Annotated in this window: 52 protein-coding genes and 1 riboswitch; of the genes, 39 read left to right on the forward strand and 13 right to left on the reverse strand. The window is 50.1% G+C overall.

Going from position 1 to position 57,671, the window contains the following annotated elements; translation table 11 throughout:
• Positions 1–603: 603 nt before the first annotated feature.
• The gene (gene aroF / locus KB559_RS22215) at positions 604–1,647 is read left to right on the forward strand and encodes a 3-deoxy-7-phosphoheptulonate synthase (RefSeq protein WP_211025235.1); all 1,044 of its coding nucleotides are present in this window, start codon (positions 604–606) and stop codon (positions 1,645–1,647) included.
• 243 nt (positions 1,648–1,890) lie between these two features.
• Positions 1,891–3,315, forward strand: a complete 1,425-nt coding sequence (gene glnA, locus KB559_RS22220; RefSeq protein WP_211025237.1) for a type I glutamate--ammonia ligase — start codon at positions 1,891–1,893, stop codon at positions 3,313–3,315.
• A gap of 113 nt (positions 3,316–3,428) precedes the next feature.
• Here the strand turns inward: glnA and KB559_RS22225 are convergent, their stop codons facing one another.
• Positions 3,429–4,430, reverse strand: a complete 1,002-nt coding sequence (locus KB559_RS22225; protein WP_445323820.1) for a LacI family DNA-binding transcriptional regulator — start codon at positions 4,428–4,430, stop codon at positions 3,429–3,431.
• A 439-nt stretch (positions 4,431–4,869) separates the two neighbouring features.
• Between KB559_RS22225 and KB559_RS22230 the strand changes: the two genes are divergently transcribed.
• The 9 genes from KB559_RS22230 (at position 4,870) to KB559_RS22270 (ending at position 14,672) form a co-directional block, all read left to right on the forward strand.
• Positions 4,870–6,225, forward strand: coding sequence for an ABC transporter substrate-binding protein (locus KB559_RS22230; protein ID WP_211025241.1), 1,356 nt, complete (start codon positions 4,870–4,872; stop codon positions 6,223–6,225).
• A gap of 94 nt (positions 6,226–6,319) precedes the next feature.
• Positions 6,320–7,213: a carbohydrate ABC transporter permease gene (locus KB559_RS22235; RefSeq protein WP_211025243.1), complete on the forward strand. Its 894-nt coding sequence runs from the start codon at positions 6,320–6,322 to the stop codon at positions 7,211–7,213.
• A 2-nt stretch (positions 7,214–7,215) separates the two neighbouring features.
• A complete protein-coding gene (locus KB559_RS22240; RefSeq protein ID WP_211025245.1) occupies positions 7,216–8,052 on the forward strand; it encodes a carbohydrate ABC transporter permease in 837 nt (278 codons plus the stop codon).
• 125 nt (positions 8,053–8,177) lie between these two features.
• Positions 8,178–10,904 (forward strand): GH36-type glycosyl hydrolase domain-containing protein, encoded by a 2,727-nt coding sequence (locus KB559_RS22245; protein WP_211025247.1) that lies wholly within the window; start codon positions 8,178–8,180, stop codon positions 10,902–10,904.
• A gap of 33 nt (positions 10,905–10,937) precedes the next feature.
• On the forward strand, positions 10,938–11,837 hold the full coding sequence (locus tag KB559_RS22250) for a hypothetical protein (protein ID WP_211025249.1): 900 nt from the start codon (positions 10,938–10,940) through the stop codon (positions 11,835–11,837).
• 154 nt (positions 11,838–11,991) lie between these two features.
• Positions 11,992–13,080, forward strand: coding sequence for a 3-phosphoserine/phosphohydroxythreonine transaminase (gene serC / locus KB559_RS22255; RefSeq protein ID WP_211025251.1), 1,089 nt, complete (start codon positions 11,992–11,994; stop codon positions 13,078–13,080).
• Positions 13,081–13,243: 163 nt separating this feature from the next.
• Complete coding sequence (gene trmL, locus KB559_RS22260; RefSeq protein WP_211025253.1) at positions 13,244–13,708, forward strand: tRNA (uridine(34)/cytosine(34)/5-carboxymethylaminomethyluridine(34)-2'-O)-methyltransferase TrmL; 465 nt, start codon at positions 13,244–13,246, stop codon at positions 13,706–13,708.
• A gap of 48 nt (positions 13,709–13,756) precedes the next feature.
• Complete coding sequence (locus KB559_RS22265) at positions 13,757–14,326, forward strand: maltose acetyltransferase domain-containing protein (protein WP_211025255.1); 570 nt, start codon at positions 13,757–13,759, stop codon at positions 14,324–14,326.
• Positions 14,327–14,426: 100 nt separating this feature from the next.
• Complete coding sequence (locus KB559_RS22270) at positions 14,427–14,672, forward strand: AbrB/MazE/SpoVT family DNA-binding domain-containing protein (protein ID WP_211025257.1); 246 nt, start codon at positions 14,427–14,429, stop codon at positions 14,670–14,672.
• 316 nt (positions 14,673–14,988) lie between these two features.
• Here KB559_RS22270 and KB559_RS22275 read toward each other — a convergent pair whose 3' ends face one another.
• Together KB559_RS22275 and KB559_RS22280 are read right to left on the reverse strand one after the other, a co-directional pair.
• Complete coding sequence (locus tag KB559_RS22275) at positions 14,989–16,056, reverse strand: phosphodiester glycosidase family protein (protein ID WP_211025260.1); 1,068 nt, start codon at positions 16,054–16,056, stop codon at positions 14,989–14,991.
• Positions 16,053–16,460 (reverse strand): hypothetical protein, encoded by a 408-nt coding sequence (locus tag KB559_RS22280; RefSeq protein ID WP_211025262.1) that lies wholly within the window; start codon positions 16,458–16,460, stop codon positions 16,053–16,055. The genes KB559_RS22275 and KB559_RS22280 overlap by 4 nt, the downstream gene beginning before the upstream one ends.
• A gap of 174 nt (positions 16,461–16,634) precedes the next feature.
• On the opposite strand from KB559_RS22280, the gene KB559_RS22285 reads away from it, so the two are divergent.
• Positions 16,635–17,129: an aminotransferase-like domain-containing protein gene (locus KB559_RS22285; RefSeq protein WP_211025264.1), complete on the forward strand. Its 495-nt coding sequence runs from the start codon at positions 16,635–16,637 to the stop codon at positions 17,127–17,129.
• Between the two features lie 35 nt (positions 17,130–17,164).
• Here the strand turns inward: KB559_RS22285 and KB559_RS22290 are convergent, their stop codons facing one another.
• Entirely contained in the window at positions 17,165–17,917 is a 753-nt protein-coding gene (locus KB559_RS22290; protein ID WP_211025266.1) for a DUF2161 domain-containing phosphodiesterase, read from the reverse strand.
• 247 nt (positions 17,918–18,164) lie between these two features.
• Between KB559_RS22290 and KB559_RS22295 the strand changes: the two genes are divergently transcribed.
• Both KB559_RS22295 and wrbA read left to right on the forward strand, forming a co-directional pair.
• Positions 18,165–20,060, forward strand: coding sequence for a PrkA family serine protein kinase (locus tag KB559_RS22295; protein WP_211025268.1), 1,896 nt, complete (start codon positions 18,165–18,167; stop codon positions 20,058–20,060).
• A gap of 147 nt (positions 20,061–20,207) precedes the next feature.
• Entirely contained in the window at positions 20,208–20,822 is a 615-nt protein-coding gene (gene wrbA, locus KB559_RS22300; protein ID WP_211025270.1) for an NAD(P)H:quinone oxidoreductase, read from the forward strand.
• A gap of 548 nt (positions 20,823–21,370) precedes the next feature.
• On the opposite strand, the gene KB559_RS22305 is transcribed toward wrbA, so the two are convergent.
• Together KB559_RS22305 and yhbH are read right to left on the reverse strand one after the other, a co-directional pair.
• A complete protein-coding gene (locus KB559_RS22305) occupies positions 21,371–22,825 on the reverse strand; it encodes a SpoVR family protein (protein WP_211025271.1) in 1,455 nt (484 codons plus the stop codon).
• Positions 22,822–23,988 carry a sporulation protein YhbH gene (yhbH, locus tag KB559_RS22310; protein ID WP_211025273.1) on the reverse strand — a complete coding sequence of 389 codons (1,167 nt, stop codon included), beginning with the start codon at positions 23,986–23,988 and terminating at the stop codon, positions 22,822–22,824. Before yhbH ends, KB559_RS22305 begins: the two co-directional genes overlap by 4 nt.
• Positions 23,989–24,246: 258 nt before the next feature.
• On the opposite strand from yhbH, the gene KB559_RS22315 reads away from it, so the two are divergent.
• The 9 genes from KB559_RS22315 (at position 24,247) to KB559_RS22355 (ending at position 36,472) form a co-directional block, all read left to right on the forward strand.
• Positions 24,247–25,815 (forward strand): nitrate/nitrite transporter, encoded by a 1,569-nt coding sequence (locus tag KB559_RS22315; RefSeq protein WP_211025276.1) that lies wholly within the window; start codon positions 24,247–24,249, stop codon positions 25,813–25,815.
• Between the two features lie 5 nt (positions 25,816–25,820).
• Positions 25,821–26,267, forward strand: a complete 447-nt coding sequence (locus tag KB559_RS22320; RefSeq protein ID WP_211025376.1) for a hypothetical protein — start codon at positions 25,821–25,823, stop codon at positions 26,265–26,267.
• On the forward strand, positions 26,254–26,592 hold the full coding sequence (locus KB559_RS22325) for a hypothetical protein (RefSeq protein WP_211025278.1): 339 nt from the start codon (positions 26,254–26,256) through the stop codon (positions 26,590–26,592). The genes KB559_RS22320 and KB559_RS22325 overlap by 14 nt, the downstream gene beginning before the upstream one ends.
• A 63-nt stretch (positions 26,593–26,655) precedes the next feature.
• Complete coding sequence (locus KB559_RS22330) at positions 26,656–26,934, forward strand: hypothetical protein (RefSeq protein WP_211025280.1); 279 nt, start codon at positions 26,656–26,658, stop codon at positions 26,932–26,934.
• On the forward strand, positions 26,931–30,614 hold the full coding sequence (locus tag KB559_RS22335) for a nitrate reductase subunit alpha (RefSeq protein ID WP_211025282.1): 3,684 nt from the start codon (positions 26,931–26,933) through the stop codon (positions 30,612–30,614). The genes KB559_RS22330 and KB559_RS22335 overlap by 4 nt, the downstream gene beginning before the upstream one ends.
• Positions 30,604–32,103 (forward strand): nitrate reductase subunit beta, encoded by a 1,500-nt coding sequence (narH, locus tag KB559_RS22340; RefSeq protein ID WP_211025284.1) that lies wholly within the window; start codon positions 30,604–30,606, stop codon positions 32,101–32,103. The genes KB559_RS22335 and narH overlap by 11 nt, the downstream gene beginning before the upstream one ends.
• Before the next feature lie 2 nt (positions 32,104–32,105).
• Positions 32,106–32,759, forward strand: a complete 654-nt coding sequence (gene narJ / locus KB559_RS22345; protein ID WP_211025286.1) for a nitrate reductase molybdenum cofactor assembly chaperone — start codon at positions 32,106–32,108, stop codon at positions 32,757–32,759.
• Between the two features lie 14 nt (positions 32,760–32,773).
• Positions 32,774–33,472, forward strand: coding sequence for a respiratory nitrate reductase subunit gamma (gene narI / locus KB559_RS22350; protein WP_211025289.1), 699 nt, complete (start codon positions 32,774–32,776; stop codon positions 33,470–33,472).
• A 165-nt stretch (positions 33,473–33,637) separates the two neighbouring features.
• Positions 33,638–36,472: a PAS domain S-box protein gene (locus tag KB559_RS22355; protein WP_348772946.1), complete on the forward strand. Its 2,835-nt coding sequence runs from the start codon at positions 33,638–33,640 to the stop codon at positions 36,470–36,472.
• Positions 36,473–36,926: 454 nt separating this feature from the next.
• On the opposite strand, the gene KB559_RS22360 is transcribed toward KB559_RS22355, so the two are convergent.
• The 3 genes from KB559_RS22360 to KB559_RS22370 form a co-directional block, all read right to left on the reverse strand.
• Positions 36,927–37,781 carry a DegV family protein gene (locus tag KB559_RS22360; protein WP_211025293.1) on the reverse strand — a complete coding sequence of 285 codons (855 nt, stop codon included), beginning with the start codon at positions 37,779–37,781 and terminating at the stop codon, positions 36,927–36,929.
• 38 nt (positions 37,782–37,819) lie between these two features.
• Positions 37,820–38,677, reverse strand: a complete 858-nt coding sequence (locus tag KB559_RS22365) for a DegV family protein (protein ID WP_211025295.1) — start codon at positions 38,675–38,677, stop codon at positions 37,820–37,822.
• Positions 38,678–38,895: 218 nt separating this feature from the next.
• Positions 38,896–39,306, reverse strand: a complete 411-nt coding sequence (locus KB559_RS22370) for a hypothetical protein (protein ID WP_211025297.1) — start codon at positions 39,304–39,306, stop codon at positions 38,896–38,898.
• A 189-nt stretch (positions 39,307–39,495) separates the two neighbouring features.
• On the opposite strand from KB559_RS22370, the gene KB559_RS22375 reads away from it, so the two are divergent.
• The gene (locus tag KB559_RS22375) at positions 39,496–39,873 is read left to right on the forward strand and encodes a DUF423 domain-containing protein (RefSeq protein ID WP_211025299.1); all 378 of its coding nucleotides are present in this window, start codon (positions 39,496–39,498) and stop codon (positions 39,871–39,873) included.
• Between the two features lie 101 nt (positions 39,874–39,974).
• Here KB559_RS22375 and KB559_RS22380 read toward each other — a convergent pair whose 3' ends face one another.
• Positions 39,975–40,535, reverse strand: a complete 561-nt coding sequence (locus tag KB559_RS22380) for a hypothetical protein (protein WP_211025301.1) — start codon at positions 40,533–40,535, stop codon at positions 39,975–39,977.
• A 273-nt stretch (positions 40,536–40,808) separates the two neighbouring features.
• On the opposite strand from KB559_RS22380, the gene KB559_RS22385 reads away from it, so the two are divergent.
• The 6 genes from KB559_RS22385 to sufB all read left to right on the forward strand — a co-directional run bounded on the left by KB559_RS22385 (position 40,809) and on the right by sufB (position 46,722).
• Complete coding sequence (locus KB559_RS22385; RefSeq protein WP_211025303.1) at positions 40,809–41,282, forward strand: Dps family protein; 474 nt, start codon at positions 40,809–40,811, stop codon at positions 41,280–41,282.
• A 281-nt stretch (positions 41,283–41,563) separates the two neighbouring features.
• Entirely contained in the window at positions 41,564–42,346 is a 783-nt protein-coding gene (sufC, locus tag KB559_RS22390) for a Fe-S cluster assembly ATPase SufC (protein WP_211025305.1), read from the forward strand.
• A gap of 21 nt (positions 42,347–42,367) precedes the next feature.
• On the forward strand, positions 42,368–43,669 hold the full coding sequence (gene sufD / locus KB559_RS22395) for a Fe-S cluster assembly protein SufD (protein ID WP_211025307.1): 1,302 nt from the start codon (positions 42,368–42,370) through the stop codon (positions 43,667–43,669).
• Complete coding sequence (locus tag KB559_RS22400; protein ID WP_211025309.1) at positions 43,666–44,880, forward strand: cysteine desulfurase; 1,215 nt, start codon at positions 43,666–43,668, stop codon at positions 44,878–44,880. Before sufD ends, KB559_RS22400 begins: the two co-directional genes overlap by 4 nt.
• The gene (gene sufU, locus KB559_RS22405) at positions 44,880–45,302 is read left to right on the forward strand and encodes a Fe-S cluster assembly sulfur transfer protein SufU (RefSeq protein ID WP_211025311.1); all 423 of its coding nucleotides are present in this window, start codon (positions 44,880–44,882) and stop codon (positions 45,300–45,302) included. Before KB559_RS22400 ends, sufU begins: the two co-directional genes overlap by 1 nt.
• Before the next feature lie 22 nt (positions 45,303–45,324).
• Positions 45,325–46,722, forward strand: a complete 1,398-nt coding sequence (gene sufB / locus KB559_RS22410) for a Fe-S cluster assembly protein SufB (protein ID WP_211025313.1) — start codon at positions 45,325–45,327, stop codon at positions 46,720–46,722.
• A gap of 74 nt (positions 46,723–46,796) precedes the next feature.
• Here sufB and KB559_RS22415 read toward each other — a convergent pair whose 3' ends face one another.
• From KB559_RS22415 to KB559_RS22425, 3 genes are all read right to left on the reverse strand, one after another.
• A complete protein-coding gene (locus KB559_RS22415; RefSeq protein WP_244861654.1) occupies positions 46,797–47,000 on the reverse strand; it encodes a hypothetical protein in 204 nt (67 codons plus the stop codon).
• 110 nt (positions 47,001–47,110) lie between these two features.
• Positions 47,111–48,157, reverse strand: coding sequence for an HD-GYP domain-containing protein (locus KB559_RS22420; protein ID WP_211025315.1), 1,047 nt, complete (start codon positions 48,155–48,157; stop codon positions 47,111–47,113).
• A gap of 93 nt (positions 48,158–48,250) precedes the next feature.
• Complete coding sequence (locus tag KB559_RS22425) at positions 48,251–48,985, reverse strand: molybdenum cofactor biosynthesis protein (protein ID WP_211025317.1); 735 nt, start codon at positions 48,983–48,985, stop codon at positions 48,251–48,253.
• Positions 48,986–49,310: 325 nt separating this feature from the next.
• Here KB559_RS22425 and KB559_RS22430 point away from each other — a divergent pair, with 325 nt between their 5' ends.
• The 9 genes from KB559_RS22430 (at position 49,311) to pdxK (ending at position 57,216) form a co-directional block, all read left to right on the forward strand.
• Positions 49,311–50,753, forward strand: coding sequence for a bifunctional metallophosphatase/5'-nucleotidase (locus KB559_RS22430; RefSeq protein ID WP_211025319.1), 1,443 nt, complete (start codon positions 49,311–49,313; stop codon positions 50,751–50,753).
• Between the two features lie 104 nt (positions 50,754–50,857).
• Entirely contained in the window at positions 50,858–51,967 is a 1,110-nt protein-coding gene (locus tag KB559_RS22435; RefSeq protein WP_211025321.1) for an HD-GYP domain-containing protein, read from the forward strand.
• Positions 51,968–52,052: 85 nt separating this feature from the next.
• Positions 52,053–53,189, forward strand: a complete 1,137-nt coding sequence (yfkAB, locus tag KB559_RS22440; RefSeq protein WP_211025324.1) for a radical SAM/CxCxxxxC motif protein YfkAB — start codon at positions 52,053–52,055, stop codon at positions 53,187–53,189.
• Positions 53,190–53,206: 17 nt separating this feature from the next.
• On the forward strand, positions 53,207–54,583 hold the full coding sequence (locus tag KB559_RS22445; RefSeq protein ID WP_211025326.1) for a hemolysin family protein: 1,377 nt from the start codon (positions 53,207–53,209) through the stop codon (positions 54,581–54,583).
• Between the two features lie 171 nt (positions 54,584–54,754).
• Positions 54,755–54,976: a spore coat associated protein CotJA gene (locus KB559_RS22450; protein ID WP_211025328.1), complete on the forward strand. Its 222-nt coding sequence runs from the start codon at positions 54,755–54,757 to the stop codon at positions 54,974–54,976.
• Between the two features lies 1 nt (position 54,977).
• Positions 54,978–55,253 (forward strand): spore coat protein CotJB, encoded by a 276-nt coding sequence (locus KB559_RS22455; RefSeq protein ID WP_211025331.1) that lies wholly within the window; start codon positions 54,978–54,980, stop codon positions 55,251–55,253.
• A gap of 50 nt (positions 55,254–55,303) precedes the next feature.
• Positions 55,304–55,873, forward strand: coding sequence for a manganese catalase family protein (locus tag KB559_RS22460; protein WP_211025333.1), 570 nt, complete (start codon positions 55,304–55,306; stop codon positions 55,871–55,873).
• Between the two features lie 159 nt (positions 55,874–56,032).
• Positions 56,033–56,233 carry a hypothetical protein gene (locus KB559_RS22465; RefSeq protein ID WP_211025335.1) on the forward strand — a complete coding sequence of 67 codons (201 nt, stop codon included), beginning with the start codon at positions 56,033–56,035 and terminating at the stop codon, positions 56,231–56,233.
• A gap of 167 nt (positions 56,234–56,400) precedes the next feature.
• Positions 56,401–57,216, forward strand: coding sequence for a pyridoxine/pyridoxal/pyridoxamine kinase (gene pdxK, locus KB559_RS22470; protein WP_211025337.1), 816 nt, complete (start codon positions 56,401–56,403; stop codon positions 57,214–57,216).
• 252 nt (positions 57,217–57,468) lie between these two features.
• A riboswitch (cyclic di-AMP (ydaO/yuaA leader) is annotated at positions 57,469–57,659 on the forward strand.
• The last annotated feature ends 12 nt before the right edge of the window (positions 57,660–57,671 follow it).

The following is a 57,671-nucleotide window of genomic DNA, read 5'->3' on the forward strand; positions in this document are numbered from 1 at the left end:
AAGTGAAAGTGACAAAAACACTGAGCCTGAACAATTTTATTGTCAGGCTAGCGTCTTTAGGCGCAGTTTGGCAACAGGGGGTTATACCCCAAGAGCAAACCACCCGTTGGACGGGTGGTTATGATTTATTATAGGCAGGTAAGGCTGCCTTCATTGGAAATTTTCCAACGAAACTCAAGGGGAATCAGGTATGGCAATCTCTTATTGGATAAAATCCAATGAAAAAGCCAAGTATGCCGGATAAGGCGAAGGTTTTGTTAAAATGGTTGGATAATATCCAATCAGCGTCAATGAAAATGAGATTGGGCTGAATCTAATTGGAAATTTTCCAATCAACTCGTCAATTATCCAATCAAGCTGCCAGTAGAGAGGCAAAGTAATTAGATAGATTAATTAGGCATGGTAATCAATTCGGCTAAAAGGAATGACGTAAGGGGTTGACGAAACGGGAAAAAACAGCTATATTTACTTTAATGGATAAAAGCATAAAAGCGAACAAGCGTTCAAGCGCAATAGCGCTACTCCATGTGAACTTATTAATGTTAATAAATTGGCTATCCCCACTAGGGGTATATTCCGTTAAGATGAAAGGATGGATGAATCATGATCGTTATTACTTCGAATCAAACGCCCGAGGAGCGCGTTCAGGAAATTATCGCCGTTATTGAAAAGGAAGGACTGCAAACTCATGTATCCCGCGGCAAGGACCGGACGGTCATCGGATTGATCGGCGCAATCGAGCCAAAGCTGGCTGAGCATTTACGTCAGATGAAAGATGTTGAGAACGTCATTAAGATTTCAAAATCTTACAAACTGGCCAGTCGCGATTTTCATCCGGAGAACACTGTCATCTCGATCGGCGACGTCAACATCGGCGGCGGCGACCTGGTCGTTATGGGCGGACCGTGCGCTGTGGAATCTCCTGAGCAAATCGACGAGATCGCCAGCTTGGTGAAGGCCGCCGGAGGTCAAGTGCTGCGCGGCGGTGCCTTTAAACCGCGTACTGGGCCTTATAGCTTCCAGGGCGTCGGGGTAGAAGGGCTCGTTATGATGGCGGAAGCGGGCAAGAAACATGGACTTCTGACCATTACGGAAGTGATGACGCCGGAATATGTGGATGTCTGTGCCGAATATGCCGATATTCTTCAGGTCGGTACCCGCAATATGCAAAACTTCGATTTGCTTCGCAAGCTTGGTACTTGCGGCAAGCCAGTGCTGCTTAAGCGAGGCTTCAGCGCGACGTATGACGAGTTTTTGAATGCGGCTGAATACATTTTGGCCGGCGGCAATCCGAATGTCATGCTGTGCGAGCGCGGAATCCGCACCTTCGAGACATATACACGTAATACGCTTGATTTGTCCGCTATTCCGGTTCTTCAAAGTCTGAGTCATCTGCCGGTCATTTCTGATCCGAGTCACGGAACGGGACGCAGGGAACTGGTTGAGCCTATGACAAAAGCGTCTGTTGCTGCCGGTGCGGATGGACTTATCATCGAGATGCATACCGATCCGGACAACTCTATGACAGGGGACGGCGTGCAGTCTCTGTTCCCGGACCAATTTGCAGCGTTGCTGCGGGATTTGGAGAAGCTGGCACCATTGGTAGGCAAGCGTTTTGATACCCTAAAAGAAGCAGTGCAAATTTAACCGGAAATAAGCGTTTTACTATCCTATAAAAGCTCTCCCGCATATTGAAGCGGGAGGGCTTTTATACTTTTTGTCGATTAGTTTGTACTCAATGTCATAAAACCTAACATCTGATATAAAAATACCTTACATGGCTATTGACGGCTTTCCCCGTGCGGTTTTATAATGACGACAGAATAAACAAAAAGGGTGAACATTAGAACGGATTTATCGGCATAATGTTCGTGATTGGGAGGAATTTGTATGTCAGCAGAGTTGGTATTAAGAACAATTCAGGAAAAGCAAATTGAGTGGGTCGATTTTCGTTTTGTTGACTTATCCGGTCGCGCACACCACATCACTCTTCCGGCTAAAGAGGTCGATGAGGATACTTTCGTAAACGGGGTCGCTTTTGACGGTTCTTCGATTCCGGGGTTCCGTGGGATTGAAGAGTCCGATATGGTCATGATGCCGGACCATGGCGCAGTATATGTGGATCCGTTTACCTCGCATCCGACACTGAATGTATTTTGCGACATTTTTACGCCGGATGGGGAAAGATATGAAAGAGATCCTCGCAGCATCGCAGTCCGGGCTGAAGAATACCTGAACGCGAGCGGTGTCGGTACTGCGGCTTTCTTCGCACCGGAGTCCGAATTTTTTATTTTCGACGATGTACGGTATGAGAGCGGAATGAACAAAACTTTTTACTCGGTTGATTCGGAGGAAGCACTCTGGAATACGGGACGTACGGAAGAAGGGGGAAACCTCGGTTATAAAATTCCGGTCAAGGGCGGTTATGTTCCGGTAGCGCCGGCTGATAAGCAGCAGGATATTCGCAGCGAAATGTGCCGGCTTCTTGAAGAGGCGGGCATTCGCGTAGAGCGTCACCACCATGAAGTGGCTACCGCCGGTCAAGCTGAAATCAACTTCCGTTTCGATACTTTGTTGAAAACGGCTGACAATTTGATGGTCTACAAATATATCGTGCACAACACGGCCATCCAGTTCGGCAAAACAGCAACCTTCATGCCGAAACCGCTCTTTGGCGATAACGGCTCCGGAATGCATGTTCACCAATCTATCTTTAACGGCGACACACCTCTCTTTTACGAAAAAGGCGCCTATGCCAACTTGAGCGAAACGGCGCTGCATTATATCGGCGGTATCCTGCACCATGCGCCGGCATTGATCGCGTTTACGAATCCGAGTACGAACTCGTTTAAACGTCTGGTTCCGGGTTACGAAGCTCCGGTCAACCTGGTCTATTCGAAGGGTAACCGTTCGGCTGCCGTACGTATTCCGGTTGCGGCTGTAACGCCTAAAGGCTGCCGGATCGAATTCCGTACTCCGGATTCGACGGCGAACCCGTACCTCGCTTTTTCGGCGATGTTGATGGCGGGCCTTGACGGAATCAAACGCAAAATCGATCCGACCAAAGAAGGCTACGGACCGTTCGACAAGAACATCTACGAACTGTCGGATGAAGAAAAGGCGGGTATCCGCAGTGTTCCCGGTTCACTCGACGAAGCGCTGAGCGCTCTGGAATCCGATTATGAATTCCTGACGGAAGGCGGCGTATTTACTAAAGCATTCATCGATAATTTCATCGATTTAAAACGGGCGGAAGCCAGATCGGTAGCTATCCGTGTTCATCCTTACGAATTCGGGCTTTATTACGATCTGTAAACCGGTTAGAATCAAAAAAGCGATTGGACCAGGGGGATTTCACCCCTCAGTCCAATCGCTTTTTTGCCGATCATAATAAAAAGCCGCCCGGATAAACACTCGGCGGCCTTTTATTAAAGCTGTACTTTTAATTTATTCCCGCAGGACTCCCGGATGACAAGCTCCGGCTCCACAACCACGTTGCTGGTTACGGACTGTGTATTCATCAGATCAAACAATAAAGAGGCGGCAAGTCTGCCGATCTTATCTTTATTTTGCCTTATGGTGGACAAGGCAGGGCTTGTGTATTTACAAGCTTCGATGTCGTCGCAACCGATGATAGCGACGTCTTCGGGAACGCGGAATCCATGTTCCTTCAATGCCCGCATGGCACCGATGGCAATGAGGTCGGAAGCGGCAAAGATGGCCCGAGGCAGGCTGCCGGATTCGATCATTTTATTAATAGCCTCATAACCGCTCTCTTCGAAAAAGTTCTCTCCATTCACGAACCAGTTATCGAAAACGGGAAGCCCGAAACTTTCGATGGCGTCCTTGTACCCTTTCTCCCGCATATTCGAAATATCCGATTCCAGTGTGCTTCCGATGTATCCCAGCTCCCGATATCCCTGGAGGTAGAAATGTTCAACTACCTTATAAGACATTTTGTAATTGTCGGACATAATATAACCGGAGCTTTTACCCTTCAGTTCGATATCGACGCCAATGCATGGAATTTCGCTGTGGTCCAGCTCGCTGATCGACGGTTCCACTTGCTGCCCTGTAACAATGATGCACCCGTCGACTTGAAAGTGTCGGCAACGGGCCAAATAATCACCGTCAACAGCATGAGATTTTTCGTTGGAGAAGAACAGGAGGTCATAGCCCAGAAAGCCCATTTGTTTCTTAAAGGAGTTAAGCACCTCAACAAAGAACGGGTGGGTAAAGTCGATATTCAGTTTACCGGCAAAGATCACTCCGATCAGACTGGATTTCTTGGTGGCCAGTGTTTTCGCTGAGTTGGAAGGGACATACCCTGTCTGTTTCATGATTTCGTGAACTTTCGCTTTGGTTTCTTCGGAAATGTCACTATAGTTGTTAATGATTTTGGATACGGTAGATACTGAAACTCCCGCCATTTCCGCAATCGTTTTTATATTGACCGACAAAAATTTTGCCCCCTCTCTTGAAAGAGAATCAAATCGGGTTATTCTTGTTGCGAAATAGGTTTCGAAACTCTTTTCGTAATTTAAGTTTACAGGCTACCTTTAAGCAAGTCAATTAAAAAACGATGTTTATATTCCTTAAGGGGAGAACTATATCTGTTGATGGGATAAGGATTGAAGCGCTATCTTTCCCGAAAGGACAAGCGGTCTTAAGCAGGATGAAACCAGTTACAAAAAATATCTTTACAAACGTTTGGAATGATGCAATAATGTGTTTTGACGAAACCGCTTTCGGAGAAAAACGAGGATTTGCGAATAAACAGCACAGTTTTAACGAAAATTTTCGTAGATTAATCGCAAACCACGCCCGAAAGAGCAGTCAATTTAAATTACCAAATTAGGGGGTAACAACATGGTAAAGAGAATTTCAGCCTTGGTACTGGCAGGCGCTCTGACACTCAGCCTTGCTGCATGTGGCGGCAATAACGACAAAGCAGCACCTTCCAATGAAGGCGGAAGCAAATCATCCGGTGAGAAGAAAGTCGTGAAAATTCTCCACTGGAAGCAAGAAAACATTAATAAAGCTATGGAAGAAATCAACGCTGATTTCGAAAAGAAATATCCGGAATATAAAGTCGAATACACGACTACAGGTCCGGATGACGAATATAAGCAAGCACAGAGAGCTAGAATCACAGCTAACGATGTAGACGTTCTGGCCGACTTGTCGGGCATGAGACTTTCGCCGCAAGACTGGACACCAGGCGCGAAAACTCCGGATTGGCAGCAATGGATCGATTCCGGCCTGATCGCTGATCTTTCGGGTCAAGAGCTGGTGAAGAACTGGAACGCGAACGATATCGAAAAAGCCGGTACATATAATGGCAAGGTTTATGCCGTTCCTACCGGTAAAGTGGCCATGTCGGGTCTGTTCTACAACAAACAGATTTTCGAAGACAACGGTTTGAAAGTGCCTACAACCTGGTCTGAATTCCTTAAGCTTTGCGAGGATTTGAAGGCTAAAGGAATCACTCCGATCGGGGTGGCCGGTAAGGACGTATGGCCTTTGAAACTGCCGGTATTTGCGCTTCAAGCGAAAATCCTGGGCGGCGGCGACCAACAAAAATGGATCGAAGGCGTTTGGAAGGGCGAAACAGCGTTCAATGACGCTGAAGCCGTTGAAGTGCTCGACAAAATGAAAACGATCCAAGACAACTACATGATCGACGGGTTCATGGGAATCGACTACGCTTCCGCTCCTGCGATCTTTGCTACAGGTAAAGTAGCTATGCTCGCTGACGGATCGTGGGATGCTCCTACAATCGCTACGGCTAACCCGGATCTGAAATTCGGATACTTCCCGGTTCCGGCTACTGAAGATGCTGCGAAAAACGCTTCTTTCGTAGGAAAATACGATGTAACCTGGTATGTTGCTGAGAAAGGTCCGAACAAAGAAGGCGGACTCAAATGGCTGGAATTCTTCTCGCAGCCTGAAAACTACACTAAATTCGTCAAAGCGGCAGGCTTTATTCCTACCCAAGACAATATTTCCACGGACAGCGAGTTTATCGATAACGAACTGACTCCTTACCTGGGCGATTTTGAATTGGCTTACGAAATCATGATGATCAACCGCGAAAACGTGGGCGAACATCTTGCTGCAGAAGGCGTGCATACTGAATACCTGGCACCAGGCGGACAATTTAAGACCGCTAAAGAATTGGCTGATGTGCAACAAAAAGAATGGGAAGCAGCAGCTCCAAGATAACTTAGAGAGACAATTATAAAGAACATACTGCCCTCGGGGTCTGCGTAGGCAGACCCCGATCATTTATTTGATTTGGACCTGCGAGGTGAGAGAGATGTATCCATTTGGCAAAGGCTTTGCAAGATATATACCGTTTTTATTACTGCTGATCCCTATGGGATTGTACCTTGTCTTTTATTTTGGACCCTCCGTAATGACCGTGATTTATTCCTTTACCGACGTAAAAAACATCCCCGGCAGTTCCATGAAATTTGTCGGCCTGGAAAATTATTATGATCTATTTTACTCCGGAAACTCTGGAGAACGCTGGCGCTCCATTATTAATACATTAATCTTCATGTTTATCGTAACCATTGTTCAGAACGGAGTCGCCTTGTTCATTGCCGTACTGATTAACCAACGGCTTCGCGGCGACTATTTCTACCGTGCTGTCTTCTTCTTGCCGGTCGTACTGGGTGTAGCTGTCGTTGCTCTGATCTGGAGCATGATGTTCGACCCGATGAGCGGTCCGGTAAATATGCTGTACGAGTGGCTGTTCGGATATAAAGATATGTTTTTTGCCAGCTTTACGCATGCGTTCGGATACATTATTTTCGTGCAAATCTGGATGTACATGGGCTACTCCATGCTGATCTTCCTGGCTGGCTTGCAGTCGGTGCCGAAGGATTTGTATGAAGCCGGTTATATCGACGGCACGAACAAATGGCAATCTTTCCGTCACATTACTTTCCCGTTGATCGCTCCTTCCTTTACCGTGAACATGCTGCTTTCGATTATCGGCGCGATGTCCACGTTCGATATCATTCTGGCTACGACGGATGGACGATTTAACACAAGAACGATGGCTTATGACGTTTATAAAGAAACCTTCCGAGGCAGCCTTGAGATGGGACTTCCATCCGCATTGTCTGTCGTTCAGTTCCTGATCATTCTCGTCTTCGTCGTTGTTGCGGTGAGACAGACGCGTAAGAGAGAGGTGGAATATTAATCATGAAAAATTCCAAATCGTTTACAGTCCTGTCCTACGCTGTCATTGCTATATTGCTGGTTTTATATGTGGTACCGCTGATTCTCGTACTCAATGTTTCCATTAAATCCTACCCCGAATATTTGATGAATCCGATCGGTCTCGTCAAAGAAATCCAGTGGAGCAATTACGCTACCGCATGGACAGAGGGGAATTTTGCTAACTATTTCCTGAACAGCGTGATCTATACCGGGGTGGCAACCGTGTTGACCATCATTGTGTCTGTTATGGGCGCTTTCCCGGTAGCCCGCGGTTATGTCAAATGGGCCGGGTTCATCTATTTGTTCTTCCTGTTGTCCCAATTTCTGCCGAACCCGATGGTTGCCCAGTATAAGCTCATGTTATCGATGCGCGAAAGTCTGGACATGTTCGGCTATGACACCAAGCTGGGATATATCATTCTCAAAACGTCAGGTACCGGCGTCGTCTTCATGATGTTCGTCGGTTATATCAAATCGATCAGCCGGGAACTGGATGAAGCGGCCGGGATGGACGGATCTGGTTATCTTCGTTATTTGTTCCAAATGATTCTGCCGCTGATGAAACCGGTTATCGCTACCGGCGTTATTTTGACGGCTATCGGAATCTGGAATGACTTTGTCGGCCCGATCATGTATCTGCCAAGTAAAGTCAACTATCCAATCACTTTCGGTCTGAAGGAATTCAAAGGTCAATACGGCAACAACTGGCCGCTCTTGGCCTGCGGTATTACCATTGTGGCAGCCCCGTTAATCGTGCTGTATACCTTCATTCAAAAATATCTCGTGGACGGAGCGCTTGCGGGAGCGGTTAAATCCTGAAGTTGTTCCACGGAACAGAATCCCGCATACCTTCGTAGAGCGGGATTCATTTTTGCCTGAAACAGGAGTCCGGCCGATATGGACGGATTTAATGTTTACGATATCCAAGGGAGAGGGAGAATCACATGAAGAGCAAAAAGTGGGAGTTTCTAGGTAGTCAGGGCCAATTTAAGCTGGAGCAGCCGGAAAAAAGCAGTTTTTTGTATTTTCCGCTGGTCAACGAAGCGGGAATGATGTCCGCGATCACGCCTAATTTACACGGAGAAATGACCTCCGGCCACAATTCGTTTTTGATGGAGCCGGTATCGGTGCTGGATCTTCATAATTCCAAAGCTTCAAGAAACTTTTGGGTGTACCTGGAGGGAAGCGGTGCCTGGTCCGTGAGTGGGAATTCGGCCAAGCAAAATGCTGCGTTATTCTCCGGTAGCGAAGAGAAGAGCGAACTTGAGGGAGGCTTTCTTTGGCATAAAGTTACCCGGGAGCATGCAGCTGCCGGCTTGCGGGCCGAAACGGTCAATTTTGTGCCTGTTACGGACGACAAAATCGAACTTATGAAAGTGAAGCTGACCAATACAGGAACATCCCCGCTTCGGCTAACTCCGACTGCGGCGATTCCGATCTATGGGCGGTCGGCGGATGACCTCCGCGATCACCGTCATGTTACTTCCTTGCTGCATCGCACCTTCACTTCGCAACACGGTGTCGAAGTCCAGCCGGCGCTTTCTTTTGACGAGCGGGGACATCGCGTCAATAAGATGACTTACGGCGTGTTCGGCGCCGGTGCAAGCGGAGAGGTCCCTGTAGGCTTCTTCCCGGAAACCGAAGGCTTTACGGGTGAGGGCGGTGCCCTAGATTGGCCGGAAGCCGTAGTAGCAAACCTGGAACCGGCTGTAAAGGCCGGAGCCGAGCTCGAAGGCTTTGAAGCGACCGGGGCTCTTCGTTTCGAAGAGGTTACCCTTGCTCCGGGGCAAGCTGTGTCCTATGTTATCGCGATGATCATCGCCGATGACCGGATCGATCAGGAGCGGATTGCCGCCGACTATTTGTCGGAAGCGCGTTTCGATGAACTGCTTGGTCAGAATGAAGCCTATTGGCAGGCCAAGCTGGATACGGTTACCTTCCATACCGGCGATAAAGAGCAGGATATGTGGATGAAATGGGTAACCCTTCAGCCGATTTTGCGGCGTCTCTACGGCAACTCCTTCCTCCCTTACCATGACTATGGCCGTGGGGGAAGAGGCTGGCGCGATTTGTGGCAGGATTGCCTGGCCCTTATGGTCATGGAGCCTGCGGAGGTCCGGAACTTGCTGCTTAACAACTATGCGGGTGTCCGGATGGATGGCAGCAACGCGACCATTATCGGATCGAAACCCGGCGAGTTCGTAGCGGACCGCAACAACATTCCTCGCGTCTGGATGGATCATGGGGCTTGGCCGCTGCTGACGACGCTGCTGTACATTCATCAAAGCGGGGACTTGGAGCTGCTGCTTCAACCGCAGACCTATTTCCGCGACGTATTCGTCAAACGCTGCAAGGAACGTGATTTGACGTGGACTCCGGAGCAAGGAAACAAGCTGCTGACCGGGGACGGGAAAGTCTATGAAGGAACGATCCTGGAGCATATCCTGCTGCAAAATGTGACTCCGTTCTTCCATGTTGGAGAACACGGCAACATCCTGCTGGAGGGCGCCGATTGGAACGACGGCCTTGACTTGGCGCCGAACCGCGGCGAAAGCGTGGCGTTTACGGCTTTCTATGCGAGCAATCTGCTTGAGCTTTCTGAGCTGTTGCTAGAGATGAATGAGAAGACCGGCCAGGATTCCGTGGAGATCGCCGAAGAAATGGCGGTTCTGTTCGACACCTTATGTAATCCGGTAGCTTACGACAGCATTGCGGATAAACGGGCTTTGCTGCAGCGTTATTACGATTCCATTGTTCCTTCTGTTTCCGGAGCGAAGGTGAAGCTGGATATCCGTCAGGTCGCTGAAGACTTGAAGCGTAAGGGCGAATGGGCGATGGAGCATCTGCGCCGGAACGAATGGATCAAGAACAAGGAAGGCCATGAATGGTTTAACGGGTACTATAACGATCATGCCGAGCGGGTAGAGGGAGACCAGCCTGGCGGGGTACGGATGACATTGACGGGCCAAGTGTTCACGATCATGGGCGGCGTCGCCACTGAAGAACAGATCGGTAAAATATCCTCCGCCGTGAACCGTTATTTGAAAGACGACAAGATCGGATACCGTTTGAATTCCCGGTTTGGTGGTATTCAGCAGGATCTGGGACGGGCGTTTGGCTTCGCCTTCGGACATAAGGAGAACGGCGCAATGTTCAGTCATATGACCGTGATGTATGCGAACGCATTGTATAAGCGCGGTTTTGTGAAGGAGGGCTTCGACGTCCTGGACTCCATATACAAACTGTCCGCCGACTTTGAGCAAAGCCGCATGTATCCGGGAATCCCGGAGTATATCAACGAAAAAGGACGCGGCATGTACACGTATCTGACCGGATCGGCCAGTTGGCTGCTGCTGACCCAGTTGACGGAAGTGTTCGGGGTCAAGGGCTATTACGGCGATTTGCAGTTGGAGCCGAAATTGATGAAACCGCAGTTTGACGTGGACGGTAAAGCTTCCGTTGAGACGTTGTTTGCCGGACGTATGCTGCGTCTCGTTTATTGTAATCCTCAAGGAGCCGATTACGGAGCATATCGCATTCAATCCGTTACCTTGAACGGGGAGTCGCTTCCTTTCGTCGTTTCGGGAGAAGGCTGCCTGATTCAACGGAGCGCGATCGAAAAGCTTTCGGAAGACGGATTGCATGAGCTTGAAATTGTATTGGGGCAATAAAGCCCGTTAGTGATTTTGGGAGGCATTTCAGCAATGGCTTATCAACTTAAGAATGAACAACTGGTGATTGAAATCGCTGAGCCCGGAGATTATCGGGGATCCCGTTTTGATTGGAACGGATTTATTACGGACGTTACATTACTCGATGGAAATCACTCATACTGCGTTCCCGAAAGCCTGGTGCCCGGTCAGGGCACCGGAGGCGCGGGCCTGTGCAATGAGTTCGGAATTAAGGAACCGATCGGCTACGAGGACGCGCCAGTAGGTGGAGCGTTTCCCAAACTCGGCGTCGGGCTGCTAACCCGGCCGGATGACCGGGAATATGACTTCTCGCGAGCGTATCCGATCAAACCTTTTGCTACTGAAATCGAAATGGAAGGCACCCGGAAAATTACGTTTCGGATAACTCCGGAAGATTGCCGTGGATACGCGGTTGCCGTTACCAAATCGGTTTCGATAGACGAAAATCGGCTTACGGTACAGTATCTGCTTCACAATACAGGGACGAAGCCTATCCTTACCGAGGAATATTGTCATAATTTCTTTGGAATCGACGGTTATCCGATAGGTCCGAATTACGTATTGAAGTTTCCGTTTGAATTGTTTCCCTGGGCGGATGAAGAGGAAACGCTTGCCGGCCTGATCTTTGGCAAGGGAGATGCCGGCGAAGTTCGCTGGGACCATACGCCAAAAGACCCGTTTTATTTCCGCCTTCCGGGTTTCGATGGAAATAAATACCCTTGGATCTGGGAACTGCTGCACCACCCGAGTGGAGCAGGCGTCCGTGAAATCAGCAGATTCCATGTTTCGGCTGCGGCGGTTTGGGGAATCGGCCATGTCGTATCCCCGGAAATGTTTATTGAAGTGAAACTGGCTCCCGGCGAACAAAAGACCTGGTCGAGAGTATATGAATTTTTCACGAAACCGGACTAGGTCCTTTGACGGGATGAAGCGTTAATGTGTCAATTCTGCAAACTGCGGGTTTTGACGAAATATCAGCTTGCTGGAAAAAAGAATAGTTGCTATGATAATCCTTATCTAAAACTTCGAACCATATTAGACAATGAGGAGAAAGGATGGGGGAGCAATGAGCAAGAGAGCTTACAACTTTAACGCAGGACCGGCGGCCCTGCCACTTGCTGTGCTGGAACGCGCGCAAGCGGAATTTGTCGATTTTAAAGGTACCGGAATGTCCATTATGGAGATGTCGCACCGCGGCAAGGTATATGAAGAGGTTCATAATGAAGCCTCAAGCCGCTTGCTGAACCTGTTGGGGAATCCGGAGGGATACAAGGTATTGTTCCTGCAAGGCGGAGCTACGACGCAATTCGCTATGCTTCCGATGAACCTTTTGACGGAAGGCAAAACGGCCGGCTACGTGAAGACGGGAAGCTGGGCGAACAAGGCGCTCAAGGAAGCCAAGCTGATCGGGGACACTTTTGTCGCAGCTTCTTCGGAAGAAGATAAATATATGTCGGTACCGGATCTCAGCAAGCTGAACCTTCCTGAGAACGCAGCTTACCTGCATGTTACTTCCAATGAAACGATCGAAGGAACTCAATTCCAAAGCTTCCCGGATACCGGAAGCGTGCCTTTGATTGCGGATATGTCGAGCGATATTTTGTGCCGTCCTTTTGATTTGACCCAGTTCGGCGTCGTTTATGCCGGCGCACAGAAGAATCTGGGACCATCCGGCGTAACGGTGGTAATCGCCCGCGAGGAGCTTCTTCAGAACTCCCCTAAGCACTTGCCTAGCTATTTCCGTTACGATACCCATGCCGAGAATAACTCGCTTTATAACACGCCGCCATCCTTCTCGATTTATATGGTGAACGAAGTGTTGAAATGGATCGAAGAGCAGGGTTCCCTGGCAGGAATCGAGCAGAAGAACAAGGACAAAGCGAATCTTCTGTACCAGGCGATCGATGGCAGCGGCGGATTCTACCGCGGATGCGCGAATGCGGCAGACCGTTCGATCATGAACGTGACCTTCCGTCTTGCTTCCGAGGAGCTGGAGAAGCAGTTCATCAAGCAATCGGAACTGGAAGGTTTCGTAGGCCTGAAGGGTCACCGCAGCGTCGGCGGGCTTCGTGCCTCCATTTATAACGCAGTGCCTTATGACAGCGTCAAAGCACTCGTTGACTTCATGACCGAGTTTCAAAAAGCGAACGGATAACAATTAATTAAGCAAGCTTGAAGCGGCAGCGGAGGACAATCCTCCGGCTGCCGTTTTTGTTGGCGCTTAGCTTCAGACCATTCTTTTTGATGCGGCTTTTCCGGATAAACTGTTATAATAAAGAGATTGAGTTCAAAAAAGACATATAGAGGTGTTGATCAACATGGCATTGCATATTGTACTCGTGGAGCCGGAGATTCCGGCGAATACCGGGAATATTGCGAGAACCTGCGCGGCAACCGGCATTCACTTGCATCTGGTGCGGCCTCTCGGTTTTCGAACTGATGACGCTACGTTAAAAAGGGCGGGACTTGATTACTGGTACGCCGTAAATATCGAATATCACGATTCGTTTGCCGAGGTAGAAGAGAAATACAGCGGCAGCCGGTTTTTCTTCGCTACAACTAAAGCCAAGAAGCGTTACACGGATTTCGAATACCAAGATGGAGATTTCTTTGTGTTCGGCAAAGAAACCAAGGGGCTCGCGCCTGAAATTTTGGAGGCCCACCCTGAGACGGTGATGCGGATGCCGATGACCGACAAGGTCCGCTCGCTCAATTTATCGAATTCCGCGGCGATTATCGTTTACGAAGCGCTGCGGCAGCTGGATTTTCCGGGGATGGAATAACGGGAAATTGCGAGGAATAGCGGTATATAAATTGTGGAGGTACTGAACATGTCTCAACTTAGAACAGAAAAAGAAAAAATGCTCGGGGGCGAGTGGTATGACGCCAGCGATGCGGAGCTGGTCGCTGAACGGTTAAAGGCCCGCCAACTGACCCGCCAATACAATCAGACGCTTGAGGATGAAAGAGAGCAGAGAACGGCCATTCTGAAGGAACTATTCGGATCTACCGGGGAGCATATTTATATTGAACCGACATTCCGGTGCGACTATGGATCGAATATTTACGTCGGGGACCAATTTTACGCCAACTTTGATTGCGTGATACTGGATGTTTGCGAAGTGCGGATCGGGGACTTTTGTTTCATGGCGCCGGGTGTTCATATCTATACGGCGGCGCATCCTTTGAATCCGAACGAGCGGAACTCCGGGGCCGAATTCGGGAAGCCGGTGACCATCGGCAATAACGTCTGGATTGGCGGCCGTGCTGTTATTGTGCCGGGCGTCACGATCGGCGATAACGTAGTCATCGCGGCGGGGGCGGTAGTCACGAAGGATGTACCTGATAATGCGGTTGTCGGCGGGAATCCTGCGAAAATAATTAAATACGTTGAGATTTAGCGAATCAGCAGGAATCCTGAAAAAAATAGCGAATTATAAAATAGGAATAGGTATTTGGTTCTATTTTACATAATATTTTTTCAGGAGAGGTGTACGTTTTATGAAACCTGCTGGTGTGGTCCGCAAAGTGGACCAGCTGGGAAGAATTGTCTTGCCCAAATCGCTGCGAAAGAGATATCAGATGAACGAGGGGGATCCTGTAGAAATTTTAGTGCAGGGTGACCACATCATTTTAGAGAGATATCGCCCAAAATGTGTGTTCTGCGGTTCCATGGAACAAGTAAGCGACTTCAAGGAACGTTCCATTTGCCATCAGTGTCTGCTGGAAATGAACCGGTTGTCCTAACCCGTTCGGAGTGGCGAGCTGCCTGGCGGTTACGCGGGGAGACTTGCCTGCGATGCGGTCTGAAATAAATAAGCCTCCCCAGAAGGGGAAGCTCATTTATTTACAGGCCTTTTGTTTTGTCATCATTGTAGGATGAAGTCAGAATGCCGCACAGGAACATGGCCAGCACCACAGTAATAATCCAAAATGTTAGCGAAAAACTCATAGCGGAACACCTCCACGTTATACTCCTGCTCCTATTATACCCATCTCTCCATTAAAAATAAATCAAATTATGATCTATTTCATAGACAAAATAAAAGAGTCTCGTGATTAACTATTTAAAAAACAGAAAATGCGTTGGAACCGGACGGAGCTGCCCGTCGGAAGGCTTGTTGACGACCCGGCCGTTCACGATCAGGGAAGAGGAACCTCCGCCATCCAGGTTATATGCGTCCTGAACGCCAAGCTTGAACAACTTGTCCTGTAACTCGGGCAGCGTGGCGCCGGAGCTTCCGTTCTCATCCCTGCCGTCGATGACGAGGATCAGAAGCTGATCATCCTTGTAGTTGCCGATGACCGTGCGGGGAGCCCGTAGCGGCGAAGTCTTCCATTTTTGCGGAATGGTCGTTTTCACGCCGTTATTCAGCAAAATCGGGACAAAGGACGCACCGAACGAAGGCTGCAGCTTGTCCAAATCGGCTTTGCTTTTATACTTTCCTCCGATCAGCTTGCCGGATTTGCTGAGACCTACAAAGAATAAATCCTTAAAGGTCGGTTCGAATCCGGTCAAATACTCCCCGTTTAATACGGTAGTGCTAAGCGGGTATCTCTTCCCTTGCGAATCTGCAAATCCTCCGGCATTGATCCCGGCTACGGCTCCATGCCGCTGAACAGCCCGGAGCGTCGTTTCCGCACCGCCCAGCTTGTCCTTGCCTAGCGACATTTTCATCGCATCCGGCGATTTCAGCTTCACCTTCATGGCGTAGCCTTTATAAGTGCCCGGATTGACTTTATACAATTCGATCCGGATTTTATCGCTTTGTATTGTCTGGAAAGGCGTACCCAGCTTAACGGTAATTCTTTTGTTATAAATGGCCTCCGGACGGTTAGCCGATTGTTGAGCCGTCTCTACGATCGTTGACATAGTGGAAGTCGTTTTATGATAGAGTTCGGCTGTTTCCTTGATGGAGGAGGCCGTCAGTTTGGCCGCTCCTTCGGCTGCATCCAGCTTTTGGGCGATTTGCCCGGTAACCTGGGGAATTTCCGAATCCGGTGCAAAGCTTACTTTGTCCCGGTTCAGATCGATATTGGCTCCTCCGATGAACAGCGCAATTAACAGTCCCAAGAGGGGACCGGTCGCCAACAGAAAAAAACGGTTGATTTGTTTGGTCGGTGTTATCATTTCAGCAAATCCATCTTCTTTTGCAGCTCGGCCAGCTGTTTTTTGACTTCGCTTAATTGAGTGTAGAGCTTGTTGCTATTGTCCGTTTTATCGGTGGTGTTGTCCTTCGTGAATTCCAGGAGCTCATTAAATGTCTCCACTTTGCTTTGCAAATTGTTTACTTCGGTACTAAGCACGGATAGCTGGGCCGTATAGTCGGCTTTGAGTTCCTCGGTCTTGGCTTGCCAATTGGCATCCAGCTGCTGCATCATGGATTCCTTCAAATGATTGCTGTATAAGTAAGCGGAAGCGCCTCCCGCACCTATTAACAAAATCCAGATCAAAACGATAAGTTTGGCGGATGGCTTGCGTGACGTTCTTCTGGTGCGAGAGGGCTCGGTTGCGAGTTCGGTATTGTATGACATGTGATCACCTCTGGGTCTTTATTTCCAGACTACATTCTATCATGTGGTTTCTATTATCGCAAAATACACTAGATTCTGACAAAGCGGCGTAAATTTAACTTCGGAAAGTGAATTGCGATCATAATTTGTCCTCGGGTACAATCGCCTTAAAGTTGAATAACGGGGGGCGATGACATGGAGCTATGGCTCGCAGAGATGATTCGCAGCTTGCCGGCAGGCCTGAAAAATGAGGTTGAAGGTTATTTAGATGAAGGAACGTTTATTTCTTTAGCCGGGCAGGTAACGGTCGGGGAAGGAAGCGACACCGAAAACGGAATCGAGCTGAAAGGACGGGCAGGAAAGGAGGCTATTCAGGATTTGCTGAAACAACCGGCATGGAAGGAGACGGAGTGGCGGGTCCATGAGAACGGAAACTATGTAACTTTCGTCCTGCCTCCCGGATTACATGCGGAGTCGTTGTTAAAGGCTTCGTTGCTTAAGGGCGCGGCATTTTGGCCGGGCTCGGTCCTAGAAAAGAATGAGGGGAAGGACGGCCCTGCCATAGAGCTGGTCCGTGATCCCGAGGTCTTTACCGTTGTTTTTGGAGGACATGACGCCTCGGCGATCCGCACGGGGCTGGACCGGATCGCCGAGGCGTTGTCGGAGTTTACCGCACGTTTCGAGTGTTGAAACCGGTGCTCGTTCTCCGGGATATCGCGAATTTATTATTCATGCGGGGATCTGTCATCAGCCGTCGGCGCAGCCTGGTGCCATCCGTCGACCACGCCCTGATAGAGCGCAATTCCTTGCTCGCCTTCGGGCGTCAGGACATAGCGGCCGCGCGCGACCCGGCGGAACCAGCCATAGTAGTTCCGCTGAAGGAATGCGGCGGCGTTGCCGATGCCGCTCCGGTCGCGGACCTCGCGCGGCGCCATCTCTCCGCCTGCCTGAAGGGCTAGGGCGACTCGTAGCGCCTTTTCGCGGTAGGCGGTGACCAGCTTCGTTCCGTTGCTGCCGCCGACATTGTAATCTCCGCTGCGTTCGTTGAACTCGTAAAGCAGCTTGGAGGCCCGTGCCTTGATCACTTTGGGTGATGGCACGATGACTTTATCGCCCGGGGAGCAGAGAATCTCCACAAAGGGCGGCTTTGTTTTATAGCGCGTTACGGTGATCAGGCCTAGACCCAGCCTGCGGCAAAGGATCGTAATTTCGTTCCAGCGCTGATTGTGGGCCCCGCGTTTGGCGCGGTTGCGTTCCACGGCGAGATAGACGTCGCTGCTTAGCTTTTGTCTTTCCAGCCCTTGCAGCAGCAGGTGGAGATTGAATGTCTTTTTCATTTCCACGATGAGAGGCTGCTCGCTGTACGGCGAAATTCCAACCAGATCGCAGTGTCGAACCTCGCTTTTGACACTGTAGCCCCGCTCCTCGAAAAATGCCTTAAGCGGCGCATACAATTCCGTCTCATGCTGTACTGCCATCACGATCTTCCTTTTCAAGAAAATTTGCTTACCAAAAAATTATATCATATCCGAAGGTCAACTTATCCGCTCCCTCCGCATAGGTATGTAATACACTTTTTCCAAAAAGCGCGGCGATGTAACGCCGCATTCACACCCGGTGTAAAGAGCCGACGGGACAAAGAGCAAGGCATGAGCCCAGCGTTTCAGCCAGGATCACTAACGGGGGAATCAGAACACACCAAGCGGAGTACAGGAGGTACCGAATATGGATATTTTTGAACGTATAGCGGCATACCGGGCGGAGAGCGATTCGCTTGTCTGGAACGGAACATTCAAGCAATATATCGAATTGCTCGCCACAGACCCTGCGCCTGCCATGACAGCCCATGCCCGGGTATATGAAATGATCGAATCTTATGGCGTAGAAGAAGTGAACGGCCGGAAAAGGTATAAGTTCTTTGAACAGGAAATTTTCGGGCTCGATCGTGCGGTGGAGAAGCTGGTGGAGGAATATTTTCATTCGGCGGCAAGACGACTGGATGTTAGGAAGCGGATCCTGCTGCTAATGGGGCCGGTCAGCGGCGGCAAATCGACACTGGTGACGCTGCTAAAAAGAGGATTGGAGAAGTTCTCGCGTACCGACAAAGGGGCTGTCTATGCCATAGCGGGCTGCCCGATGCATGAAGACCCGCTACATTTGGTGCCTCATGAGCTGCGGTCCGAGGTGGAAAAGGCGCTTGGCGTGCGGATTGAAGGTAATCTTTGCCCGGTATGCCAGATGAGATTGAAGACGGAATATGACGGGGACATTGAACAGGTTGCTGTTGAGAGAGTGCTATTGTCGGAAGATGGCCGGGTCGGTATCGGCACGTTCAGTCCTTCGGATCCGAAATCACAGGATATCGCGGACTTGACGGGAAGTATTGATTTTTCCACTATTACGGAATATGGTTCGGAATCGGACCCCAGAGCTTATCGTTTTGACGGGGAGCTTAACAAAGCGAACCGCGGTTTAATGGAATTTCAGGAAATGCTGAAATGCGACGAAAAATTCCTCTGGAACTTGCTGTCCCTAACCCAGGAAGGCAATTTTAAAGCGGGGAGATTTGCGCTCATAAGCGCGGATGAGCTAATCATTGCTCACACTAACGAATCGGAGTATAAAGCGTTTATTGCCAACAAAAAAAATGAGGCTTTGCAGTCACGGATGATTGTAATGCCGATTCCATACAACCTCAAAGTGTCCCAGGAGGAGAAAATTTACGCCAAGCTGATCGGACAGAGCGATATGAGCCATGTGCACATTGCCCCGCACGCCCTGCGTTCCGCGGCTATTTTTTCTATACTTACACGGCTCAAGGAGACCAAGAAGCAGGGCATCGATCTCGTCAAGAAGATGCGGCTGTATGACGGTGAGGAAGTTGAAGGCTACAAGGATGCCGATTTGAAGGAGCTGCAGAACGAATATTTGGAAGAGGGCATGTCCGGGGTGGATCCGAGATATGTCATCAACCGGATTTCGAGCGCGCTGATCAAGCAGGATCTGCATTGCATGGGAGCGCTGGATATCCTCCGCGCCATCAAGGACGGCCTGGATCAGCATGCTTCCATCACGAAAGAGGAGCGGGAGCGCTACCTCAATTTCATCAGCATCGCCCGCAAAGAGTATGATGAGCTCGCTAAGAAAGAAGTGCAGAAAGCGTTTGTGTATTCTTTTGAAGAGTCGGCCAGAACCTTGTTCGAGAATTATCTCGACAATATTGAAGCGTTCTGCAATTGGACCAAGATTCGCGATCCTCTGACCGATGAGGAGATGGACCCGGACGAAAGACTGATGCGCTCGATCGAGGAGCAAATCGGCATCTCGGAGAATGCCAAAAAAGCGTTCCGCGAGGAAATTCTGATTCGGATCTCCGCTTATTCCCGCAAGGGCAGAAAGTTTGAATACAATCATCATGACCGGCTGCGCGAGGCGATCGAAAAGAAGCTGTTCGCGGACCTCAAGGATATCGTGAAAATCACGACCTCCACCAAAACGCCGGATGAAAACCAGTTGAAACGCATCAACGAGGTCAGCAAGCGGTTGATTGACGAGCACGGCTACTGCCCGGTCTGCGCCAATGAATTGCTTCGATATGTGGGAAGTTTGCTCAACCGTTAATCTAATGGAGTACTATGAGAGTGAGAGCCTGACGACGCTTTTTGTCGCCGGGCTTTATTTATTTGACTATAGATGTGGAATCGGGGAAATCGAAATTGGTTAAGTTATGAGGGATAAGATCGTTCACACTAAGGAGGAAATCTGTTCATGGCAAATATAAACCTGGCAGTTATCTATTACAGCTCGACGGGAACCAACCATCAATTAGCGAGTTGGGCAGCAGAAGGGGCAAAGGCGGCGGGGGCCGAAGTGAAACTGTTGAAGGTCGAGGAATTGGCGCCGGAAGCCGCGATCAACAGTAATCCAGCCTGGAAGGCGCATGTGGAATCTACCAAGGATGTCCCGGTTGCTACATTGGACGATCTGGTTTGGGCGGACGGAATTATTTTCAGCGTGCCGACCCGCTTCGGGAACGTCCCTTCCCAGATGAAGCAGTTCCTGGACACGACCGGCGGTCTGTGGGCTCAAGGAAAGCTCGTCAACAAAGTGGTCAGCGCCATGTCCAGCGCAAGCAACCTGCATGGCGGACAAGAGGCCACCATCTTGTCGCTATATACGACAATGTATCACTGGGGCGCGATCATTGCTGCACCGGGTTATTCGGACCCGGTTACCTTCGCATCCGGCGGAAATCCCTACGGGATGAGCGCCACAGTAGGCCAGGACGGCAAGATTCAGGAGAATCTTCGCGACGGCGTAATCTACCAGGCCAAACGCACCGTGGCCGTGGCGGAGTGGGTGAAGAACGGGAAGTCGCAGTAAGAAGTAACTGATGTTGGTAAAGGGCTAAGGTACGAAGGAGCCAAAGTCCAAAGTGCATAATGAGTAATAAAGCGTCACGGAGCCAAAGTGTCGAGGTGCTAAGTGAATTCAACGTGCTAGGGCGCCACAATGGGCCAAAGTGACAAGTGATGATAGATTGGTGATTGAATTAACTGTATAACCTACATCTAATTTTCTGGAATTCCCGGTTTGATGTGAAATAACAGTAAAACCTACCGTTAATTTAGCCGGAATGTGGTGATTTCGCCGAAAAGGGTGAATTTAGCGGTATGTTTTACATCTAATTAATCTAAAACGGCTAAGTTGATAAAATTAACTGTAGAATTCGCAGTTAATTTAACGGCAGCAAGAGATATAGCTCTTTCTTAAGTCAAGGGAAAGCCACAATGGATCAAGTGTCAGGATAGGAACGCCGAATCCACAAAAAAAGAAGCAGTCGTTTCGCCTCTTTAAGCGAATCGCCTGCTTCTTTGTCAGCATTCATCCAAACGTTCTTTAAATGAAGGTAAGGTGATAGAGTTATAGAATTATAAAATCTTCCGATAATGCTTCTCCCCGTCATAACTAAACAGCGCGGTTTTGCCCTCCACGACAGTTTCCAGGTGGACCGGTCTGCCCCAAAGCCGGAATACGTAGGGGAGCGTACGCTCCAAATACTTTAAATCCAGCTCGATTCCTTCATACTGATGCTTCAGCAGCAGTTCTCCGTTCCGCTGGTGGTCGCCATCCTTGACGACGATATAAGGCGAGCCGCCGTTGACGCGGGAGGCGACTAACTGGTCGCGGATGTTCTCCCACGATTTGTCGGTAATTTTCCATTCCGGGCCCTGCTTCTTGAAAATATACAGGTCCAGATCCCGCACCAGTTCTTTCGTTAAATAACTGCGCAGGAACGAGAGATCGGAGTCGAGCTCGCGCACCTCGAATATTTTCTCCCTGCCTTTGCCGGGTTCCCGACCGAATCTCTTCATTTCTTCTTCCGTCGGTCGATCCCAGCGACGTTCGATATCCTCAAATATCTTAAGCCCGAGATAGTACGGGTTCAGGCTTTGCCGGGACGGCTGAACGACCGAGGCGTTCAGTTTGGCGAATTCGATCGTTTCGTCGCTTGTTAAGTCCAGTTCGCGCAAGATCCGTTGATGCCAATAGGAAGCCCAGCCTTCGTTCATGATCTTCGTCTCCATCTGCGGCCAGAAATACAGCATTTCCTCGCGCAGCATGCTCATGATGTCACGCTGCCAATCCTCCAGCGTTTCGCTGTATTCCTGGATGAACCAGACGATGTCCTTTTCCGGCTCCGGCGGGAAGAAACTCACGGCATCGGGTTTTGTCTTTTTCGACCCGCCCGACTCCGCCGCCGGCTCATCCAATGCCCATAAATCGTCGTAGGCGCTTCGTCCGGAAGCATCATTCCGGCTGCGGCTTTCCTTCGCTCGACGGAGCTTTTCTTCCGTCTGTCTGCGCTTGTCGTACCGCATCGGCTTGATCAACTGCGGGTCCACATGCTCCTGAATTCCGAGTACGGAATCGATGAACGATTCCACGGTTGCTGCGCCATATTCCAGCTCATATTGGCTGATCCGTTCCGCAGTCGCTGACATGCTCTCCACCATATCCCGGTTCGTATTGCTAAAGCGCATATTGTTTTTGAAGAAATCGCAGTGGGCGAGTACATGCGCAACGATCAGCTTGTTCTGGATCAGGGAATTGCCTTCCAATAGGAACGCGTAGCAGGGATTCGAATTAATGACGAGCTCATAGATTTTGCTGAGACCGAAGTCGTATTGCATCTTCATTTTATTGAACATTTTTCCGAAGCTCCAGTGAGAGAACCTGGTGGGCATCCCGTAAGCCCCGAATGTGTATATGATGTCGGCCGGGCAAATTTCGTAGCGCATCGGATAATAATCGAGCCCGAAACCGTCGGCGATTTCCATTATTTCCGCGATCGCGTATTCCAGTGCAGAGAGTTCCTTTGTCACGACTGGACCCCCTTTTCCCGTTTATGGAAAAAGCGCTTCAAAGCGCTGAACACTTCCCCTTTTTCCTTAATGACATAGTACAAGAACCGGTCCTGCTTCAAGTTCCGGTAAGCCGACATTAACGTGCTGCCCCGATTGTATTGGTTCACTTCGCCGTAACCGAACATATTGCTGCGTTTGAGCAGTTCCCCGATCAGCCGGGTGCACCGCTCATTATCCGAAGTAAGGTTATCTCCGTCCGAGAAGTGGAAGGGATATATATTGTAGCTGGAGGGAGAGTAACGCTCATCGATGATTTCCAGCGCTTTTTGATAGACAGAGGAACAGATCGTGCCTCCGCTTTCCCCGCGGGTGAAGAAGTCCTGCTCGCTGACCTCTTTAGCCTCTGTATGGTGGGCGAGAAAAATAATCTCCACCTTCTCATACTGCCGCCGCAAAAACCGCGTCATCCAGAAAAAGAAACTGCGAGCGCAGTATTTTTCAAAAGCCCCCATACTTCCACTTGTATCCATCATGGCGATAATGACCGCATTGGATTTCGGAATACGCACGTCCTCCCAGGTTTTATAGCGGAGATCGTCCGGTGAAATGCCATGGATGCCCGGTACGCCCGTGGTGGCGTTGCGCCGGAGATTTTCCAGGATGGTACGCTTCTTATCGATGTTGGACATCAGTCCTTTTTTACGGATATCGTTGAAACGGAAGGAGACCGTCTCCATTTCTTCCTTATCCTTGTCTTCGATAAAAGGAAGCTCAAGCTCATCGAACAGCAGATCCTCCAGATCCTCGATGCTGATCTCCGCCTCCACATAATCGGTTCCGGCTTGATCCCCGGCTTTTCCCCCTTTGCCCGGTTCCTTGGGACTGTCCTGCGCGAGCACATCGCCTACTTCGCTGTCCCCGTCTCCCTGACCGACATGCTTTTGCTTTTGAAAATTATGAATAAACCGGTATTCCTCCAAATTGCGGAGGGGGACCTTAATGATCTGTTTACCGTCCGACATGATGATATTCTCTTCAGTGACCAGGTCCGGAAGGTTCTGCTTAATGACTTCCCGCACCTTTTCCTGGTGGCGCTGCTGATCCTGATAGCCTTTGCGGTGCAGCGACCAGTCCTCTTTCGACACTACGAAGTTTCCTTTGTTCGGATCAAATGACGACAATGATAAGCACCTCCCCAATTGGCTTGCTTGAACGGCGAGAGTAGTTGTAAATAAAGTATATTCACGGGGACTCGTGATATGTGAGAAGGCATGGGGCGGAAATCCATAAAAGGGTGCCGGAAGTAGTATATTTGCAAATAGTTTGTTGAAAATAGGGATATAATCCCATGCGCGTTTTCCTGATACGTGAAAAATATGGTTGGGAACTGGGTGAGTGGGTATGGTATTAGAAGAAACGACCGCCAAAGGAGGGATTATATGGTTAAAAGAATGCAGCTGCCTCTTCAAACGTTAAGTCTGGTTGTTTCCTTTATGGCCTGGGTACTGATTTCCTCGTTGATTGCGTACATAGGGAGTGATATTCCGCTGACCTCGGGGGAAAAAGCCTGGACCACGGCGATACCCGTTATTCTAGGCTCCTTGCTGAGAATCCCGGCAGGCTTTCTGACCAACAGATATGGCTCCAGATGGATGTATACGATCAGTTTCTTCATTCTTCTGCTGCCGGTGTTTTATTTGAGCCGGGCCGATTCCTTTCTCGATCTGGCCATTAGCGGCTTTTTCCTGGGGATTGGTGGGGCTACCTTCTCGATCGGGGTTACTTCTCTGCCCAAATATTATCCGAAGGAAAAACAGGGGACCGTCAACGGGATATACGGGATAGGCAACCTGGGTACCGCCATTTCGACGTTCGGAGCGCCATTGCTGGCCGATGCCGTCGGCTGGAAGATGGCCGTAACCTGGTTCCTGGTCTTGCTGGTCCTTTTTGCCGCGCTGAATCTCTTGTTTGGCGACAGGAAGGAAGAAAGGACCCGCAGCTCTTGGATAAGCCAGTTCAAGCAGGTGTACCGGAATGAAAAATTGTGGTTTTTCAGCATTTTCTATTTTATTACCTTCGGCTCGTTTGTGGCCTTTACGATTTATCTTCCCGGCTTCCTTGTGAGCTATTTCGAGTTGGACAAGGTGGATGCCGGCCTCAGAACGGCAGGATTCATTGCACTTGCAACATTGCTTCGCCCCGCAGGCGGCGTGCTCTCGGATAAAACCAATCCATTTAAAGTTCTCATGTTCGTGTTTGCCGGTCTAACGGTATCGGGCGTGCTGTTGTCTTTCGGTCTGACTATGCCGTTGTTTACAGCAGGCTGTTTTGTCGTGGCTATCTGCGCCGGGATCGGGAATGGCGCCGTCTTCAAGCTGGTGCCACTGTACTTCTCCAAACAGGGCGGAATCGCAAGCGGGGTCGTGTCTGCGGCCGGCGGCCTTGGCGGCTTTTTTCCTCCGCTTCTATTGACCCTGCTGTTTAATTGGACGGGCCATTACGCGATCGGTTTTATGGCTTTGTCGGAGGCCTCGCTTGCCAGCTTCATTCTTGTTCTATGGGTATTCTTCAATAACAAACTGGAATTCGCGGCTGACATTATCAGGTCAACGGCGGATGCCATCATGGTGACCGATACGAAAGGCGTCATTCAATCCGTGAATGCGGCATTTACGCGGGTCACGGGGTATTCCAAGGAGGATGTCATCGGTAAAAATCCAAGCTTGTTAAGCTCCGGTTATCACGACAAAGCTTTTTATGATTCATTTTGGTCCACCCTGCAGGCGACCGGCAAATGGCAGGGCGAGATCGTCAACCGAAGGGCGAACGGGGATATTTACCGGGAATGGCTCTCCGTTACCGCACTGAAGGACGATCAGGACAGCGTAAAGCAATATGTTGCCATTTTCAGCGATTTATCGCAGGCCGACTCCGTGCTTCGATCGGATACAGAGGACGCGAATGCTAGCATTGGCAACCGAATTCCAAAACCAGGAGAAAGGAAGTGAGCGGTATGTCAGGACCGGCATTAAGGAAGGTTGACAGTCATTCATCCATTCATGAAGCAGCGTTGGAGGAAGCCAGAGAGCTGACCGAACTGTTTGGACGCGCTTTGGAGCTGGGTGAAAGGGAAAGAGCCCTGGAGCTTGCATACATTACCGTGGAGCATTGGGAAACTCGTACGCTTCAGCATGCTTTAAGTGAGGAAGAGGGTCTATATATTGAAGCTTTAAATATGAAACCGGAGCTCCAACCGGTCATCATTGCCTTGACCAGAGATCATGATTTGCTGAGGGAAATTGTTCAGGAGGTCAAGATTATGCTGGCTGGCGGAGAGGTATCCAGAGAAATTCTTTACCGTTTTCAATCCCTGATCGTGCTGGATCAGCTTCATAATCGGGATGAGATGGAGATGCTGGAAAAAGAAATCGAGGGGGTGGTGCATCATGACCATCATTGAGAACAACTACTCTCTGGCTGCTATGCTGCCCGACAAGCCTTTGCAATTAATCGAACCGAGGCTGTATAACCTGCTGGTACGCGAGCTTGAGCTGCTGCACCTGCATCCCTATGACGTCAAGGCCGGGGGGAGCGCGGACGAACGCGGGGTGACCGTCAATCTGCGGTTCGGCGAACAATTGGGGCAGTTCACCAGCCGGAAATTCTCTTGGGAAGCCATTGAGACAGGCGATGACGAAATCGCTACTCATTTTCGGGAGACGGCCGAATTAATGAAGAAAACACTGATCGCGGATTATTTTAAGATGATGAAGTCTGAATCCTAGGCGCATCCAAATTACGGAAGATAGGCTGAAGTGCATAAATCCTTACGGAAGAGGTGGACCCGGATGAATCAAGCGGAAATGGAACAGTTTGCTCAGAATGATCGGGAAGATTTGCTCGCGTTATTGGAGATGCGGTTCGGCCCGGTGCCGGATGACGTTCGAGAAGTAATCGGCCTGAATGAAGACCTGAACGATCTTCAGCGCCTGATTATTGCGGCTTGTAACGCCGCGGAGTGGGAGGTTTTTGTTGAGGAACTGCATGCCGGCCAGGGCAGTTTTAAGCTGACTGGCGAAAGATTTAATCCGGTGGCTAATTCAAGCGGGAAAGGGGCGTCATTGTGAGCGATAAAAAAAACAAGCTGTTCGAGACCCTCAAGTATTTGAAGCGCGGGGAGACCATCAATGACGGTTGGACCGAGGAAAGCCCGAGAGATCGCGATTGGGAAGGACTGTATCGGGGCCGCTGGCAGCATGACAAAGTCGTCAGATCGACGCATGGCGTCAACTGCACCGGATCATGCAGCTGGAACGTTTTTGTCAAGGACGGCATCATCACCTGGGAAACGCAAAAGACCGATTATCCGACGACCGGCGCCAATTTCCCGGAATACGAACCCCGCGGCTGTCCCCGTGGTGCCAGTTTTTCCTGGTATACCTACAGCCCGATTCGAGTGAAGTATCCATATATCCGCGGTGATCTGTACGAGATGTGGCAGCGGGAGATGGAGACGGTGCAGGATCCGGTCATCGCCTGGGAGAACATCGTCAGCGACCCGGAGAAACGGGAGAGATATGTCACGGCAAGGGGGAAAGGCGGATTCGTACGGGCAGACTGGGATACGGCCTGTCAGATGATCGCCGGAGCCACGATTCATACGATTCGTAAATACGGGCCGGACCGGGTGGTGGGCTTTAGCCCGATCCCCGCGATGTCCATGGTCAGCTATGCTGCAGGAACCCGCTTTTTGTCCTTGATCGGGGGGACGATTCTCAGCTTCTACGATTGGTATGCGGATCTCCCGCCGGCTTCGCCGCAGGTCTGGGGCGAACAGACCGACGTTCCGGAGAGCGGGGACTGGTACAACACCAAATATTTTATTATCTGGGGAACCAATATCCCGCAGACCCGCTCCCCTGACGCCCATTTCATGGTCGAAGCCAGATATAACGGAACTAAGGTAGTCGGGGTCAGTCCCGATTATTCCGAGTACGAGAAGTTCGCCGATATTTGGCTGCCCGCCAGGGTAGGGACGGATGCCGCTCTCGCTATGGCGATGACGCATGTCATTCTTAAGGAATTTTATGTGGACCAACAGACTCCGTATTTCACGGACTATGTGAAGAAGTTTACCGACTTACCGTTCCTCGTTATTTTGGAGGAGCAAGGCGGCAGCCTGCGCTCCGGCCGGTTTCTGCGGGCTTCCGATCTAGACGGGGCTTATGAGCTGGCAGAATGGAAAACCGTGGTTTGGGATGTCTCCACCGGCACGCCTGAAGTACCGAACGGCAGTCAGGGATTCCGCTGGGATCAAGGCAGCGAATGGAATCTGGATCTGGAGAAGCCGGACGGCACCACGATCGATCCTCAGCTGACGTTTATCCAGGAGGCGGACGAGTTCGGACTTGTCGACTTTCCTTATTTTGCAGAAGAAGAGGGAGCCGTGGTACAGCGCGGCGTACCGGTCAAATACCTGCAGAATGCTGAAGGCCAAACGATCAAGGTGGCAACCGTCTATGATCTGATGATGGCCCATGTAGGTGTTCCACGGAATCTGCCCGGTGATTATCCCACCGATTATGATGATATGAAGCCTTATACCCCAGCCTGGCAGGAAGCCATCACGGGCGTAAAAAAATCGCACTGCATCCAGGTCGCGAGGGAGTTTGCCGACAATGCCGCCCGTACGGGAGGCAAGTCGATGATTGCGATGGGCGGCGGAACTAACCACTGGTACCATAGCGACCAAATATACCGGTCGATTCTGAATCTCGTTCTGCTTACGGGAACACAGGGCGTGAACGGCGGCGGCTGGGCCCACTATGTTGGACAGGAGAAGGTCCGTCCGCTTGAAGGCTGGCAGCAGGTAGCGTTTGCCGGGGACTGGATCAAACCGCCCCGGTTGCAGAACGGGACTTCATTCTTTTATTTCGCCACCGAGCAGTTCCGGTATGAAACCAGAGTGAATGAAGAGCAGGAGTCGCCTTGGGGCGGACGGTTCAACAAAATGCATCCGGCGGATGTGAATGCGTTAGCCGCGAGACTGGGATGGCTGCCGTCATTCCCTCAGTTCAGCCAGAACTCCATTGACGTGGCCAAGCAGGTCCGGGAAAAGGGATTCACGGATGACCGGGATGCGGAAGCGGAAATAGCGAGAATGTTCAAGGAAGAGGAGCTGGATTGGGCGATCGAACACCCGAACGATCCGGCTAATTTTCCCCGTGTCTTCTTCAACTGGCGGTCGAATTTGTTGGGCGACAGCGGTAAAGGCCACGAGTATTTTGCCAAGTACCTCATTGGAGCGGACAACCAGGTACTTACCGATCCGAGCCATTCCTGGCAGCCGGAAACGGTGCACACCGACGAAGTGCCGCCTGAGGGCAAAACGGATTTATTCGTCAGTATGGACTTCCGTATGACCAGTACCGGTCTCTTCTCGGATATCGTGCTGCCGGCCGCAACCTGGTACGAGAAATTCGATTTGAGCAGCACGGATATGCATCCTTTCGTGCATCCGTTCAATCCGGCGATTGAGCCGCCATGGCAAAGCAAGAGCGACTGGAATGCTTTCCGGGAAATCGCGAAATACTTCTCCGAATTTGCGAAGAAGCACCTTCCGGTTTGCGAAGATGTAGTGATGACCCCGCTCGGCCATGACAGCCCGGATGAGATTGCCCAGGTTCACGGGAAGATCAAGGATTGGCGCTCCGGTGAGACGGAGGCTATTCCGGGCAAGACGATGCCGCATTTTCAATTCGTGGAACGGGACTATCCGAATGTCTACGGCAAGATGATTACGATCGGTCCGAATATTAAAAAAGGCTACGGCGCCAAGGGCGTGAAGATCCCGGGCGAGAAGGTATATGCCCAGTTGCTGGATCGGCTTGGCGTATCGAAGCGCGAGGGCATCGGCAAAGGCCAGCCGGATTTGTATGATGACCGGCAGGCGATCGAAGCGATTCTGCTCATGTCGGGAGCTACGAACGGAGAACGTGCGGTAGAGGGCTGGCGGTCCATGGAAGCGAAGACCGGCAAGCAGCTCGCCGAAATCGCGGAGCCGCGGGAGGAGGATGCCTTTACGCTGCTGGATATAACGGCGCAGCCGCGACAAGCCATTTCGGCGCCGGTATGGAGCGGACTCGAGAAGGACAATCGACGCTACTCGCCGTTTACCTTGAATACGGAATACAGCATTCCTTGGCGAACGTTGACCGGCAGGCAGAGCTTCTATCTCGATCATGAGATGATCCTCGATTTTGGGGAAGCCTTGCCGCTGTATCTGCCGCCGCTCGCGCATGTTCCTTTTCTCAAAGGGGAAAAGGAAGTTCCGAACAACGGTAAATCATTGACGATCCGATACCTGACCCCCCATCAAAAATGGGGCATTCATACGATGTTCACGGACACGAACCAGATGTCGACCTTATTCCGCGGCTGGCAGGTGGTTTGGATGAACGAGAAGGACGGGGCATCCATCGGAATCAAGGACAACGATTGGATCGAAGTGTATAACCGCAACGGGGTTGTTGCCGCAAGAGCGGTGCTGACCTACCGGATTCCGCAAGGGATCGCGTATATGTATCATGCGCAGGACCGCACGCTTGGCGTCCCCGGCACATCGATCACCAAACAGCGGGGCGGAACCCATAACAGCGTCACGCGGATCACGCTGAAGCCGACGCATATGATCGGCGGTTATTCACAGCTCAGTTATGGATTTAACTATTACGGTCCGACGGGGAACCAGAGGGATACAATGACCATCATCCGTCCGCTGAAGGAGGTCGATTGGCTTGAGAATTAAAGCGCAGGTCGCTATGGTAATGAACCTTGACAAGTGCATCGGGTGCCATACCTGTTCCGTGACATGCAAGAATACCTGGACCAACCGCCCCGGTACGGAGTACATGTGGTACAACAACGTGGAGACCCGCCCTGGCCCGGGTTATCCGAAGGAATGGGAAGACTTGAAGAAATTCAAGGGCGGCTGGGTGCTGCGGAACGGCAAACTCACGCTGCGGGCGGGAGGGCCGATCACGAAGCTGGCCAACATTTTTTACAATCCGAACATGGCGAGTCTGGACAGCTTCTATGAACCTTGGACCTATGATTACGATAATCTGATCCATAGTCCGAAAAGCAAACACCTGCCGGTCGGACGTCCCGTCTCCCTTATTACCGGAGAGTTTATGGACAAACCGGAGTGGGGGCCGAACTGGGATGATGATCTGGCCGGCGGCAGCGAAATTGTTCCGCTCGATCCGAACGTCAAGAAGCTCCAGGAGCATATCGCGATGGAGTATGAGAAGACCTTCATGATGTACTTGCCGCGCATTTGCGAGCACTGCCTGAACCCTTCCTGTGTTGCTTCCTGCCCGTCGGGAGCCCTATACAAACGGGATGAGGACGGTATCGTGCTTGTGGATCAGGACGCTTGCCGGGGCTGGAGATTCTGCATGAACGGGTGCCCTTACCATAAGGTGTATTACAACTGGAATACCCATAAAGCGGAAAAATGCAATTTTTGCTATCCGCGGACCGAAGCGGGCATGGCGACGATCTGCTCTGAAACCTGCGTGGGAAGAATCCGTTATATCGGCGTAGTGTTCTATGACGCCGACCGCGTCAAAGAAGCCGCCTCCGTGGAAGATCCACAGGCCTTGTACGAATCCCAGCTTTCCGTGTTCCTGGACCCGTCCGACCCGGAAATTATCAAGGAGGCAAGGAAAGCGGGAATCAATGATTCCTGGATCGATGCGGCCCAGCGTTCGCCGATTTACAAAATGGCCGTGAAATGGAAAGTGGCTCTGCCGCTGCACCCGGAATATCGTACGCTTCCGATGGTCTGGTATGTGCCGCCGCTCAGCCCGATCATGAATCATATCGAAGAAAACGATCTGCAGACGGACCATTACATTCCCGCAGTAGATCAGATGCGAATTCCTATGGAGTACCTGGCTTCCTTGCTGTCTGCGGGGGATACCTCGGTGATTCGGAGGGTTCTGCTGAAAATGACCGCGATGCGCGTGCATATGAGAAACCAGGCCGTCGGCGGAATGGACGAGCTGAGACACAGCAAATTGCTGGAAGAGGCCGGAATTACGGTGGATGAAATCGAAGATATGGCCAGATTGTTTGCCGTCGCAAAATACAATGAGCGGTTTGTAATCCCTACGGGCAGAAGAGAAATGGATGGCGAGGAAGGACTGCATTACAAACAGGGGGCTTGCAGCATAGAATCGATTACTCCATCCTCCGACTTCATGTCGCATCTATTCGCTAAGGAGGAGTAAGAATGGACACAAAATCTATGATGCTGGCCGTGACGTCAAGAATGCTTGGCTATCCGGACGATCAATTTCTAGAGACGCGCCCGGAAATGCTGGAGGCCATTCGCTCCGGCATTGACGACCCGGTTCTGCGGGGACGCGTGGAGCAGGCGCTGGAGTCGCTCTATGCCATACCGCTTAAGGAATTGAGGGAGCTTTATGTATGGACGTTTGACTGGAAGGACAAAACGGGACTGTACCTGACCGCTCATGAGCTGGGTGACAGCAGGGAGCGGGGAGCGGCGCTTATATTGCTGCAGCATATCGTGCAGGATGCCGGATTCAGCCTGACGAACGGGGAATTAAGCGATTATATCCCGATGCTGTTCGAACTGCTCGCGGTAAGATCCGACCATATCCATGTGCGTGCGCTGGAGCTTCGACTGGCGGTAGCCAGCAAGCGGATTCGTGACAATTTGGCAGAAGACAGCCCCTATCGGGAGCTGTTCCGGATTCTCATGTCCGAAGTATTTAAGGAGCCGTCGGAAGAAGATGTCCGCAGGCTGGAAAGTAAACGAGAAGTAGCCGACCTGGACGAGCTCCCGTATCCGATTTTGTTCGGCATGGACGGAACCGCCCGCAGTGATACCGGTCTGCCGGTATACAAAATGTGCAATTGAATGGAGGTACATCGATGACCGGTATTTTCTGGTGGGTCGTGTTTCCGTATATCACCTTGGCGGTAATGATCGTGGGCCTGTTGTACCGTTTTGCCTTTCGTCAAGTTAGCTGGACTGCGCCTTCCACAGAAATTTTCGAGAAAAAATGGCTTAGAGTCGGTTCGACCGTTTTTCACTACGGGATTATATTCGCGTTCATCGGTCATGTTATGGGGGTTCTGATCCCGAGAAGCGTGTATCATTCACTTGGCGTCTCCGATGAGACCTATCACGTGTTTGCGATCGTGGGCGGAGGCCTTGCCGGGCTGATGGTCGTCGGTGGGCTGGTGCTTCTTCTGATCCGAAAAATGACCAACCGGCGGGTGCGCGTTCATGCCGGGTTCGGCGATTATTTTGCCGTTATCCTGGTGTTGATCGTAGCGGCTATGGGAACCTATATGACGCTTATATACAATACAACGGTGGTTGCTTATGAATATCGAACCACGATCGGTCCCTGGTTCCGCAGTCTGTTCACGTTTAATCCGCAATATCATCTGATGGAAACCGTTCCCTTTCTGTTCCAGTTCCATATCGTTCTTGCTTTCCTGCTGTTTGCGTCAATTCCGTTCACCCACCTTGTGCACATGTTCTCTCTGCCGGCAAGGTACCCGGCAAGAGCACCTCAACAATACCGGTCCCGAGCTAACTATAAGAAACGCGAGAGAACCTGATTTTATTATAAGAGACAGCGCCCCGAAACCTGCGGGACGCTGTTTTCTATTACATGAGTTCTAGGCACAAGGACCCTATTCACCGTTTCCAGGAATCGGGTAGAATGGATGGTGATAAAGATCATAACTTGTCCACTCTACCTTAGAAGTAAAGGAGCCTTAGCCGTGGCCTATGATAAAAGCCGACTTCTGAAACAGCTCATTTCCGAGGATAGCACATACAAGTTACTGTACGAGAATCTGCCTGATGCGATCTGCATCATTGATGTGAACGGTAAATATGTGGAAGTGAATCCGGCGACCGAGAAGCTGACCGGGTACCCGGCTACGCATTTTATGCAACTGAGTCTGGATCAGCTATTTTGTGAAAAAGGGCAGCAAAAGAAGGAAGAATACTTTAGAAAAGCGTTACGCGGAGAAACGGGAAGTTTTGAAATCGCCTTTCGGCGAAAGGACGGGGAAATTCGCGACGCTTATTCAACATATATTCCGATCATTCATGATACTGGAGTGGTCGGTGTTTTTTCGATTACCAAGGACATTACTGCGGAAAAAATAAACCAGGCCCGCGGAATTACGGAGAGAAACCGGATAGAGGAAGCGCTCCGGGAAAGCGAGGGACAATACCGGCTCATTTCAGAGTACTCCATGGATTTGATCTCCAGGCATTCTGCGGATGAGAGCAACAGGTATATCTATGTTTCACCATCCTCCACTACGTTGCTGGGGTATGATCCGGAGGAATTGATCGGAACCAGCGCTTATGACTATGTGCATCCCGAAGATGTGCAAATGGTAAAAGAGCGGATGAAAATCCAGATGAATTCCAGGAGCGTCTATACGATCACCTATCGAGTCCGTCATAAGGACGGGAGGTACATTTGGTTTGAGAGTACGGGAAGGTACCGTTATTTGGCGTATTCCGGAGAGATCGGCGAAATTATCTCCATTTCCCGCGACGTAACAGAGCGCAAAGAGAGCGAGCGGCGACTTCAGGAGAGCCAGCAGCGTTATCGTTCGCTGTTCGAGTATAGTCCGTTCAGTGTGTATTCCATGGATTTAGACGGCAAATATACCTCTTTGAATTCCAATCTGGAAGCATTGATGGGTTATTCCGGGGAAGAACTTCTGGGGATGAATTTCCAGCAGATTATCGACCGGGAAGATTTGGCTCATACGCTGCATCATTTTGAACAAGCCAGAGAAGGCATCCCGCAAAATTATGAGACGACCGTAACCCGCAAAGATGGTAGCCGTCTGGAGATTGCGGTAACGAACGTACCGATTATCGTGGATAAACAGGTGGTCGGCGTATATGGAATCGCCAGCGATATAACGGAAAGAACACGGTATGTCGAACAAATTGAGAAGCTGAGCTATCTCCATTCCCTGATTCTGGGCTCCGTTTCCGAAGGGATTTACGGGCTGGACGAGAATGGCAAAACCGTGTTCATCAACCAGGCGGCCTCGGACATGCTCGGCTACGATATGGAGGAATTTATCGGCCAGTCGAATCATCTTCTGATTCATCACACTAAAAGCGACGGAGCCGCTTACCCTTTGGAAGAATGTCCGATCATCCAGACGATGCGCGACGGTACTCCGCGTATTGTGAAGGAGGACGTATTCTGGAGAAGGGACGGTTCCAGTTTCTTGGTGGAATATCGCGTCAATCCGATGATCGAGCGGGGGCAGCTGATCGGCGCGGTCGTCGTGTTTAACGATATTACCGGGGAACGGGAAATCTTGAGAGCCAAAGAATCGGCGGAGCGTGCGACCCAGGCCAAATCGGAATTCCTTGCGATGATGAGCCATGAAATCCGCACGCCGATGAATGGCGTGATCAGCATGACCGACCTGCTGATGGATACGAATTTGAGCGAGGATCAGCGTTATTATGCGGAGATTATTTCCAGCAGCAGCCGGGCGCTGTTATCCATTTTGAACGATGTTTTGGATTTCAGCAAAATTGAGGCCGGAAAAATGGCGCTGGAATACGAAACCTTCCATTTGGAGAGCTGTGTGGCAAGCGCGGTTGATTTGTTCCTGCCGGAGGCCGACAAAAAGGGACTCGAAATCAGTTATTTCATTGCACCTGATGTCCCTGACTATTTATATAGCGATCCGTCACGGGTGCGTCAAATTCTGGTCAACTTGATCGGCAATGCCTTGAAATTCACGGACCGGGGGCAGGTCAGCGTGCGTATTCAGCGTGCTCCCGGATATGGTTCGGCGGATCTGCTCGAATTCAGCATCACCGACACGGGGATCGGGATTCCTGCGGACAAGCTGCATAGGCTGTTTCAATCTTTTTCCCAGGTTCATCCGATCATGAATCGAAAGTATGGGGGAACCGGGTTGGGGCTGGCCATATGTAAAAAAATCGTTGAAATGCTGGGCGGCCACATTTCCGTGGAAAGTATAGAAGGGGAAGGTTCCGTCTTCCGCTTTACCCTGGTTTGCGATTCATCAAACAAGGAGTTGCCGGAAAGTCTCCAAAATGAGGCGGGGCATTTGGAAGAAATCGCGGTAAGCAGAGAAACAGCGGGAAGCCTGCTTCTGGAACCTTTGGAATCGGCGGAGGAGGACCTTCAGAACCGCGGATTATCGGTTCTCATTGCGGAGGATCATCCGGTAAATTGCCAGGCCTTTGTTCAGATGTTGGAGAAGCTGGGATATCAGCCGGATGTAGCTCATAATGGTATGGAAGTGATTGAGGCTTTGATCGGAAGGAAGTACGATCTCATCTTTATGGATATCGAGATGCCCGTAATGGACGGGATCAAAACAGCCAGGCTAATTCGTCAGCTGTTGCCGCTGGACAGGCTCCCTGTCATTATCGGCGTGAGCTCCTGCGGCGGAGTTGAAAACCGTGAAAGATGCATGGCGAGCGGCATGGAAACGATCATCACCAAACCGCTCAAACAGCGGGATATTCGGCAGCTGCTGGATACATGGAGCGCGGAGCTGCTCTCGCGTGAGGGCTCCCGGAAGCATTAGAGCTTACGGTTCTGCAATGCGCGAAGCGCTCGGGGCTCTGCTTCGGCGTCACAAGACGGTGGTCGACCGTAATGGAATATACCAAATATGAACGCGGCCATTGGCTGCGTTCATTTTGGTATCCGCCTTTTTCGTCATAGCCTGCTAACGGACATCAGTGCCGTTATTTCCATCAAATCCTCTGTTTTGAAATTCTAACGGACACAGAAGGCCTTATCCGGAGAAAAAGGGACTTTGTTCCGCAAAAAGCACCATGATAAGTGCCGTGATGTCCGTTAAAATTCAAAACCTGCTTAAATCGTCCAAATAGCGGCTTCTGTGTCCGTTAGAGAAATGAAAACCCGGGCCAACCTCCGTCCGATCGGTTCGAGAATGATTTATCCGAGTGGTATTAATTAAAAATCCCCCGCCAAAGGCGAGGGATTTTGAGACGTAAATTAATGCTGCGGTATAATTAATTTAATGATTTTGTATATAGAATGCCGATGGTCTTGGCGCCGCAATGGCTTGAAATGACGCAGCCGGCGTTGGACACGGCAACTTCTCTTGCCCCTGTCTTAGCCTGAAGAACTTTTTGCAGTTGGACCGCATCCGCATCGGCTAAAGAATGCGTGATGAAAATAAGATCACGGTCCATTTCGGGGATGCGGCTAATGGCGTTCTCCAGCAGTTGGTCCAGCGCTTTCTCCCGGCTGCCGCGGACTTTATATGCCGGAGTCATTTTGCCGTCAGTCACCTTGATGACCGGGCGGATCCGGAGCAGGCTGCCGACCAAGTTTTGCATGCCGGAGCATCGGCCGCCTTTATATAAATAGTCCAGCGAGTCAATAACAAATTCGGTTTCAACATGAGAACGAACCGCTTCGAGTAAGGCTACGATCTCGGTGACGCTCTTGCCCTCGGCGGCTGCCCGGACCGCCTTCATGACCTGAAGGCCGATCCCGGTGGACAGATTGAGCGAGTCGAATACCGTTACTTGGCCTTCGCTAAATTCCTCGGAGGCAATCAACGCATTCTGATAGGTTGAAGACAGTTCCGAGGACAAGCTTATGTAAAGAACTTGCCGACCTTCTTCAATGAACGGCGCAAATGCCTGCATGAAATCGGCCGGAGACGGGGCGGCAGTTTTCGGGAGCCGCCCGGTTTCGTCCACTTTTTGATAAAGCTGAGGGGGTTGCAAGTCGACGCCGTCGCGGTAATTGGTATCCCCAAACGTAACGTACAGCGGGACAATGCCTATATCATATTTCTCAATCCATGCCGGCGGCAGATCGCAAGTGCTGTCAGCAAAAATTTTAATGGCTCCCATGATTCAAATCCTCCCTTGAATTCGGATATGCGGGTGCTTTAGTTGGATGCCTTCTTGGTATACATAATTGCTACGGTGTGCGGGCCGCAATGGCTCGAAATAACGCACCCGGCTTCAGCGACGGCCACTTCGCGCGCGCCGGTCTGTTCTCTAAGAATTGCAGCTAGACGCAGCGCCTCCTCTTCGGCAAGCGTGTGGGCGACGATAATTAAATCTTTATCCATCTCTCCAACGTTGGAGAGCGCATTGTCCAGCATTTGCTGAACCGCCTTTTCTTTCTTGCCGCGTACTTTATAGGCCGGAATGATGTTCCCGTCGACCACTTTTAATACAGGACGAATTTGCAGCAGGCTGCCTATGAAATTTTGCATGCCTGAGCAGCGTCCGCCTTTATATAAATATTCCAGTGTATCGATGACGAATTCCGTTTCGACCAAAGGCCGGCATGTTTCCAGCAAGGTCACGATTTCGGTTGCACTCATTCCCTGTTCGGCCGCTCTTACGGCTTTCATTACAAGCAAGCCGATACCACTGCAGAGGTTAAGAGAATCGACGATATGCACACGGCCTTCGGGAAATTCGGAAGCCGCTATCAGGGCGTTCTGGTAGGTGGAAGACAGCTTTGAGGACAGGCTGATATAAACGATATCCTCACCGTGCTCAATATGCGGAGCAAATTGCTCCATAAAGTCTCTGGGTGACGGAGCCGTTGTTTTTGGCAAGCTTCCGCCGGATTCCACCTTAGAGTAAAGATCCAGAGGGGTAATATCCAATCCGTCCCTGTAAGTCTTGTCTTCAAATACGACGTAAAGCGGAATAATTCCGATTTGATATTGACTCTTCCATCCCGCCGGCAGATCAGAAGTGCTGTCTGCGAAAATTTTGACCTTTGACATAAGTATCTCCTTAAATTCAGATAGTCCAGCTTATATTTTATCAAAAACCTCATCTATTTAACATCGTTTTAATAAAGCGTTTCAAAAGTCGACCTATTGATCGCAGTCTCTCGTTCGTATAGAAAAAGATCCCCTCAAACCGGGCCGGAAAAACCGCTGGTACAGGGGATCGGTGCAGAAGTGAAATCATAGGATCACGAAGTAATGCAAGAGATACATTATAGTGAGCCTAAAGCAAACAAAATGATGAGCAGAATCAATATGCCTCCCGAAAAGGATACGCCGAGAATAGCGAAAAGCTTTTTGCGGTTTTTAATCAGCAGGCCTATTATGCCTAGAATGAGAGCGACTAAATGGAGGATGGCGGCGACCATCATTAACAGGATGCCGAGAATCGCTCCGGCTTGCTCCATCAGGCTTTCGGTGATGGCTTCAATTGGCTGGTCCACGATGCCGATAACGGCAGCGGTGATCATTGCGATGGAAAAAATGTAGCCGACAATAGCCACTAAAATAATGATGAAAGAAGCGATGCCGGGGCCGGAATGCTTGAGCTCGGCGACAGGGGAGGCATTAGGTTCCCGGTAAGGGGGCATCCCGTTCATATTGCCTTGTTCAAATGAATTCATTTTTCGTTAGACTCCTTTTTTGAGAAAATCATCCTTTTGTTTAATTCTTCACATATTTCAGTAAAAATCAATAACTACATTTTATTAGACGGAAAAGCTCGTTGCCGCATGAGCCGCCGGTTCTCTGGATTGAACGACGATCCTAGGTTATGATAGTAGAAGTTAATCTTCTTACAAGGAGGAAAATAGATGCAGCGGAAATTTGCCGGAACCGGTGCGATTGTGATGCTGGTTGCCGTAGCGCTTGGAGCTTTCGGAGCACATATTTTGGAGCCTCAGATCGGGGAGAAGGCGATCGGTACATATGAAACCGGGGTGCATTATCATATGATCCACGGGATTGCGATGATATTGGCGGCATTCACAGCCGGTCTGGGACTGGATCAGAAACGCCTGCTGTGGGCAAACCGGTTATTCCTCACGGGAATCATCCTGTTCTCGGGCAGCTTGTATATGCTCGCCGTTACCGGCTGGAAATGGTTTGGACCGATTACTCCGCTCGGCGGCGTAGCGTTTATCGTCGGCTGGTTGATGTTTGCATTGGCTCTGCTAAAAAAAGAAAAGTAGTAGAGAATATAAGAGGAACCTATGATAAAGAAAACGGCTGGCCCGTCTGCAAGCAGACCAGGTCCAGCCGTTTTTGTAATATAAGGGCAACTAAGTATCCCTTATTTATCGATAAAATCGATAATCTCGCTAAGATTGAAAGTGTATACCTGCTTCTCATCCACATGGTACACATTGATCGTATAAGTCTCCGGCAAGAAATTCAAGATCCGGCAGGGGATGCTCATTCGCTCTCCATTCCGGTTGACCAGCAAGCGAACCAGACGATTACCGGAAATATATTTCTTAATCCAGTTTTCAAAATCGCCGCTCTTGGCGATTTCTTCAAAGCGGGCGGATTCCGCCGGAGCCGCAGCTTCTTTGGCGGCAGGCTTTGGTTTCGCCGTCTGCGCTTCCGTAGGCTTCTTAGCTTGATCGGTCGCGGTGAGTCTTTTATAGGATTTGGAGATAATGGACTGTTTTTTTGCGGTGAGTAAGGATTCGATAATTTCTCCCAATTCGATCCCTGAGTTAATTCTGTAATCAATGATACTTTCGCCGGCGTTAAGTACCTGAAGCAAAGATTGCAGCGCCTTGGCATTGGAGTCGTTTCTTACAAGGATTTCTACATTGAATAAATAACCTAAATCTTCTTTCTTGTGATGATCGTTCTGATTGTCCATATAGCCCCCAAAAACACGTGTTAAATATCGTTGCATTAACCATCATAGCACCGGAGGGGGGACAAGCATAGTCCTAAACCGTTCTGATTTTGGATTATTTACTTGGAAATATATGACGGAAAGCCTGTTTGTTCAGGTTTGATCGGGTTTCTTTTCCATTTTTGCAGACATCAGTTATAATAAGAAGGACAAGCAACTTGTTTCGGCAAAACTTGGCTCGGGTAAAGTTAGAATATTGGCGTAACATACCTTTATAGAAAGCGAGGGTTTATGATGGCTAAAACGGACTCTAAAACATCCGGCAAGACAAAGAAATCCAGTTTGGAACAAGTACTTAATGAGCAGGTTGCGAACCTGAACGTGCTTTACGTGAAAATTCACAACTATCACTGGTATGTGAAGGGGGAAAACTTCTTCACTCTGCATGTTAAATTTGAAGAGCTGTACAACGAGGTTACGGAAAAAATGGATGCGGTAGCCGAGCGGCTCCTTACGATCAAGGGCAGCCCTGCGGCAACCATGAAGGAATATCTGGAGATCGCCACGATCCAGGAGGCAACCGGCAAGGAAGATCCACGAACAATGGTTCAGAATCTGATCGAGGATTTTGCAACCTTGTCCGAATCGTTCCAGGAAGGTATTGAGCTTGCCGACAAGGAAGGCGATGAGGCGACGAGCGACTTGCTGACCGGGTTTAAAGGCGAACTTGAAAAACATATGTGGATGCTGCGTTCTTATTTGGGGTAATATTTTCAAAAAGAACGACTTACATGACACGGGCTTGGCCATCATGGCCAGGCCCGTTCCTGTTTTCGACAATATCTGCAAATTCCAAATGTCTGTGACAAAGCTTATGGAAACGGCGGTTCTCCGCCAAGGTACGTTGATTAAGCTTTGAAAGTAGGTTAAAATGTAGTGAGAATCAGTGAGAATCACTTAGAATAATTCTAAAGTGATAATTAGTATGGTATAATGGCAACAGAATAAAGGCATAGATTTTAACGACTAATGGAGGGAGCAGTAAAAACATGGCTACACATTTCGTTGTTGAGGGACTTAAAGCGACAATTGAGGGCAAAGAGATTCTGAAAGGGATCGACATTGAAATAAAGGGCGGAGAAATTCACGCGATCATGGGACCGAACGGAACCGGGAAAAGTACGCTGGCTTCCGCACTGATGGGTCATCCCAAGTATGAAGTTACGGACGGCAAGGCTACTCTGGACGGCGAGGACTTACTGGATATGGCTGTTGACGAGCGTGCTCGCGCCGGCTTGTTCCTGGCGATGCAGTATCCGAGCGAAATCGCCGGGGTTACAAACTCCGACTTCCTGCGCAGCGCGATCAATGCCCGCCGCGGTGAAGGCAATGAAGTTTCGCTGATCAAATTCATTCGCCAAATGGAAGGCAAAATGAAGGATCTGGAAATGAACCCTGAGTTCGCACACCGTTATTTGAACGAAGGCTTCTCGGGCGGGGAGAAAAAGCGTAACGAGATTTTGCAAATGATGCTGCTTGATCCGAAAATCGTCATCTTGGACGAAATCGACTCAGGCCTTGACATCGATGCGTTGCGGATCGTTGCGAACGGTGTAAATGCTATGCGCAGTGAAGAGCGCGGCTTCCTGATCATTACTCACTATCAGCGTTTGCTGAACTATATTACTCCGGATTATGTCCATGTTATGATGCAAGGCCGTATTGTGAAATCTGGCGGGCCTGAACTGGCTGAACGCCTGGAGCGCGACGGTTACGATTGGGTTAAAGAAGAATTGGGCATCGTGGATGAAACCGTAGGTCAAGAAGCCTAGGCGGAAGGAGGAGAACCAAAGATGACTACACAAACCGTTCTTCCGGTAGAACCAGATGCGCTTCAAAGCACATCCGTGAACAACGGGGAACCGGCCTGGTTGACCGAAAGCCGCGTTAATGCGCTTCGGCTGGCCGCGGAACTGGATTTGCCGAAACTGGAAAAGACTAAACTCGAACGTTGGGACTTGAGCAATTTCGGAACGCTTCGTACAGAGCGTCCGTCGGTAACACAGCAGCTTCCGGAAAGCGTCGCTTCCTTGGTCGATTTGAAGGAAGACAGCAATTTGATCGTTCAGCACAATAGCGCAGCTGTATATGCGAGCCTGTCCGCCGAACTGGCGGCAAAGGGTGTTATTTTCACCGATCTCGAAACGGCGGTTCGCGAGCATGAGGATTTGGTAAAACCTTATCTTCATACTTTAGTCAAGCCGGAAGAGAACCGATTGACGGCATTGCATGCGGCACTTTGGAACGGCGGCGTATTCCTGTACGTGCCGAAAAATGTGGAAGTGGATATTCCGCTGCAAAGCATTTTCCTGATCGACGATGCCGCGTCTTCATTCGCTCCGCACGTATTGATCATTGCCGAGGCGAACAGCCGTGTTACTTACGTCGATAATTATATTTCCGGACAATACGACAGCAAAGTCGTGCATAACGGCGCTGCGGAAGTATTCATTAAAGCAGGGGCCAAGGTGCAATTTGCTTCGGTCCATCATTTAAATGAACAAACGACGGATCTGATCAACCGCCGTTCGATCGTCGACAACGACGGCAGCATTGAATGGATCGTCGGTGAAATGAACGCCGGGGATTCCGCCAGCGAAACCTTGTCCGTGCTTCAAGGCAACGGTTCCTTATCCGACGCTAAAGTTATCGCTGTTGGTTCCGGTTCGCAGAAACTGAACTATACGACCAAAGCGGTACATTTCGGCAAGAGCTCCGACAGCCAAATGATTACCCGTGCGGTAATGAGGGAGCAGTCTACCGCGATTATTAACGGGATCACCAAGATCGAGAAAGGCGCAACGAAGGCGAACGGAGAGCAAACAGAGAAAGTGCTGATGCTTAGCCCGAAAGCACGCGGGGACGCCAATCCGATTCTATTGATCGACGAAGACGATGTAACGGCAGGCCATGCGGCTTCCGTAGGTCAGGTCAATCAGGAGCAAATTTATTACTTGATGTCGCGCGGGATTTCCCGCGAGCAGGCTGAGCGTTTGATTATCTACGGTTTCCTCGCTCCGGTCGTTTCCGATATTCCACTGGAGCAACTGCAACAGCAATTGCAGGGACTGGTGGAAAGGAAGTTAGGACAATGAACGCGGAACTGATCAAAGCACAGTTTCCTATATTAAATCAAGAGATTAACGGCCATCCGCTCGTTTATCTCGACAGCGCGGCAACTTCACAGAAGCCGCTCGCCGTACTGGAAGCACTTCAGCGTTATTACGAATGGGAAAACGCAAACGTGCACAGGGGCGTTCATACGCTGGGCAGCCGGGCTACGGATGCCTACGAAGGCGCCCGGGAGAAGGTTGCACGGTTCATCGGAGCTAATCGTACCGAGGAGATTATTTTTACCCGTGGTACGACAACCGCACTGAACCTGGTGGCCTCCTCCTATGGCCCCTCGGCCTTATCGGCCGGGGATGAAATCGTAATTACCCAGATGGAGCACCATAGCAACTTCATTCCTTGGCAGCAACTTGCCAAACGGACCGGGGCGACCTTGAAGTTCATCCCGATGCAGCCTGACGGCAGCATTGCGTTGGAGGATGTGGAGAAGACGGTCACCGACAAGACGAAAATCGTCTCCACCGCTTATGTATCCAACGTGCTCGGCGTGGTAAATCCGGTGAAGGAAATGGCCGAGATCGCCCATCGCCACGGGGCCGTTATGGTTGTGGACGGTGCGCAAAGCACGCCGCACATGAAGGTGAACGTACGGGACCTGGATTGTGATTTCTACGCATTCTCCGGACATAAAATGTGCGCTCCGACCGGGATTGGGGTACTATATGGTAAGAAGCAACTGCTGGAATCGATGGAACCCATTGAGTTCGGCGGCGAGATGATCGACGATGTCGGCCTTTACGAATCGACATGGAAAGAGCTCCCTTGGAAATTCGAAGGCGGAACGCCGATTATTGCCGGAGCTGTCGGTCTTGCGGCAGCCATTGATTTTCTGGAAGAGATCGGTCTGGATGAAATCCATCGGCATGAAACGAAGCTCGCGGCATATGCCATGGGCAAGTTGTCGGAAATTGAAGGAGTTACGGTGTACGGTCCCCGCGAACGCGAGGTCGGCCTGGTTACCTTTAATCTGCTGGACGTTCATCCGCACGATGTGGCCACTGTACTTGATGCGCAGGGGATCGCCATCCGGGCGGGCCATCACTGCTGTCAGCCATTGATGCGCTGGCTTCAGGCGAGCTCGACGGCGAGAGCCAGCCTGTACTTGTACAATACGGAGCAAGACATCGACCGATTGGCGGAAGCTCTAATCCAAACAAAGGAGTACTTCGCGTAATGCAATTGGATGATTTATACCGCCGCGTTATTATGGATCATTATAAAAATCCGCGCAATCGCGGAAAATTCGAAGACGGTGGACTGACGGTGGATTTAAACAATCCGACCTGCGGTGACCGCATATCGCTTCAGCTTAAAGTCGAGGACGGCATCGTGAAGGATGCGCGGTTTACAGGCGAGGGCTGCTCGATCAGTATGTCTTCCGCTTCGATGATGACGGAGGCCGTCAAAGGCCGCACTTATGAAGAAGCAATGGATCTGGCGAACCGCTTTTCTTCCCTGATGAAGGGCGAGTCGGCGGAATTCGAGGATTATGAAGATATTGAAGCATTATCGGGTGTCAATAAATTTCCTGCCCGCATCAAGTGCGCTACGTTAGCATGGAACGCGCTCAAGAAGGGCATCAACGAGGAATCATAATATTTAAGGAGGTAATGCAGCCATGGCAAAGAAAGCGCCTGAAATGGAAGAGTATAAATATGGCTTCCGGGATGAGCATAAGGCGGTTTTTCAATCGGGTAAAGGCTTGACCCGCGAAATCGTCACGGAAATCTCCCGCATCAAGAACGAACCGGAATGGATGTTGAACTTCCGGCTGAAATCCTTGGAGCAATTCGAAAAAATGCCGCTCCCGCGTTGGGGCGGAGACCTGGATGAACTCGACTTTAACGATATCCAATACTATGTAAGACCTTCCGAAAAGCAAGGGAAGACTTGGGAAGAGGTTCCTTCCGAAATTAAGGAAACCTTTGACAAGCTCGGTATCCCTGAAGCTGAACAGAAGTTCTTGGCCGGGGTATCGGCGCAGTACGAATCCGAGGTCGTATACCACAGCATGCAAAAGGATCTGGAAGATCAAGGCGTTATTTTCACGGATACCGATACCGCGCTCAGAGAGCATCCGGAAATTTTCCGCGAATACTTCGGAACGGTCATTCCACCGGCGGACAACAAGTTTGCTGCGTTGAACAGCGCCGTATGGTCGGGCGGAAGCTTCATCTACGTGCCGAAAGGCGTGAAATGTGAAGTTCCTCTGCAAGCTTACTTCCGGATCAATTCGGAAAATATGGGCCAATTCGAACGGACGCTCATCATCGCCGACGAGGACAGCTTCGTGCACTATGTGGAAGGCTGTACAGCTCCGATTTACAGCACGAATTCCCTGCACAGCGCCGTCGTTGAAATCATCTGCAAAAAGAACGCTCGCGTTCGCTACACGACGATCCAGAACTGGGCTCCGAACATCTACAACCTCGTTACCAAACGGGCGGTAGCTGAAGAGAACGCCACAATGGAATGGGTCGACGGCAACATCGGTTCCAAGCTGACGATGAAATACCCGGCTGTTATCTTGAAAGGCCGCGGCGCGAAAGGCAGCGTGCTGTCGATTGCGGTAGCGGGCAAAGGACAGCATCAGGACGCAGGGGCCAAGATGATTCACCTTGCGCCGGATACCACGTCCACGATCGTTTCCAAGTCGATCAGTAAGCACGGTGGTAAAGTTACCTACCGTGGTCTGGCATCCTTCGGACGCCAGGCGGAAGGCGCCAAATCGAACATCAAATGCGATACGCTCATTCTCGATAATGAATCAACGTCAGATACGATTCCATATAACGAGATCATGAACGACAACATCATGTTGGAGCATGAAGCTACCGTATCCAAGGTGTCCGAGGAGCAGCTCTTCTATCTGATGAGCCGCGGGCTTTCTGAAGCCGAAGCGACGCAAATGATCATCATGGGCTTCATCGAGCCGTTCACCAAGGAACTGCCGATGGAATATGCGGTGGAAATGAACAGATTGATCAAGTTCGAGATGGAAGGTTCCATCGGTTAAGGAATAGCTAATAAAAAGTCCGCTGTCCATTTAGGTCAGCGGGCTTTTCTTTGCCTCAAATTCTTCCTGAGTAGCTAGAATTGCAACGGAATAATCCGTGTTACATGTTTAATTTCGTCCAACATTACCCAAGCAGCGCCATCAATGGTTCTGATCTGAACCTTTTCCGGTTTACGCCCCCATTTAGGTAAACCCACGATGGAGTTCCCGTCTTCCAGCGTTAGTACAACTTGGTGTTCCAAGGTTACTGCCATTTTTAGTTCATGCATGTTACCCATTTAAGCCACCCTTCTAAATCTGCCTTCATACTATATCGGTAGTTAAGGTGTGAAACTAAACCAGTTTTGAAAATTATGAAGACATTTTTTGTATATGAGAGGCCTCAATATTACAAGTAAACTTCCGCAATCGCGGTATCCCGCTCTTTGGACAAATCGACGAAACGGGAATCGGTCTGGACGAGCGGTCTGAAGAAATCGGACTGATTGGTCATAACGATGGAGCCGACTTCTCCGGAGCTGAGCAGTACTCTTTTGCCGATAAAATTAGGAAGTAAGTGATTGATCAGTGCTTGGGTCGGTTCCGGACTCAGTTTGCCGAAGCTGAGACTGTTCAATTCCCGCAGAACGGACAGCAGCTCCTGCTTCGACTGGTACACCCGATTGGAGGTCATGGCGCTGTATACGTCCGCTACGGCCGCAATCTTGGCGAAGGGGTGGATCTCCTTTTCCGTAAGACCCTTAGGATAGCCGCTTCCGTCATCACGCTCATGATGCTGCAGCGCTACGAGTGCCGACAATTCGTCGCCGGTCGATTTCAATATAATATCGTGTCCGTAAGTGGTATGCCGCTTGACCTCATCGAATTCTTCAGGCGTCAGCTTACCGGGTTTATGTAAAATGTCTTGAGGGATCTTGCTTTTGCCGATGTCGATTAAATAACCGGCCTTACCCGCCGCATAGGCTTCCTCTTTGGGATAACCGAGCCAGGAGGCGATATAATAAGATAGCATTCCAACCTGCATGGAATGATTATATGTATAATTGTCACTGTCGTTCAGCATCAACAGCAGAGATACCACGTCTTTTTGGACAACCAACTGTTCGACCATGGGCTCAAGCAACTCGTCGACCTGTTTATCTTCAAAGGCGCCTGTAGTTAGCGCTTCCAGGAAAATCGATTCAAATCCGTCAACCGCGTTATCGAAGTAGGGCTTAACTTTCTGGACACTCTCCGAAAACGATTGAGCTACGGGGATTTGAACTTGAGGTGTAAAGGGTACGACATCTACGTAATCAATGCCATGCTGCATGAGTTTTACGATTGCATCACTTGTTAATTCTTTTTCCTGTTGAAGAACTAGTACCCCAAATTGATTGAAAACATCGGATTCTAAACGGTCGCCGGGACTGAGATCCATAATGTGTACTTTCAAGGAAGATGACACCTCGTTATTCTGAAGTTTCTTTCATCATAACAGGGAATAAATGGATTGACAATGCTAATTCAGGACTTGCGATCCGGCAACCTAGGAGAGCTCTCCCGGAGCCGATGGGTCCCAAGGTCCCAGTCCGTGACCCTTCCATTCGGTACCGTCTTCCCAGGATTCTTTTTTCCAAATAGGTACGATCTGTTTCAGACGTTCGATGGCGTAACGGCTTGCTTCATAGCAGCCGGCCCGGTGGGGGGAAGATACGGCGATGATTACGCTCGCTTCGGCGATTCCGACGAGACCGATCCGGTGCGTGATCGCACAGCGGGTACCGGGCCATTTTTCGCCGATTTCGCTGCCGATTTGCCGAAGCTTGGACAAAGCCATAGGGATATAAGCCTCGTATTCCAAGTGTACGGTGCGGCGATCCCCAGTCATTTCACGCGTTGTACCGGTGAAAGTCAGGGTTGCTCCATGGTCTGCGGTAATGACCTTCGCGGTTACCGCGTCCACGGAGAGTTCCTCGTCCGTAATTGCATATAGTCCATCTTCACTCTCATGTCTCCGGGATCCGGATACGGGTTCGCCGCCGGAAACGGGGGGAATGAGCGCTACTTCGTCTTTGTCGGTAATCGGGGACACGCCTGCGGCATATTCCTGATTGACCGCAACGAAGGAAACGGCGATCAGCGAAGCGGCATCAGGATAAGCCTCGGAGAGGAGCTGCTTCAGGAGATCGGCGTTCAGTTCGGCTACTTCACAATTAAATTCAAGGCTTGACGTTCCGATCCGGTCGGCAAGGCCTGCAAATAGCGAAATGTTGATTATCATTTTACTTCACCTCGGAATGGTATTGAAACCATTCTAATATATCATATAAAGAAGACAACATATAAATTTAAGGTATATAATATTCTTTATAATTAAATAAGATGAGCTATTGAAATGGATGTGGGGCAAGTCCGTAAAATGTTCCTACAATCGCTGTTGATTCCAGATTTCTTGATCTTATAAGATCGGATAATGCAGAAATCCGGAATCAAAGGCGAACGCTCCGCTTCTTCGGAATCATTTTACTACCTTGCCAGCATCACATTCTTAAGTTCATCTAATATCGCGCGGATTCAGTAGGTGCACTTTATAAGGAGGAAAGGCCATGCAGCCGGAGACGGACCAGGAAACGTTAATGATTGTATATACCAATGATTTGCACAGCCATTTCGGCGCTATGGGTCGCATTGCCGCTATGGTCGATGAACTTCGCGCCACACCTCAAACTTCCGTATTGCTGCTGGACATCGGCGATCATATGGACAGGGCGGCTCCCGAAACGGAAGGAACGATGGGACAAGCCAATGTGGATGTGCTTAACCTGACCGGATATGACGCGATCACCATAGGAAATAATGAAGGATTGACCTTTACGCCGGAATTGCTGGAACAGGCTTATGCCGGTTTGACCTGTCCCGTAATTTGCGGAAACATTCGTGAACTGGATACCGGAAAGCCTCCGAAGTGGATGAAGGAGCATTTGATTGTCCGGCGGAGCGGGATGACGATCGGATTAATCGGAGCTACGGCCTCTTATCCTGAATTTTACGAATTGCTGGGACTTGAAGCGCTTGACCCGAGAACGACCATTGCCGATTCGGTAACGCGACTGCGCAATCAGGTCGATCTGATCATCGTTATGTCCCATTTGGGAATAAAGCTCGACGAAGAGCTTGCAAAGAGCGTACCAGGCATAGACCTGATTATTGGGGGGCATACGCATCATTTGCTGGAGGAGCCGCTTAGAATCGGGACGACGATGATTACGGCCGCTGGAAAGTTCGGGCGGTATCTAGGTCATATCTCATTTCGCAAAAACACGACGGACGGAAAACCTGTTGTTGTCGAGGGACGCTGTGTAGCCGTGGAGAACGGGGAAGAGAGCGAGCGTGTGCTGAAAGCTATCTCTATTCACCAAGAAGGCGCGAAACGGAGAATGGATCGGACTGTTGCGGTCACGGAGCGGGAGCTGCCGATTGACTATACATCGGAATCGCCATTCGGAAATTTGCTGGCACAGGCGGTCAGACGATACACGGGGAGCGAACTGTCGATCATTAACAGCGGCCAGCTGCTGATGGATCTTCCCAAAGGTGAAATCAGCGAGGGAATGCTGCATGAACGGTGCCCGTCTCCGATCAATCCCTGCCGGATGAAGCTGAAGGGAGCGGATATCCTTTATACTCTGGAGGAATCCCTTCTAAGCGAGATGACGGATCGGGCGATTTACGGGTTCGGCTTTCGGGGCAAGGTGCTTGGCGGGATCTGCGTGGATGGCATGGATATTTTATATGACCCGTCCGGAGCGCCGTTCGACAAAATTATACAGGCCAGCGTCCAAGGGGTGCCGATCTCACCCGATAAGGACTATGACGTCGGTACGCTGGATATGTTTACGTTTGGCATTGGTTATGAACGGTTAAAGAACGGGGAGGAAAGACAGTATATGCTGCCCGATTTTTTACGGGATCTGTTGAAAATGGAGCTCCAAACAGCGGGGGCTGTGGAAGACAGCTTTCTTTCAAGATGGAAAAAAAACGGAGTGTAATACGGAAGATGCATTCCCGGTTGATCCATTGTATTCTATAATAATAAAAGATAGTCAAATACATCCTATGTTTACAGCAAACAATGAGAGACGGAAGTGGTTTTTTGCGGCTGATACCAGTGAGCTCTTTGAAGCCCGGAATGAAACTTGGAAAGAAGATATATAACGAGGAAGGAATCATATTGCTGTCGGAAAATGCGGAGCTGAGCGAAGCGGTTATTCGCCGGCTGCGTTTGCACGGGTTGGATTTTGTCTATGTGGCCGATTCGCGGACCGATGATGTCGTCATTCAGGACATGATCGAAGATGAGACGCGCCGTCGTGCGCTTCAGGAAATCCGGACCAGCTTCCGTAAATTGACGGAGCCTTCCGTTAAAGGGATCGTATATCCTTTTTTGGGCAAGGCCTTCACAGGTCTGGTGGAATCCATCATGGATGATCTTAGTTCCAGGGAAGATGCCATGATTATGATGATGAATATCAACAGTATGGATCAGTATTTGTACCGGCACTCGCTTAATGTTTGCGTCTATACGCTATTGCTCGGACAAATCCACGGATATAGCAAAGAAGAGCTGACCCTGCTTGGACTTGGGGCCATGCTTCATGATATCGGTAAGACCAAACTGCCCATTGAGCTATTAAACAAACCTTCCAAATTGAGCGAAGCGGAATTCAATCAAATCAAACAGCATACGCAGATCGGTTTCCAAATGCTCAAGGACGAGCCGGGAATTCCGCTCAAATCGGCGCATTGCGCATATCAGCATCATGAACGTATCAACGGCGAGGGTTATCCCCGGGGGCTTAAGGGCGATGAAATATCCGAATTTGCCCGTTGGATCGCCATTACTGACGCCTACGATGCCATGACCACCCACCGGGTATACCGGCCGGCGATGCTGCCCCATCAGGCGCTTGAAGTGCTTTATACGGGATGCGGGGAATGGTATGAAAAATCGAAGCTGGAGTTGTTCCGGGATCATGTGGCGATTTATCCGCTCGGGATGACGGTGACACTTAATACGGGTGAGAAAGGCGTAGTGGTGAAGATACATAAGGACATTCCGCATCGCCCGGTCATTCGTATTCTGGAGGATCCCCTCGGTGCGGAATTAAAGTCTCCTTACGATGTGGACCTGAAAAATCAATTATCTATTGTTATTACCAAAGTGGACGGAATGGAATTTAAAACTGAGGAGTCGGTCTCTTGACGGGACTGCCTAAATGGGGATTCTGCACCGATGAGGTGCATTTTCTTCTTTTTTAGGTTAATAAAAGAAATAAGGTGAGTAAATGATGAAAATAGAGAATTATAAAACGGATAGAGAAATCGAAATCACACCGAGCTATGACCCCTGGGATCCGATCGTGTCGCTGCGTGAATTTGGCCGGCATGTACTGACAAGCGTGGAAATGACGGTTACCAATCTGTGCAATATGCGATGTGAGCACTGCGCAGTCGGCGACAGCCTCATGTTAAAGGAACCGGAACAGATCCCTTTGTCCGTCATGTTGAATTCATTGGATCAGGTGGAGAATTTGCGGACGATCAGCATCACCGGCGGGGAGCCTACCTTCCGTAAGCAGACGGTCGATGAGGTTATTGTTCCTTTGCTGCAATATGCCAAGGCAAGAGGGGTGCGCTCGCAAATCAATTCCAATTTGACGCTGGATTATGAACGGTATGAGAAGCTTCTGCCTTACCTGGATGTCATGCACATTTCGTTCAACTATACCAGCGAGCGTGACTTTCACGAGGTCGGATTTGCCCGCAGCGGCCATCCCGTACAAGAGGAAGTCGCCAAGAGAATGTATTTCAAAATGATTGAAAATAGTCAAAAGCTAAGTGAAGCGGGGATGTTCATTTCGGCCGAGTCGATGATTAACTACCGTACTCATGACAAGCTGCCGCAAATTCATCGGCTGATTCGGGAGATGGGCTGTCAGCGTCATGAGGTCCACCCGATGTATGCGGCTGATTTTGCCGAGGGCTTGCCGGTTCTGCCTCTTGAGGATATGCGAACCGCCATTCATTCTCTCCTTGACGCACGGGATCCCGATCTGTGGATGCTGTTCGGAACGCTTCCTTTCTTCGCCTGTAACGGCGAGGGGGAGGATGCCAAACTGCTGCGCCGCTTGCGTCAGGAACCCAACGTAACGGTGAGGAATGATCCTGACGGGCGAAATCGGGTTAATGTCAATATGTTTACCGGAGATGTGTATGTGACCGATTTTGCGGCCATTCCGGCTTTTGGCAATGTGCGGGACATGCGACTGGATGACATTTTTGCCGAATGGCTGAACAACCACCCTATGAATCAAAAAGTAAACTGCCACTGCGATGCGGCGGGTTGCTGCGGGCCGAATTTGCTTGTCGCCGACATGTATTACAAAGACATCGATTTCAAGTCCCGTAAAGCGATCACACTATAGGAAAGAGGGCATTTTACATGCACTACGCCATAACAAACGCTCACACCGAAATTGAGTTCGGCCGATTGTTTTTGAATCTATTCATCGTGTTCGTTCTGGTTTTCCTGAACGGTTTCTTTGTTGCTGCGGAGTTTTCGCTTGTTAAAGTGCGTCAATCCCGACTGACCCAACTCGTCAGTGAAGGAAACAAGCGCGCCGTATACGCCCTTCGGGTCAACAAGAAGCTGGATGCCTATTTGTCGGCTACCCAGCTCGGTATTACGCTGGCCTCGCTTGGACTAGGCTGGGTCGGGGAGCCGGCCGTTTCCGAACTGCTCATTGAGCCGTTAATGCACAAAATGGGCGTAAGCGATCCTACGCTGATCTCGACCGTATCGGTTGCGATCGGGTTTGCGATTATTACGTTTCTACATATTGTCATCGGTGAGCTTGCTCCGAAATCGCTCGCGATCCGGAAATCGGAAGGTACTTCGCTTTGGTTATCCGCACCGTTGTTGTACTTTTACAAGGTGTTCCTGCCGGTCATCTGGTTGCTGAACTCGGCGGCAAACGGCTTGCTGCGGATGATCGGAATTGAACCGGCGGGCGAAGGAGAGGCAGCCCACTCCGAAGAGGAAATTCGCATCCTGATGAACCAGAGCGCCAAGAGCGGGGTCATCGATAAGGATGAAATGAAGCTGATGGACAATATTTTTGACTTCTCCGATATGTTGGCCCGCGAGGTCATGCTGCCCCGGACCGATATGGATTGCCTATATACCAATCTGACTTGGGAAGAGAATATGAAGATTGTGGCGGAGACGAAGCATTCGCGTTATCCGGTGGCCGTGGAGGATAAAGATCAGATCATCGGTTTTGTCCATATTACGGACCTGCTGCTTCCCGAAGCCGGACGCCCGCTTAATCTGGCGGAAATGGTTCGCCCGATCCTGAATGTGCCCGAGTCTATGGAAGTCAGCCATGTGCTCCGGCTGATGCAGAAAAAGCACTCCCAATTGACACTGGTTGTCGATGAATACGGGGGAACGGCCGGTCTGTTGACGGTCGAGGTCATTTTGGAGGAGATCGTCGGCGATCTTCATGACGAGTTTGAGGACGAACGTCCCGAAATCGAGAAGCTGGGCGAGGGCGTGTACTCCGTTGACGGAAGAACTCTTCTCGAAGACGTAAACGATTTGATGGGCATCGATATCGAAGACGATGAAGTCGATTCCGTCGGAGGCTGGCTGTTTAAGGAGCTGGAAGGCGCTCCGGCGAAAGGCAAGAAGAAAGTCGTCGATAATATAACCTTTGAAGTCGCCGAATCAGGGCGATTGCGAATCACACGGGTGAAAATCAGTAAGCAAAAAGCACCTGAACCCATATCCGAGGATGAACTTAAACCCGGAACTTAGATCATAAATAATAAGAACGTCAGGCTTGGCATCATACAAGGCCTGACGTTTTTTTGCGTTTTATCACGAAATCGGGTTCATAAATTGGGCGAACGTCATATGTTAATGATGAGGATGCAGGGGACCAGGTAGTCCTTTGCATAAGGGAATTTCATAAAGGAGGAACCAAGATTGAGCTTTCCCAATGAGCATTCTTTTGCCCCGTTTATCGGTCCCTTTGATCCATGCCCGCCTATTACCTGTAAAACATACAGCACACCTCCGCACTTATATATGTGCTTTCAACCGCTGAATCTCCCGCAATTCTCTCCGCAAGAAGCATTAAGGCATGGCACGCTGTGGCCGGCATTGTACAGCCCCTATGAATCCAAATGGGGAAAAGGACGGTGTTAAAATGAGTTCCACATCGAAACCGCATTGTGATCCCGAGTATTATGAACTGTTGGAAAAACTGCAGGCGCTGGATTTCGTCCTGGTTGAGCTGAATCTTTTTCTCGATACTCACCCGGATGACTTGGCCTCGATTCAGCAGTTCAACCAGTTGACCCAGGAAAGGACACAGTTGGCCAACCATTTTCAGCAACTCTATGGGCCGCTGCAGAATTTCGGACGCGCTTATTCAAAGTATCCATGGGAATGGTCACAGGCCCCATGGCCCTGGCAGGTATAAACTACCTGCCAGCCCTCTTAACGATAATCTAAAGGAGGTAATGCGAAGCAATGTGGATATATGAGAAGAAACTGCAATATCCGGTTCGCGTGGGTAAATGTGATATCCGAATGGCCAAATATTTGGCGGAGCAATACGGGGGTGCGGACGGCGAATTGTCCGCTGCGCTTCGTTACTTAAATCAGCGGTACACTATACCCGATAAAGTGATCGGGCTGCTTAATGATATCGGAACCGAGGAATTCGCCCATCTGGAAATGATCGCCACCATGATTTACAAACTGACCAAGGACGCGACGGTAGAGGAACTGGAGGCGGCGGGCATGGGAGCTTATTATGTAAACCATGATAAGGCCCTGTATTACCAAAACGCCGGGGGAGTTCCGTGGACGGCCACTTACATCCAGGCGAAAGGCGATCCGATCGCCGACTTGTATGAAGATATTGCGGCTGAGGAGAAAGCTCGGGCTACATACCAGTGGCTGATCGATATGACGGATGACGTTGATCTGCAAGACGGCCTGAAGTTCCTGCGCGAGCGTGAAATCATCCACTCGCTTCGCTTCCGCGAAGCGGTGGAGATTTTGAAGGATGACCGGGAGCATAAGAAGATTTTTTAAGCCAAGCGGATGTTCTTGTTAAGACACTTAACAGTTAAATTTGGTTACGGAATTCGGAATGATATAGGGAAGGACCGGAAATATTTGGGCATGTTCGGCCGGCCTTCCCGATATACATAGAAAAACAAGCAAATAACATAGAGGCGAAGGTGATTTCTTATGTCTAAATCAAAGCGGGGGAAAGCTTTGTGGATTCTTCCTTCCAGAGGCCGGGGGACATGCCCCGTATGCAGAAGCACGCGTATTAAACTGCTTTATACGAAGATGAGCAGTTCCGGTCAGGCTCTGAAAGTCTGCAAGAAATGCTTCAACGCATCCCAGGAAAGAATCGATGCCGCAAACCAGATCGTCGTGAAATAAGCTGGCTATAGACCATATCAGTGGAAAGTATGGAGCAAGGATTACTTGCTCCATACTTTTTTTGTTTCCGGGCTATGTAAATGCGTAAATAATTCACTGAGTTTCTGAAAATAATGCTACAATAGAGGCCGGAAGCACTTTAGTTTTTCGTAAAGGAGCATTTGATCATGTCAACCATTCTTAAAACGCTAACTATTGCCGGCAGTGACTCCAGCGGCGGCGCGGGGATACAGGCAGACTTGAAAACATTTGAAGAATACGGAACTTACGGACTCAGCGCATTGACTACCATTGTTACGATGGATCCGGACCGCGGATGGCATCATAGCGTGTACCCGATAGACGCCAATCTGGTGGCCGAGCAGTTGAAGACCGTGTTTGCGGGCGGCCCGGTGCAAGCTATGAAGACGGGTATGCTTGGCAGCGTGCCAATTATAGAAGTCGTTGAGAATTGCATCAAGCAGCATAACCAACAAAATGTGGTCATCGACCCGGTCATGGTCTGCAAAGGGGAAGACGAAGTTTTGAATCCGGAGAGCGCGGATGCGATTCGCGATTTGCTGCTACCGCTTGCTACGGTTGTTACGCCAAACTTGTTCGAAGCCGGTGTGCTTTCCGGTTTGGGACGTTTGTCCAGCGTGGATGACATGAAGAAAGCAGCGAAGATCATTCATGAACGCGGAGCGGCTTACGTAGTCATTAAAGGCGGCAAAGCCTTGGAAGGCGACAAAGCGATCGACCTGTTCTATGACGGCGAGGAATTTGAGGTTCTGGAGACGGAAAAGATCGAACCCGCACATAACCATGGAGCCGGTTGTACTTTTGCGGCTGCCGTAACAGGTGGACTGGCCAGCGGCTTAACTGTAAAGGAAGCCGTAGTTAAAGCGAAAAAATTCGTAACGGCGGCCATTCGTTCGGGGTATGCCTTTAACGAATATGTGGGACCGGTATTCCATGGAGGATACCGTTTGAACGGCGAGTAGGCTGACATATAGAATGAATCAGGACAGGCCGGTTTCCAGGAATGGAGGCCGGTCTTTTTTTTGTTGTATTCGGCATTAATACGATGATTTATGTTGCGCGTTAATGCGGGCTCAATAATGAAGGATAATAAATGAAAGTGATGGAAGTAAGCGTTTTATCGTACTCTTTTACAACAAATAGAAGCGATTCAACGCAAATTTCGGGATTTACAGAAAATGAGAGCAGGCGTAATATTCATTCGTGGATTTGATATTCTTGATTCGCTGAATTTCCCGTAATACGGGAAAACGGGGGAACCGAATGCCGGGCGTAACAGGCAAAGCCAGCCGAAACGAACGGTAGGGGTGAATCCGCAGCATGTCATGCAGAACATGCCGCGGAGGGGTGACTCTCGCCACCCTAATCCGACAGCTAACCTCGTAAGCGTAGTCCGAGAGAGGAATGATACTGTGCC

Source organism: Paenibacillus sp. Marseille-P2973 (assembly GCF_018101095.1).
GTDB classification, from domain to species: domain Bacteria; phylum Bacillota; class Bacilli; order Paenibacillales; family Paenibacillaceae; genus Fontibacillus; species Fontibacillus vini.

Excerpts from the sequence above, each read along its gene's own strand:
- KB559_RS22425 (WP_211025317.1), bottom strand. The coding sequence starts at position 48,985 with ATGATAATCAACATTTCGCTATTTGCAGGCCTTGCCGACCGGATCGGA.
- KB559_RS22320 (WP_211025376.1), top strand. The coding sequence starts at position 25,821 with ATGTCAGGACCGGCATTAAGGAAGGTTGACAGTCATTCATCCATTCAT.
- KB559_RS22230 (WP_211025241.1), top strand. The coding sequence starts at position 4,870 with ATGGTAAAGAGAATTTCAGCCTTGGTACTGGCAGGCGCTCTGACACTC.
- sufD (WP_211025307.1), top strand. The coding sequence starts at position 42,368 with ATGACTACACAAACCGTTCTTCCGGTAGAACCAGATGCGCTTCAAAGC.
- KB559_RS22325 (WP_211025278.1), top strand. The coding sequence starts at position 26,254 with ATGACCATCATTGAGAACAACTACTCTCTGGCTGCTATGCTGCCCGAC.
- KB559_RS22235 (WP_211025243.1), top strand. The coding sequence starts at position 6,320 with ATGTATCCATTTGGCAAAGGCTTTGCAAGATATATACCGTTTTTATTA.
- KB559_RS22330 (WP_211025280.1), top strand. The coding sequence starts at position 26,656 with ATGAATCAAGCGGAAATGGAACAGTTTGCTCAGAATGATCGGGAAGAT.
- KB559_RS22365 (WP_211025295.1), bottom strand. The coding sequence starts at position 38,677 with ATGTCAAAGGTCAAAATTTTCGCAGACAGCACTTCTGATCTGCCGGCG.
- KB559_RS22315 (WP_211025276.1), top strand. The coding sequence starts at position 24,247 with ATGGTTAAAAGAATGCAGCTGCCTCTTCAAACGTTAAGTCTGGTTGTT.
- KB559_RS22265 (WP_211025255.1), top strand. The coding sequence starts at position 13,757 with ATGTCTCAACTTAGAACAGAAAAAGAAAAAATGCTCGGGGGCGAGTGG.
- KB559_RS22465 (WP_211025335.1), top strand. The coding sequence starts at position 56,033 with ATGTCTAAATCAAAGCGGGGGAAAGCTTTGTGGATTCTTCCTTCCAGA.
- KB559_RS22415 (WP_244861654.1), bottom strand. The coding sequence starts at position 47,000 with ATGGGTAACATGCATGAACTAAAAATGGCAGTAACCTTGGAACACCAA.
- KB559_RS22400 (WP_211025309.1), top strand. The coding sequence starts at position 43,666 with ATGAACGCGGAACTGATCAAAGCACAGTTTCCTATATTAAATCAAGAG.
- KB559_RS22280 (WP_211025262.1), bottom strand. The coding sequence starts at position 16,460 with ATGTCATACAATACCGAACTCGCAACCGAGCCCTCTCGCACCAGAAGA.
- KB559_RS22375 (WP_211025299.1), top strand. The coding sequence starts at position 39,496 with ATGCAGCGGAAATTTGCCGGAACCGGTGCGATTGTGATGCTGGTTGCC.
- KB559_RS22445 (WP_211025326.1), top strand. The coding sequence starts at position 53,207 with ATGCACTACGCCATAACAAACGCTCACACCGAAATTGAGTTCGGCCGA.
- narI (WP_211025289.1), top strand. The coding sequence starts at position 32,774 with ATGACCGGTATTTTCTGGTGGGTCGTGTTTCCGTATATCACCTTGGCG.
- KB559_RS22455 (WP_211025331.1), top strand. The coding sequence starts at position 54,978 with ATGAGTTCCACATCGAAACCGCATTGTGATCCCGAGTATTATGAACTG.
- KB559_RS22370 (WP_211025297.1), bottom strand. The coding sequence starts at position 39,306 with ATGAATTCATTTGAACAAGGCAATATGAACGGGATGCCCCCTTACCGG.
- KB559_RS22430 (WP_211025319.1), top strand. The coding sequence starts at position 49,311 with ATGCAGCCGGAGACGGACCAGGAAACGTTAATGATTGTATATACCAAT.
- KB559_RS22290 (WP_211025266.1), bottom strand. The coding sequence starts at position 17,917 with ATGGCAGTACAGCATGAGACGGAATTGTATGCGCCGCTTAAGGCATTT.
- wrbA (WP_211025270.1), top strand. The coding sequence starts at position 20,208 with ATGGCAAATATAAACCTGGCAGTTATCTATTACAGCTCGACGGGAACC.
- sufU (WP_211025311.1), top strand. The coding sequence starts at position 44,880 with ATGCAATTGGATGATTTATACCGCCGCGTTATTATGGATCATTATAAA.
- KB559_RS22460 (WP_211025333.1), top strand. The coding sequence starts at position 55,304 with ATGTGGATATATGAGAAGAAACTGCAATATCCGGTTCGCGTGGGTAAA.
- KB559_RS22225 (WP_445323820.1), bottom strand. The coding sequence starts at position 4,430 with ATGGCGGGAGTTTCAGTATCTACCGTATCCAAAATCATTAACAACTAT.
- KB559_RS22270 (WP_211025257.1), top strand. The coding sequence starts at position 14,427 with ATGAAACCTGCTGGTGTGGTCCGCAAAGTGGACCAGCTGGGAAGAATT.
- narJ (WP_211025286.1), top strand. The coding sequence starts at position 32,106 with ATGGACACAAAATCTATGATGCTGGCCGTGACGTCAAGAATGCTTGGC.
- KB559_RS22250 (WP_211025249.1), top strand. The coding sequence starts at position 10,938 with ATGGCTTATCAACTTAAGAATGAACAACTGGTGATTGAAATCGCTGAG.
- KB559_RS22360 (WP_211025293.1), bottom strand. The coding sequence starts at position 37,781 with ATGGGAGCCATTAAAATTTTTGCTGACAGCACTTGCGATCTGCCGCCG.
- KB559_RS22295 (WP_211025268.1), top strand. The coding sequence starts at position 18,165 with ATGGATATTTTTGAACGTATAGCGGCATACCGGGCGGAGAGCGATTCG.
- KB559_RS22285 (WP_211025264.1), top strand. The coding sequence starts at position 16,635 with ATGGAGCTATGGCTCGCAGAGATGATTCGCAGCTTGCCGGCAGGCCTG.
- sufB (WP_211025313.1), top strand. The coding sequence starts at position 45,325 with ATGGCAAAGAAAGCGCCTGAAATGGAAGAGTATAAATATGGCTTCCGG.
- trmL (WP_211025253.1), top strand. The coding sequence starts at position 13,244 with ATGGCATTGCATATTGTACTCGTGGAGCCGGAGATTCCGGCGAATACC.
- KB559_RS22240 (WP_211025245.1), top strand. The coding sequence starts at position 7,216 with ATGAAAAATTCCAAATCGTTTACAGTCCTGTCCTACGCTGTCATTGCT.
- glnA (WP_211025237.1), top strand. The coding sequence starts at position 1,891 with ATGTCAGCAGAGTTGGTATTAAGAACAATTCAGGAAAAGCAAATTGAG.
- pdxK (WP_211025337.1), top strand. The coding sequence starts at position 56,401 with ATGTCAACCATTCTTAAAACGCTAACTATTGCCGGCAGTGACTCCAGC.
- yfkAB (WP_211025324.1), top strand. The coding sequence starts at position 52,053 with ATGAAAATAGAGAATTATAAAACGGATAGAGAAATCGAAATCACACCG.
- serC (WP_211025251.1), top strand. The coding sequence starts at position 11,992 with ATGAGCAAGAGAGCTTACAACTTTAACGCAGGACCGGCGGCCCTGCCA.
- KB559_RS22275 (WP_211025260.1), bottom strand. The coding sequence starts at position 16,056 with ATGATAACACCGACCAAACAAATCAACCGTTTTTTTCTGTTGGCGACC.
- aroF (WP_211025235.1), top strand. The coding sequence starts at position 604 with ATGATCGTTATTACTTCGAATCAAACGCCCGAGGAGCGCGTTCAGGAA.
- KB559_RS22380 (WP_211025301.1), bottom strand. The coding sequence starts at position 40,535 with ATGGACAATCAGAACGATCATCACAAGAAAGAAGATTTAGGTTATTTA.
- KB559_RS22245 (WP_211025247.1), top strand. The coding sequence starts at position 8,178 with ATGAAGAGCAAAAAGTGGGAGTTTCTAGGTAGTCAGGGCCAATTTAAG.
- KB559_RS22385 (WP_211025303.1), top strand. The coding sequence starts at position 40,809 with ATGGCTAAAACGGACTCTAAAACATCCGGCAAGACAAAGAAATCCAGT.
- sufC (WP_211025305.1), top strand. The coding sequence starts at position 41,564 with ATGGCTACACATTTCGTTGTTGAGGGACTTAAAGCGACAATTGAGGGC.